The sequence below is a fragment of the Blastomonas sp. RAC04 genome, from assembly GCF_001713435.1.
Taxonomy (GTDB): domain Bacteria; phylum Pseudomonadota; class Alphaproteobacteria; order Sphingomonadales; family Sphingomonadaceae; genus Blastomonas; species Blastomonas fulva.
Genome location: NZ_CP016460.1, coordinates 1,747,833 through 1,805,503, shown reverse-complemented (window position 1 = coordinate 1,805,503; position 57,671 = coordinate 1,747,833). Strand labels below are relative to the sequence as shown.

Sequence of the window (57,671 nt, the reverse complement as noted above, 5' to 3'; positions counted from 1 at the left end):
CTCGCCACCAAGCTTATCTGGGTGGTGTTCGGTGTCGCGCTTGTAGCCATGGCCGGCAGCGGGGCGGTGATCTATGCCAAGCGTCTGCGCATCGCGGCGGGCAGCGGCGTTGCCATGGGCATGTTGGACTATCTGGGTGATTGGAAATGGCCAAGCATCCTTGCGATCACTGCCGTGCCGGGGATTGCATTCTGGTTCTGGTGAACAGCCAAGCCCGCTGAACCATAACTTGCGCTCAGCCACGCACAAAATGGATGATAGATTCTTCCAGGTGGAGATAGCTTCTGCCTTTGCGCCTTGACCTGGTTAAAACCGAGGGCCGCGCAAGGCTGATCGACTGCGTCGAGGCGCAAGCGACCGCTCCTATCAGCTACGGTCGTTCCTGTCGGCCGACGTGAACGACCCATTCTGGGTCGGTTACGGACTGACAGGTTCTGAGGCATCCAGCTAACGCTCAACGGCTGCTGTTAACTGGGCATAGGCCCTTCCAGGGGCACCCGGCTGCTAACAACGTTGACTTTGCCATTGCCCCCATGCCGCGCCTGCGGATCAGATTTACGCGAGCCGGTGGCAATGCTAGCCCAGTCAACAGGGCAAGGGGGAGGTGCCGATCATGCGGGCGAGCTAGTTGGCCGTGGGTTGGATGATCAAGTCTGTGAAGATCACGATGTTAGCATGACTCCCCAGAAATCCAGACAACCACAGAAGGTGTTCAATCTGCTTTGGTACGAGCGCCTCCAAAGTCGCGGTCGACCTCAATTGAACAGGAAAAGCCGCAGATTGGCGAAGAGTTCTTCGCGTGATGACACGCCGACCTTGCGGTAGATATTTCGGATGTGGAAGCGTACGGTGTCGAAGGATTTACCTTCGATTTCGACGATATCCTGCACTGTTTTGCCTTCGAGCTTGCGGCGGCAGATCAGCGCTTCCTGTTTGGTCAGGTTGAAGAATGTCTCGAAGTGACGAAAATCGGCAGCGAGGAAGTCGTCAGTCTGTGCAAACCTGATTCCAAAGCATGTTGGCACTCCGGGCGTCATGATCCGCTGGATCTGGAGAGCCCAGAGCGGGCGATCGTTTTCATCCTTGAGCCATAGGACAATGTCCGCGTTTCCGCTGCGGATAAAATCCTGAAATGCCGTCTGCTCCTTTTTGCCGGTTATGGTGATGAGATCACGGTCGATCCTGAATGCCCGGGTGGCGGAGAGGAATTGTGCGAGCTGGTCGTTATGCCATAGCACCTTTTGCTGCTCGTCGCAGATGAGACGGCCATGGCGGCCAAGCGAAAGCCAACCCGACAATACCAGCGGTAACATCAATGAAAAGGTCATTGGCACCTTTTGGCGTACTGATTGCATCCCTTGTACGTGGATGACCTACGCCGTCCGAATAAATTGAACACTATTATTTGTATTTCTCGAAATTCGATAAACAAGTCTATTTTCTCCAGCGAGGCTATCGGATTATCTGAAGCACTTTGTAGGCAGAGTATGGTCGCATCCAACACGGCCAGGGATATATTGCACTGCGTATGTCTTGAGCATTGCGTAGGTCGCGCCAACACCAAAATTAATAGATTTTTAATGAAAAAATATTTCAAAGGCGGGACGGTTCGCCTTTTTTTATGCTGCGCAGGCGATTCGCGATTGTAAAATCGTCTCTATTCGGCACTCAATTTCACTAACGGCGATGATAGATCGGGTGCGAACCAAGCAAACCTTGGCCTGTATGGGCATGTCGGCAAATCCCACTCAAATGGGTGAAGCGACCTGCTTGGCATTGGGGCTACGCTGATTAACGGTGAAGGTTTTGCTGTTAACTATTTCAGTTAACGGCAGCTGCCTTCCCCAAAATAGCAGAGGATATGCCGACAATAGCCCCCCCCAATTACCTTTGTGTCGCAGGCAGGTCTCGCAGCCTGCCCAGGAAAAGTAACCCATATGCCAAGCAATGGTGCCTGGCGTAGGCGAAAAGGATTTGTCTTATGAAGAAGATCTTGATGGTTGCAGCTGCAGCCGCAGCCCTGAGTGCAGTCCCCGCATCGGCACAGACTGCCGGTACCAATCTCACCATCAACCTGAACGCTCAGGTCGGTAGCGTTTGCGGTGCCTATCGCGCAGGAGGCCAGGTTGTGGCTATCAATTTCGGCGAACTCGCCAGCGTCGCAACCACCGCAACCGTGACCCCCGCCAGCCAAGGCAGCGTCACCTATCGCTGCAACTCGCCGGTTGGCTTTACTCGCACGATCAGCTCGGCAAACGGCGGTTTTCTGTCCCGCAACAATGCACCGAACCCTACTGCTGAAAACCGCATTCCGTTCTTTTTCGCACATGGTGGCGGCAGCGGTCTGGGAATTCCCTCGCAGCAGCTGACGGCTGCGGTCATCACCAACCTGAACGCCAGTTCCGCGTTTCTTGCTGGCCAGACTGGCGGTCTGACCTTCTCGATCAATGGTGTGCAGGCCGCTGTCGGTGGCAACGATGCGCCGGGCACCACCGTGTTCGCTGGTACCTATCAGGACACTGTGACCATCGCCATCACTGCGAACTGATTTTGCCGACTTCAATGTATGCTCATGAAAAGGGCGGGGCAGCGATGCCTCGTCCTTTTCAGTATTTTCCCTGATCCATGCATTACTATGGCATCTTCGGTCTTATGAGCGTCAATGCATCAGGTGTCTGGATTGGGCGACAAAATCTGTTGTTATTACTAGGAGCTTATTGATGGTGCCCGCTAGGTTAGCATCAACGATTAAGGCTGCCATGTTGGCCATCGTTGCATTGGCAATGGCGACGGTCGCCCACGCATATGAAGTCTCCCCGATGCGCATTTTTCTGCAGCCCTCCCGCGGTCAGTCTAGCGCGACGATTGCAGTCAACAACATCCGCACCGACAGCCTCCCGATCGAGGTAAAGGTCCTACGCCGTCTGGTGAATCCCGACGGTTCCCAGACCTTTCAACCTGCCGACGACAAGTTCGTCATATTTCCTCCGCAAGCGCAGATTGCTGCAGGCCAGTCGCAGGCCCTTCGGATCCAGTACACCGGAGATGCTGTCACCGAAAGCGAAGCCTATGTGATCCAGGTCACGGAGGTTCCGGTCAATCGACTTGAGCAATCAGGCATTCAGTTCACCTATAATTTCGGCGTCGCCGTGTATGTTCAGGCCAACAGGCCTCGAGCAAGACTGGCTATCGAAAATACGAGAATTGTTGAAGGAAAACTTCGCTTCAAAGTAGCGAATTCGGGCAATGATTTCGCCTTCATCAATGGCCAGCAGCTCGAATATCAGATCGGTGACGAAACATTTCGTCTTGATCGGGACGCCCTCACAAATCTGGTCGAAAACCCGATAATTTCGCCAAATAGCGAACGGGAATTTTCTCTCTCGCTTGATAATCTGATCGATGGAACTCCCGTCAAGGTTCGGTTGTCGCGTGCCGACGGCTGATAATTTGCAGCTCGATTATTCAATAAGAAATGGAGCATTTTCAGGGCATGAGTGGGGCGGCTGTGGCCAGGGGATTCTTGATAACCAAGATGATTGCCGGCACCGCGCTTGCGATCGACTTGGCCTCGCCCCCGGCAATCGCCCAAGCTTCGGCGGCACCTGAGCCGACCAGTCAGGCTTCCACCCCGCTGCGCATAGGGCCGCAGACCGCGCCGTCCAAATCTGAACTGCCAGAGCCCGACTTGCAGTCCACGCAAAAAGACGCAAGGCAGGCGCCGACGCGGATTAGCCTGCCCCCCTTGCTGGGAGGCCAAAGGCTGTCAGCCATCATGGCGGAGATCACGCTGACGGAGCTGCTCGGAATCGAAGGCGCTTCATTGCTGGTAGCTCTGGGCGACAGGATCGATGACGATACGAGATTGGCGCTCGAACAGCGCAAAAGCGAATACTTGACCGTCGATGATCTAGCCCAACTGGGAGTTACGGCCAGTTACAAGCCCAATGAACTCTCGATCGTACTAGCCATTCTGCCTTCGGCGCGAGGGCCACAACGTTTTAGTATAGCCAACCAGTTTGATTTTTCCGCAGCCGCTCGTGCGATGCCAGCGGAGTTTGCCACGGGCTTCACCGGCACGCTGATCGGCGGACGCGACTTCAGCGCTGGGTCGGTCAGCGACAGGCTGATCTACGATTTCGCCGGCTTTGCCAACGTCGGCGGGCGTGATGGAGTGTATGTAACATATGGCGGAACGTTTAACATTGCAGGCGGAGGCGGGCTGTTCGAGCGGAACCGGATCATCGTGTTCAAGGATTTCGAAAGCGCGATCCTGCGTGTGTCTGCCGGTGACCTTGTCCCGCAAATACCGATCATTGCAGGCGACGTTGAGATTCTCGGCGTATCAGCCGAACGGCGCTACGACGCCATCCAGCCGTTGCGAAACATCCGTCCCACCGGGCGTCGTACCTTCAGTCTCGATTCCCCGGCCCGGATCGAGATATACGCGAATGGCGCGCTTGTTCAGACGATCGACGCCAGCCCAGGTGAGGTCGACCTCAACCAGATACCAGCTCTTTCCCTGACAAGTAACATTTCTATCATTGTCGAGGACACGACCGGACGCAGAGAAATCGACAGCTTCACATTGGCCAACGACATCGAGTTGCTGGCCGAAGGCATCAGCGAGTTCAGTTTCTCGGCTGGAGCCCTCCGACGGTTTTCTACGCGCGGATTTGCCTATACCGATAACCCTGTCGCCACCGGTCAGTATATCAAGGGTTTCAGCGAGAAAGTGACTGCGGGGGGACATTTCATCGTCGCTCAGGACTACCAGAATGTCGGCCTGCGCGCTGCGGTACTCGGTTTGCGTGGCGCAATTTTCAGCGGCATCAGCGTCAGTCGCGCGACAGGGAGCACCGGGTATGCCGCAAGCCTCGCTTATCGTGGAGATCCGTTGCAACTGTCGGATCTTGGCGGACAGCTGAATTTCCGGTTCGACTATCAAAGCCGTGGTTATCGGCGGCTGTCACTGTTTCAGGTGATCGATAACGTAAAGTTCGATATCGCAGCCGATTATCGGATCAATCTCACGACACGGATTGGAATTTCGTTCGGGGGCACCTATTTTGAACGCTATAACCAACCCGACAAGACGCGCGCTTTGTTTGGAGGCGTCCAGGTCAGTTTTGGCCGACTGCTGCTTTCGGCCACTGCGCGCTATGCCAAGATTGGACCTCGCACCGACACGGGGGTTTTGGCGACGGCGACCTTGCCGCTTGGCCGCTCCCACTTCGCCAACGCCAGCTTTGACACGGGAACGGAGCAGGCGCGCTTAGAGGTCCGCCGCCAGCGCGATATCACGATCCCCGAATTCGACTATGGCGTCATCGCCGAATCCAATCCGCTTTTCGATCGCCTCACGGGCCAGACACGTTTTGCCAATTCGCGCGTCAATCTCGATGTCGAGTTCACGAATGTCCAGCCCAGAGGCATGTTCGGTGCCAGAAACCAGAACATCGGCCAGTTCCGTCTGCAATCCGGTTTTGCCTATGCAGATGGGGAATTTGGGATCGGTCGCAATCCGGGCCGTGGATTTGTGATGGTTAACCGCCACCCTTCGCTGCGGAGGTCGCCCATCGACATCGAGAACAGCGGTGTCGGAAGACGGTCAGGCCAGATCAACGGCTTAGGGCCGGCAGTGATCTCCCAGCTTTCCGGTTATCGTCCGGATCCTGTCCGCGTCGATGTGCTCAACGCGCCGACCGGGTACGATATCGGTCCGGGGGAATATATCAGCGATCCGGGAGCGCTCAGCGGCGTCAAGATCACGGTCGGTTCTGACGCTTTCCGCACCGTGATCGTAACGCTGACTAATCCTGACGGTGTTCCCGTGGCGTTGAGTTACGGAACTGTTCGCAACCTTTTGACCGGCAAGACAGACACCTTCTTTACCAACGCAGCCGGGCGCGCTGTGTTCTCGCAGGTTTCTCCAGGCCGTTACAGGGTTGAGTTTATGGACAGTGACTTGACCTATGATTTCGTGGTATCGGAAGATGCGGCAGCGATTATTCAATCCGGCGTCCAGGCCATGGAGGTGATGCCTTGAAGAAGCTTGCTCTGTTCATTGCAATGATCGTCGGTGTTCTTACTCCGGTCCAAGCTGTGCAGTCCCAGTCCGGGCAAGCTCAAGGGCAGGGTAACGGGGCAGGTCAATGTTCAGGCCCCTATGTCCTGACCGCACGACAATCGAGCGGGCAGACCTATGACCCCAACGAAAACACCAGCGCCATCGTCCGGATCAACCTGCAGCCAGCCGCCTCCGACACACCGCAGGGTTGCGCCAGCCTACCGGTTAGCATCTTTCCGCAGTCGGCTAGCACGTTCACATTTGCCAACGGTGGCAACGCCATCGGGTTTACCCAGGTCAATTCTGGTCTAGTCTCGCAGGCCAACGCGACGCGGTTCGAGTTGAGCGGCAATGCTCGCAGCCAGCTTGTGCGCGGCACCCCTGTCGATGTCGACTTGTTCGAGATCAGCGCTGGGCAGTTCCTGGCAGCCGGCGAGTATCAGGGGACGGTGCTTGTCCAGGTGGGGGACGGCCTGCCGACCCCGGTGCTGTTCACGATCATCGTACGTCCCGCGATCAAGTTCGTGATCGAGAACGGGTCCTTGCAGAAGGACCTGAGTTTCGGCGACGTCACCGACGGCTCGACGCTGCAGACCACAGTGTTCTATCAAAGCAATGCGGCAGTCGCTATCACGATCCAGTCGCAGAATCTGGGTTCACTGGTGCATGAAGGCGGCAGCGCGTTCGGCAACATCCCCTATAGCTTGGTGTACGATGGCACGCCGGTCAATTTGGCATCGCTTGCCCAGATCAACAGGGCGTTCACCGGGCTCGGCACGCGCAGGGAGCAGATGCAGTTGCGGGTCGAGCCGCAAACGCGCAAATATGCCGGCACCTACCGAGACGTCCTGACGCTCAATTATACGGCCTTTTAGGCATCGTGGATCAGAGTGCCTGGATGTTGAAATAGGCGGAGCGAACCTGGCTGAGGTCGCCGTTCATCTGCACACGAATGACGGTTCGGCCGGGCCGATCCGACTGCATGCTCAACTGGCTGCCGAAAGAAGCCGCGCGGCCTTGGCTGGCTGACACGCCTCCCACGCCGATGTCGGAAAGATCTCCGCCCAGCGAAATCGCATAATGTTCGGCGTTGCAATTCGTCTCCAGCAGGATTTCCCCGCTCGACGGGTTGGGCGCGTAGGCATCTGTGATGTGGCATATTACTGGAACCGTCACTCGCAGCTGAATGCCCAACGAGGACGCATTGGCTGCGTTCAGCGGCACTAATGCCGCTGCGAACGCAGCAATCACGGTTCCAGCTAACTTAGCACGCATGGCAAACACCTCCGACGCCCCCGGGATACCGGTAGTTGCTGAAACGGAGATTTATCGGCGTGGTTAATAGCCCGTAAGAATTATTGTTGCGTCTCGGCAAATTGAGATCGAGCCCCGATATCAGTGTCGGTTCCAGAGCACTTTGAATGGTAAGCGCAAGAAACCGCGTCGCATATTCGCGTGGGGCCTGATTGGAGTTAACCGCCATGACCGGCCGGATTGTCCCATATTCGCCGACAATGGCCTCTATCTTGAGATTCGGCCAAACGGATCTAACCATCGGTCCTTGTCCTATCGACGCGGTCGATCCCGCAGAACTTTTAGCTGTGCTCAAGAAGATCAACACGGCGGGCAAGCGCGAAACGGCGGTGCGTACCAGGGCGTTTGCCAGCCGCGTATGTCGGCACGGGGTACTATGGCATGCATGATCCGGCAGCAATGCGTGGCGGCGCGCGATGTTTGAAGTCCAGGCCGCAAAAATGATGCTAAATGTTTGAGCGTCGCGCGGCTGTTATGAGAGCATCGGCAATGGCGGCGCGGAGCGGTTTTGCGCGAAACTGGTCATCATAGGGGGTTGGTCGCTTGGGCAGGCCGTCGCTGCGCGGGGTCAGCCCATTGAGCCAGTTATACTGATCGGTAATGCCCCACAGCACGATGTCGCCCAACTGCGGATAGCTCAGCATGCAGTCCAGATACGCTCGGGCATAGTCGGCCACCTGCGCGTCGCGCTCGGCCGTCGGGGCGGGCAGCTTCTTGTCGCTGACATCCAGCTCGGTGATGTGCAGCTTGTAACCCATCGCGGTGACGGCATCGAGAAAACGCCGCCACGCCCGTTCGTCGCGCGCAGCGAAGGGGGCGCTCTTGGCACCACCGGGGTCACCGATATGGCCCTGGATTCCCAGCGCGTCCACCGGCACGCCGCGCTTGCGAAACCCTTCGAGCAGTTCGAGTACGGCGGGCACATGGCGCGGGCTACCAGGCTCCCAGGACATGAAATCATTATACACCAACTCGGCCTCGGGCGCGGCCGCGCGTGCGGCGCGGAAGGCCAGGTCTACTGCCTCTTGCGGGCTGAGATGCTGCGTCAGCGGGGTTGTGCGGTAATCCCCGGTTTCCGGATCGATCGCCTCGTTGACCACGTCATAGCTCAGGATGCGGCGGCCATAATGGCTGCAGACCGTGGTCACATGCTCCTCGATCAGCCGTGCGGCCTCGCTGGCGGGCTTCGATCCGTAATCATGCGTGGCGACCCATTCGGGGGTGTATTGCGGGTGGTGCCACAACAGGGTGTGCCCGCGAAACGCCATGCCGTTGGCTTCCGCAAAGGCCAGTAACCGGTCGGCGGGGGCAAAATCGAACGATCCTGCGCCACCACGGCGCAACACGCTCCACTTGAGTTCGTTTTCGGGGGTCATGACGCCGCATTCCGCTGCCATGATCGCGCGATAGGCCGGATCGTCGAAAGAGCGGGTGAGCGGCCCGCCATGGCCTCCGCCGATCGCAGAGCCGAAACGCCGACCCGAAAGCCCTGCCAGCACGTCGAGCGACGGCCCGATGGCAGGTTCGGCCCAGGCGGTGCGCGGCAGCAGCGCCGCTGCCCCCGCTCCGGCCAGCAGCGTACGGCGTGTGCAATCGACCATCACTTTTTCTCCTTGCGGGATGAAATGCGTACCCAGTCCACATCGATCGATCCGGCCGGGCTTGGGGCATGGGTGAAGGTAAACAGCCCGGGCCGCGACCCGCGCCACCATGAGAAAGGCGCCAGTTGCAGCGCCTTGCCAAAGGGAGAGAAGCGCCGTCCGTCCGCGCTCCAGCTGTAATGCGCCCGCTGGTCGGGACCGACCTCGACGCGGAACAGCGCGGTGGCGGGGAGCGGCTCGCCCAGCGTTTCAACGCCTTCGCTGGCAAAGGCGAGCCGGGTGACGCCGCCTTCGCGCACCGCGCCGATCCAGGTCGGGCGGACGCCGAACATGGTCAGCCCGGCGCGTTGTCCATCGGCCATCCGCCGCAGGTCGATCCGCGTGGTGGCGACCATCTGCGGGCCGGTGAGCATCTGGGTCAGCGTGTTGCGCGCGTGAGTGAGATAGCGCGCGTGGCCCGCCGACAGCCGCAGCCAGCCCGGCCGGTCTGCCAGCGACCACCGGCGGTCGTCCGGATTATGGTTCCACTGCCATTGCAGCCCCAGCCTGCGGCCGCTGAACTCGTCGGATGCCTGCAGCGCAAAGCGCGGCGATGATGCGGGCACATCGGGCGCGGTAGCGCTCGCCACGGGGCGATTGAACGCATCGCCCATCATCGGCCAGCCATCTTCCCAGCGCACCGGCTCCAGCCAGGTGATGCGCCCGAACGCGCCGGTCGAGTTGAAATGGACGAACCAACCCTGGCCCGAGGGTGTTTCCACGTAGCCGCCCTGGTGCGGGCCTTTGACCTCGGCGGTGGGCAGCAGCACATCGCGCCACTCATATGGACCGGTGATGCGGCGGGATCGGCCGACGGCCTGCGGGCCGGTGCTCACCCCGCCAATCGGCGCAAAGATATAGTAATATCCGTCGCGCTTGTAGAGCTTGGGGCCCTCCAGCACGGGAAGCCGCTGCCTGTCCTCGGCCACCACGATGCCTTGGTCGAGCACGCGCGTGCCGTCCGCGGACATGCGGTGGAGGATCAACGGGCCTGCCCCGACACGTCCGTGGATCAGCCATGCGCTGCCATCGTCATCCCAGAACGGGCAGGGATCTTCGAGGCCTGGCCCTGCGATGACCTGGATTGGGGCGCTCCACGGACCGCGCGGATCAGTCGCGGTCATCATGAAGATGCCCTCGTCCGGGGTGGCGACATAGACGAAGAATTTTCCGGCATGGTGGCGGATCGACGGAGCCCAGGTTCCGCTGGCATAGCGGGTGCCGCCGATCGGCTTGGAAATCGCATCGGTCAGCGTGTGCGGCCCAGGCATGTCATAGGCGGGATCGAACGGCAGCCGCGGCAGGACATGGCCGATGATCCGCCAACTCACCAGATCGGCCGATTCGAGCACCGGGATGCCCGGCGACAGGTGGAAGCTCGACGAGACCATGTAATAGCGGTCGCCTACGCGGATCACATCGGGGTCCGAATAGTCGGCCCAGATGATCGGGTTCGCATACTGCCGGCTGGCCGGGGGCGTGGCTGTGGCGGATGTCGCCCCGCCCAGAGCCAGCGCCAGCGCCAGCGAGTATACGAGGTTTGACCGCATGATCCTCACGCCCCCAGCATGTTGCCATAGCCGATGACGATCGTCGCCATCACCAGCAGCGCGACACCCGACCAGACCATCGCCTTGATGCGGCCCGGCGCGTCGCGCCATTCGCGCAGGGCAAAGCCCCACACGGTCCCGAAGATGATGATCGAGGCCATGTGCAACGTCCAGGACGAGAAGCCCAGCCGGCCCATCTGGCTTTCCCCCATCGTGTAGAAGAAGAACTGGAAATACCACGTCGTCCCTGCCAGCGCGCACAGCCCGAAATTCGCGAGCAGCGGAATGGCGGGTTGCAGCGCTGCGGACGGATTGGCTGCAGCCGGTGCAGGCACCTCCGTCGCGACATCTGCAGAGCGTCCCACCCATTGCCCGGCGCTGCGATTGCGCAGGATCAGAAAGGCGCACCACAGGCCGTTGGTGACCAGGCCCCCCGCCATGATCAGGCACAGCACGGGCAGGCCGGTCCACAACGGGCCGGTGCCATGCGCGGCCGAAACCGCCTTGACCGGTTCGCCTGCCGCCAGCCCAAAGGCGAAGCACGAGGACATGACGCCGCTGAAGATCGCCACGCCGATTCCCTTGCGGAAGTTGAACTCGGCCACCGCATCAGCCTTTTGCGCATCGGTCAGGCTGGCGTCCTTGCGCGCGCCGGCGATGGCAACGACGATGATCCCTGCGAGCGTGATGGCGAGCCCGGCCAGAATGATGTTGCCGCTGAGGCTGTCGAGCAGCTTGGACTGGAAGTCTCCCTGGAACAGCGGCGGAATCAATGTCCCGAACACCGTGCACAGCCCCAGCACCACCGCCATCCCCAGCGACAGGCCCAGATAGCGCATGGTCAGCCCATAGGTCAGCCCGCCAAAGCCCCACAACATGCCGAACACCACCGGCCAGATGATCGCGGCATCGGGCGCCTCCCGAAAGACCATCAGCAGATCGTTGGTCTGCAGCGATGCGAACAGCCAGGGCGCGATCGCCCAGGAAAACAGCCCTCCGGTCAGCCAGTAGATTTCCCACGACCAGCCGCGCACCGCGCGATAGGGCACATAGAAGCTCGCCGAGGCAAAACCCCCAAGCCAGTGATAAAGCACGCCGATCAGCGGATTGGGGGTCATGATGTCAGGTCCAGTCCCAGGCGATAGAAACGGTTGGCATTGCCGGCAAACAGGGCGCGAATCTGTGCGTCAGGCAGATCGCGTACCGCCTCCAGATAGCTGTCGAGAATGGCATCGAACCCGCCGAACAGCCGGTCGGTGGGAAAGTCGCTGGCGATCATGCAGCGCTCTGGCCCGAACAGGTCGATCGTCCGGCGCAGGCGGTCGCGGACCCTGGATGGGTCGAGCGGCCGGAAGACAAAGCCGAAGCCGGACAGCTTGACCGAAACCTGGGGCAGGGCGGCGAGTGGTTGCATGCCGTCGCGCCAGTCCGCCTCGCCATCGACCCCCATGCCAGCATGATTGATGCACACCGGGACATCCGGGTGCTGCTGCAGCAAACGAGCGAGCCCCGGCATCTGGCCGGGATAGCATTGCAGATCGAACGACAGGCCATGCGAGGCAAGCCGGGCAAAGCCGCTTTGCCAGGCAGCATCGCCGGTGACGTCGCGTGCGGTGTAGGTGCGATCCGGATCGTGGTGCCAGTTGACGATATGGCGGATGCCGCGGACATTGGCGTGCGCAGCATGGGCTGCGAGCAGATCGTCGACATCGCTCTGGGCCAGATCGGCAAAGGCGATGATCGCATTGGGCATGCCGTGCGCGTCGGCGGTCGCCTGCAGCCATTCGGATTCGGCCAGCGCGTCGCGTGGATCGGCACCGGCATCGACATGGACCATGCCCCGCACATCCCAGCCACCTGCTTCCACCAGATAGTCGGCAAGCGTGTAGTCCTGGGCGATGGCCGCAACCGGGCCGTTGGGCCCGCCGTCATCGAACGGCGGGGTCAGCCAGGGATAGCGCAAGCGTGAGAGCTGCCAGAAATGCACATGGGCATCGACAAATGGCGGGCGGTCCAATCTCGCTCCTCTCGTCCTCAATGGCCGCCCCGTCTGCGGGGTCGGCGTGCGCGTGTCAGAAGGTTGTCCGGCCTCCCGAGGTGTCGAAGGTCGACGCCGTGGTAAAGGTGCATTCTTCCGATGCCATGAAGCAGACCATCGCCGCCGATTCCTCGACCCGGCCCAGCCGCCCCATCGGAATGCGCGACAGCATATAGTCGATCTGGCTCTGGGGCAGCTGCTCCAGGATCGGGCTTTCGAAGGTGGCGGGGGTAAGCGCGTTGGCGACGATGCCCTTGCCGGCGAGTTCCTTGCCCACGCTCTTGGTAAAGCCGATCACCGCTGCCTTGGTGGCCGAATAGGCGCTGGCATTGGGGTTGCCCTCCTTGCCGGCGACGGACGAGATGTTGACGATCCGGCCATAGCCGTTGGCCAGCATCAGCGGGATGACCGACCGGTTGGAATGGAAGACGCCGTGAAGGTTGACATCGACAACCTGCCGCCAGCTATCCACCGGATATTGGTGCGCAGGCGCCGTGGCGCCGGTGATGCCAGCCGAGCAGACCAGGATATCGATGTGCGCCATCGCGGCGACCGAGGCCTCGACCGCCGCCTCGACCGCGGCCAGATCACCGACATCCACCTGGCTGACACTGGTCGCGCCGATCGCGGTCGCCGCCTCGGCCAAGGCATCGGCGTTACTGTCCCACAGTGAAACCTGGCCACCTTCCGCGACGATGCGCTCTGCCACCGCAAAGCCCAGGCCCGAGGCACCACCAGTAATGACCGCGCAACGGCCTGCGAAACGTCCGGAAAACACGCTCACGCCAGCGCTGCCAGGTCGAAGGCCACGACTCGCTGGCGCTGTTCGCCCAGGCCTGTGATGCCCAGCCGCATCTCGTCGCCGGGCTGCAGGAATATCTGGTCAGGCTTCTGGCCCTCGCCGACGCCAGGCGGCGTGCCGGTGATCAGCAGATCGCCAGGGTGCAGGGTTATGAAGCGGCTGACATAGGCGATGCATTCGGCGACGGGGAAAATCATCGTCCCCGTGTTCCCGGTCTGCATCCGCTGGCCGTTGACGTCGAGAAACATGTCGAGCGCCTGGCAATCGGCGATCTCGTCGGGGGTGACCAGCCACGGGCCGACCGGGCCGAAGGTGTCGCAGCCCTTGCCCTTGTCCCACTGGCTGCCGAGTTCCTTCTGAAAGGCGCGCTCGGAGACGTCGTTGACCAGCACAAAACCTGCAACATGCGCCAGGGCTTCGGCCTCGGGCACGTAGCGGCAGGTCTTGCCGATCACCACGCCCAGCTCGACCTCCCAGTCGGTCTTGCGCGAGCGATCGGGGATCATGACATCATCATTAGGGCCGTTGAGGCACGAAATCGCCTTGGTGAAGAAGATCGGCTCGGGCGGCGGCTCGAGCCCGGCTTCACGCGCGTGATCGGCATAGTTGAGGCCGATGGCGAGGAACTTGCCGATCCCGGCGACGGGGACGCCATAGCGCGGCGTGCCCTCCACCAGCGGCAAGGTGTCGGGGTCGAGCGCTGCAAGCGTGGAGATCGCGTCGACCGTGAGGTCGTCGATAACCCCGGACAGGTTTCGCAAACGACCCGTGGCATCGACCAATCCGGGTTTTTCAGAGCCCTTGGGCCCATAGCGGCATAGTTTCATGTTCAACTCGTCAATTGGAGTAGGGGCGGTGAAGGGGGACATCGGGGTTGAGCTCAACCCCGAACCCCGGCTTGTCCAGAGCGCTCGCCTTGATGCGTCCGTTGTGCGGCACCGGCTCGCTCAGCAATTGTGGGGCGAACATCGGCACGACCTCCGTCGGGCCAGGGTGCATCATCAGGAATTCCGCGAAGGGCGAATTGTGGCGGGTCACGACAAAGTGATAGCTGTAGACGCTCGATCCATGCGGGACGACGAGCTTGCCGCGCGCATCGGCCAGCGCGGAAATCTTGATGAGCTCGGTGATGCCGCCGCACCAGCCCACATCGGGCTGGATGATGTCGCAGCAGTCCATCTCCAGCAGCATGCGAAAGCCCCAGCGCGTGGCTTCATGCTCGCCGCAGGTCACCAGCATGCCCTTGGGCACATTGCGCTTGAGTTCGGCATAGCCCCAGTAATCGTCCGGGCTGATTGCCTCCTCGATCCACTTGAGGCCATGGGCGTGGCAGGCATGCGCCAGCCGGGTGGCGTAATCCACGTCGAGCGCCATCCAGCAATCGTACATCAGCCAGAAATCGTCGCCGCACCTGGCGCGCATGTCGGCCAGCAGCGCGACATTCTTCTTGAGCCCCTCGTCACCCTCCGCCGGGCCGTGGTGCAGCGGCAGCTTGCCGCCGATAAAGCCGAGATCGCGCGCGATGTCAGGGCGGGCGCCGGTCGCGTAGAATTGCAGCTCGTCGCGAACCGCGCCGCCGAGCAGGTGATAGACCGGTTCCTGCCGCAGCTTGCCCAGCAAATCCCACAACGCCAGATCGATCGCCGAGATCGCGTTCACGACCAGCCCCTTGCGCCCGTAATATTGGGTCGAGAAATACATCTGGTCCCAGATGCGTTCAAAGTCTGCAGGGTTCTGACCGATCAGGAAGCGCGACAGGTGGCGCTCGACGATGAACGCCGCAGGTTCCCCCCCGGTGGTGACCGCAAAGCCAACTGTTCCGTCGCTCGCTTCCAGCTCCACCACCAGCGTGCCCAGCACATTGATGCCGAAGCTCTGGCGCGACGCGCGATATTCGGGGTACCGTGCCATGGGCGTTGCGATATGATCGTCGATCCAGTGGCCAGCGCCCTGGTCGTGATAGTCCGCGCCGCCACCGCGCGCGGTAAACGCACGAACAGCAACGATTTTTGGAAAGGGAATCACGACAGACCGACACCGGCCACGGCGGGCACACAAGCGCCATCATCAACGCGGTCTAACGGAGCCCTCATAATACCCTCTTTCATATTGTGAGATTGAATGCTAATTTATGGGAGTAATGACGTCAATGGCTGAGGATCAGAAAAATGGCACCGGCGGTAGCCAGACCCTATTGCGGGGGCTCGACGTGATCGAGGCATGCGCCGATGGTCCGATCCAGCTGGCAGCGCTGGCGGACAAGCTGGGGCTGACCCGGTCCACCACGCACAGGCTCGCGAACGCCTTGATCGACCGGCGATATCTCGCATCGGTGCCTCGGCGCGGCTACACTCTGGGCCCCGAACTGCTCAAGCTGGGCTTTTTGGCGCAGCGCCAGACCGATGTGGTGCAGACGGCGCGGCCGCATCTCGAAGAACTGGCCAAGCTGTCAGGCGATACGGTGCACCTGGGCGTGCTCGATCACGACCGTGCGCTTTACCTCGACAAGATCGCCGGACAGCGGCGGATCGATATCCGCAGCCGTATTGGCGACCGCCACCCGCTGACGTCTACCGGTCTGGGCAAGGCGCTGCTGATCGATGACAAGCCACCGCGTTGGCTGGCGCTGTTCGAGCAGGACCAGGCGGCGGGCGCCTTTCCGATCGAGCGCGATCTGTGGCTCGAACGGATGAAGACCTACGCCGCAAGCGGCCATGCCTTCGATCTGGAAGAGAATGAGGATGCCATCCGCTGTGTCGCTGCCCCCGTGCGCGATTCGAGCGGACGGATCGTCGCCGCGATCAGCGTGTCGAGCGCGGCGCAGTATATGGACGACGAGCGCATCCAGGCTTTGGTGGTCGATGTCCGCCAGACGGCGGAAGCCATCGCCCGGGATCTGGGGTGGAGCGATAGATGAACCTGCTGGCCGGGCAGACAGTTTTGGTGACAGGGGGTGCCAGTGGCATCGGCCGTGCGATCGCGCTCGGCGCAGCGCGGGCAGGGGCCGACGTGGCGGTGTTCGACAAGGACCCGGCGCAGGCGCTGGTCGCGCAGATTGAGGCGCTCGGTCGCAAGGCCCTGACGGTCACCGGCGATGTCGCCGAACCCGGCGAGGCGGAACGATTCGTGCGTGAGGCGGTCATCGCCCTGGGGCGGGTCGATGTGTTTGTCAGCAATGCCGGCATCTGCCCGTTTCACAGCTTTCTGGATATGCCTGCCGAAGTCTTCGAGCGCACCGCGCGCGTCAATCTGCATGGCGCGTTCCATATGGTCCAGGCCGCTGCCAATGCGATGGTCGCAGGCGGGCGGGGCGGCGCGATCATTGCGGTCTCCTCGATCTCGGCGCTGGTCGGCGGCGAGTTCCAGACCCATTACACCCCGACCAAGGCGGGGGTGCATTCGCTGATGCAGTCCGCCGCGATCGCTTTGGGGCGGCATGGCATTCGCTGCAATTCGGTGCTGCCCGGCACGATCCTCACCGACATCAACAAGGATGACCTTGCCGACGAAGGCAAGCGGGCACGGATGGCGGCGCGTGTTCCGCTGGGCCGGCTGGGAGAGCCCGACGATCTGGTGGGCCCGACGCTTTTCCTCGCATCGGACATGGCACGCTATGTCACCGGTGCGGCGCTGCTGGTGGACGGCGGCGCTTTCGTAAACCTGCAATGACTGCCGCGGCATCCACGCTGGATTATCGCGCACTGGCCCGTGCACGGCTTCCGCATTTCCTGTTCGAATATATCGATGGCGGCTCTTATGCCGAGGTCACGCTGCAACGAAATGTAACCGATCTGGCGGAGGTTGCCCTGCGCCAGCGGGTGATGACCGATGTGTCGGCGATCGATCTTTCGACCGAGCTGTTCGGCCAGCGTCTGGCCATGCCGGTGGCACTCGCACCCGTGGGGCTCGCGGGGATGAACGCCCGGCGCGGCGAGGTGCAGGCCGCGCGCGCCGCGCAGGCGGCGGGCGTGCCGTTCTGCCTTTCCACCGTGTCGGTCTGTCCGCTGGCAGAGGTCGCCGCAGCCGCCGCTCCGTTCTGGTTCCAGCTGTACATGATCCGCGACCGCGCGTTCATGATCGACCTGATCGATCAAGCCAGGGCGGCCGGCTGTTCGGCGCTGGTCTTCACGGTCGACATGCCGGTACCCGGATCACGCTATCGCGATCTGCGTTCGGGCCTTGCGGGAGCCGCAGGGATGGCAGGGTCGCTCCGGCGGGCCTGGCAGGCTGCTCGGCGGCCGGGCTGGGCCTGGGACGTCGGGCTGCAAGGGCGTCCGCACCATCTGGGCAATGTCGCCCCGGTGCTCGGCAGCAACAGCGGGCTCGAGGATTTTCTCGGCTGGATGCGCAACAATTTCGACCCCACGGTGACATGGCGCGATCTCGAATTTGTGCGCTCGCGATGGGACGGCCCGTTGATCGTCAAGGGGATTCTCGATCCCGACGATGCCCGGCTTGCAGCCGATCATGGCGCCGATGGCATCATCGTGTCCAACCATGGCGGTCGGCAGCTTGATGGGGTCCTGTCGAGCGCCAAGGCGTTGCCGCCGATCGCCGATGCGGTGGGCGGCCGCGTGACGGTGCTGGCAGACAGCGGGGTACGATCCGGACTGGACGTGGTGCGCATGTTGGCACTGGGAGCAGATGGCGTGCTGCTGGGGCGGGCCTGGGCTTATGCGCTCGCGGCAGCAGGAGAACAGGGTGTGAGACATATGCTGGGGCTGATCGAAGCGGAAATGCGCGTGGCAATGGCGTTGACCGGGTGCACGAACATTCCGGCGATCACGCGGGACATTCTGGCGTGATCGTCCGCCTGCTGCTGGCGGCATGCCTGTTGCTGGGATCTGCAAGCGCCGAAGCGAAGATTGACCGCAAGGCCCTGATTTCGCGCCATGATGTCCATCTCACCAGCGTCGACCCGCATGCGCCGGTGATGATCGGCAATGGCGAACTGGGCTTTACTGCCGACATCACCGGGCTGCAGACGTTTCCGGAGGCCTACGCGCCGCAATCGCCGCTGCTGACCATGGCGCAATGGGCCTGGCACAGCTTCGCCAATCCGCGCGGATGGACCGCCGCCGATGGCGATGCGCAGGTGCCGGTGCAGGGCAGGGGGACGCTGTCTTATGCCTGGTTTCGTGATTTCTCGATGCTCAAGGACCGTCCCGCGCTGGTCTGGCTGCGGGAAAATCCGCACCGCTTTTCGCTGGCGCGGATCAGCCTGAAGCTGACCCGGCGCGATGGTTCGGCTGCCGTGCTCAGCGATCTGACCGCCACCCGCCAGCGGCTTGACCTGTGGCGTGGAGTCCTGATCAGCCGGTTCGTGTTCGATGGCGCGCCAGTGACGGTCGAAACCCGCGTAGCGGCGGCATCCGATGTCGTGCTCGTCTCCGTGCGCTCGCCGTTGGTGGCGACGGGGCGGGTGGCGGTCAGCGTTACCTATCCGGGAGTGAAGGCACCGCTCAATCCCGACCCGTCCGACTGGGAATCGCCGGAAGGCCATGCAACGCAAATCGTCCGGGCGACGGCGCAGGCGGTGCAGGTGCGGCGGACGATCGACAGCACCGATTATGACAGCAACCTGTCTGCGCCGGGGGGCCGCATCTCCGCCGATGGTGTGCATCGATTCACGATCCTCGGCTCGGGGCAGCGTCTGGTCGCGACCGTTGGGTTCGGAAAGGCTGCATCAGCGCTGCAACCCTTCGATGGTATGACCAAGGCTGCGGACAAGGCCTGGATCGATTACTGGCGCACCGGGGGTGTCATCGACTTTTCGGGCAGCACCGATCCGCGCGCGCATGAACTGGAACGCCGGGTGGTGCTGTCGCAATATCTGGCGCGCATCAACCAGGCTGGCGGCGTTCCGCCGCAGGAAGAGGGTCTGTTCTCCAATAGTTGGAACGGCAAGTTCCATCTGGAAATGGCGATCTGGCACGCCGGACATTTTGCAACATGGGGGCGCGCACAATTGCTCGACCGCATGCTGGCATGGCATCTGGAGCATCTGCCGCAGGCACGGGCGCTGGCGACCAGCCGGGGTGTGAAGGGGGCGTGGTGGCCCAAGATGACAGGGCCGGAAGGGCGTGAAAGCCCCAGCCCGATCAACCCCTTCATCATGTGGCAGCAACCGCATCCCATCTTCCTCGCAGAGCTACGCCGCCGCGCGACCGCCGATCGCGAAGCGACCGCGCTCTATGGAGTGTTGGTCGAGGATACGGCCGACCTGCTGGCCAGCTGGCCCTTGCCCGATGGGACGTCGCGGGTCGCACTGGGGCCGCCGATCGTGCCGGTGCAGGAGAACCACGATCCGCTGACCACACGAGATCCGACGTTCGAGCTCGAATACTGGCGCTGGGCGCTGACGATCGCCCAGCAATGGCGGGAACGGCGCGGATTGCCCCGCAAGGCGGAATGGGACCGCGTGATAGCAGCGTTGCCGGCACCGGCCCAGGCTGATGGCTTGTATCTGCCCGTTCCTGGCAAACCACGATTCTGGCAGGATACCGCAGGCCGCTGCCGCAAAGACGCAACCCCGGCCGGATGCCTCAACCGCGACCATCCTTCATTCCTGATGGCTTTTGGCCTGATCCCCGGGCAGGCCATCGACCCTGCCGTGATGCACGCCACGCTCAAGGCGGTCGAAAGCCATTGGGATCTGCGCCAGACCTGGGGTTGGGATTTCCCGATGATCGCCATGACGGCAGCGCGGCTCGGGGATCCCGAAGCAGCGGTCGACTGGCTGTTTGCCGATCAGTTGAACAACCGTTGGGGAGTCACCGGCATGACGCCGCGAGTCGAGGTAGAGCCTCATGCCACGGGCGGACCGGATGGTATCGGTACCAAAAGGGTCGCTGACACCTACTTCCCGTCAAATGGTTCGCTTCTGCTGGCTGTCGGCATGATGGCAGCCGGCTGGGACGGCGCACCACGCAAAGCGCCCGGTTTTCCGCGCAAAGGCTGGCAGGTGCGGGTCGAGAACATCACACCTCTGCCCTGAAAATTCGCTTCCTGAGGCGAGATGTTGACGCTACCAATTTTATCTGTTAGGACATCATCCCATCATATGGGATTTGTTGGCGCTGGTTCGCGTAGCATTTAATGGCGAGGTCCTTAAGGCCCGCTTTTCAGGGAGAGTATGATGAAGGTATCGAGCAATCCGTTGCGCATTTCGCTGCTGGCCAGTGTCGCGTTTGCCGGAGTCTGTGTCGCCAACCCGGCCGCGGCTCAGACGCAGTCAGCGCCAGGTGGCACGACGACAGCCGTGCCGGCCGCAGACGCCCAGGCCGACGAAGAGATCATCGTCACCGGCTCGCGCATCGCGCGCAGCGGCTTCGACACCTCCACCCCCGTCAGCGTGGTGGACGATACCGAAATCACCCTGTCCGGCACCGTGAACGTCGAACGTCTGCTGGGCCAGTCGCCTCAGTTCATCGCATCGCCCACCGGCGGTTCGACCGTTTCGGGTCAGGGCGCAGGCATCGCCGACCTCAACCTGCGCGGCTTCGGTGCCACCCGCAACCTGGTGCTGGTCAATGGGCGTCGCTTTGCGATTTCGGGCCCGGACCAGACCACCGACATCAACACCATTCCCAGCGCGCTGATCAAGCGGGTTGAAATCGTCACCGGCGGCTCATCGGCGGTCTATGGCTCCGATGCGATCACCGGCGTGGTCAATTTCGTGATGAACGACGAGTTCGAAGGTGTGGTTGCGCGGGCGCAGTTTGGCGGCAACACGACCACCAGCGCACATACGCAGGACTACACCATCACCGCCGGCGGCAATTTCGCCGATGGCCGGGGCAATACGGTGGTATCGCTCAACTATCTCAAGCGCGACCCCATCACCCGCGCGGAACGCGGCGGCTTTACCTCGGTCGCACTGGCGGATGGTTGTGTCGTGCCCGGCAGCGACTCCGGCGTCACCCGGGTAGGCACACCCTTTGCGGTTCCGGCGGGGCAGACTTGCCGCTCGGCAGGGGGGCAACCCGGCTTCATCTTCGGTGGATCGGGCGACATCCCCAATGGTCGCGTATCCGGCATCGCCACTTACGGTTCGGCCAGCCCGGCGCTGCGTGCAGCCTACGACGCGGCGGGCCTGACCAATATCGGCGGTTTCGGCTTCACCTTCAACGATCAGGGCACAGCTGCGCGCAACGCCGTCGATCCGGCTGACCGTTACAATCTGGCGCCGGACAACTATCTGGTGATCCCGCAAAAGCGCTACATGATCAACTCGTTCACCACGTACGAGTTCACACCCAACGTCACCGGCTATCTCGAAATGCACTATTCGCAGAACGAGGTCCGCGCCCAGCTGGCGCCGTCGAACGTGGGCGTTTCGACGCTGCTCAACGTGAGCAATCCTTTCCTGTCGGCAGGCGTTCAGGGTGTCCTGCGCCAGCTGGATGCTGAACAGACCAACCCGATCACCGTCGCCTCCGGACCGGTCAGCCGCACGACCACGGTCAATGACGGCCTGGCGGTGGTTACGCTGGGACGGCGCTATGGCGAGGTGGGCCCTCGCCAGGCCATCCAGCGGCGCGACGTGTTCCGCGCTGTCGGTGGTTTTCGCGGCGATCTGGGCACCGTGGTCGAGGGTGGTTTGCGCGACCTCACCTATGACGTCTACTATAGCTATGCGAAGACGAACTTTTCCGAGGAGCTGAACCGGGCGCTCTCGCGCAGCGCGCTGCAGGCTTCGCTGCTTTCGGTCAACGGTGCGGCCCCGGTCTGCAACGTGTTCGGCCTGAACATCAGCGATGCGTGTATCCGCGCCATCTCAGTTTCGGCCACCAACACCACCGAGGCCACCCAGCAGGTGGCAGCAGCCAGCATTTCGGGCAAGTCGTTCACGCTTCCCGGTGGCGATATCGGATTCAACCTGGGCTTGGAATGGCGCAAGAACGAAGCCGCGTTCCGGCCCGACCAGTTCCTGGCAAGCGGCGATGTGGTGGGCTTCAACGCGGGCCGGGCCACGGCCGGTGGCATCACCGCCAAGGAAGTGTTCGGTGAAATCCGCCTGCCGATCCTTGCCGACACGCCGTTCTTCCAGGCTCTGACCGTCAACGGCGCCTTCCGCTATTCCGATTACAGCCTTGGCGGTGTCGGCGGCGTGTGGACCTATCTTGGCGGGGCCGAGTGGAGCCCGGTCGACGACATCACCTTCCGCGGCCAGTATCAGCGGGCCATCCGCGCACCGAATGTCAACGAGCTGTTCGGGGGCATCAGCCGCAGCAACGTCGTTGCGACCGATCCGTGCTCGAGCCGCCAGCCGGCTGCGCAGCAGTCGGCGGCGGTGCGCGCGATCTGCGTTGCCACCGGCGTGCCTGCGGCCGCGGTGTTCACCGCCGGCGTGCAGCCCAACGCGTTCTTCCCTGTCGATCAGGGCGGAAACCCCAATGTCGGCGAGGAGCGGTCGGATACCTATACGTTCGGCGCGGTGTTCACACCGAGCTTCCTGCCCGAGCTGCGCGTCAGCGTCGATTACTTCAAGATCACCCTGGACGGGGCGATTGCGGCGCTGGGTGGCGGCCTGAACAACACGCTCAACCTTTGCTACAACGTGCTGCAGGATGCGGGCAGCGAGTTCTGCCAGGCGGTCAGCCGCGACCGCAACACCGGGGCAATCACCGACAATTTCCCGGTCCGCGTTCTCGCCGCGAACACGGGTCAGCTGAAGACCTCGGGTATCGATTTCGTCGTGCGCTATACCCAGCCGCTCAACTTCGGGCTGTTCGGCCTTGCCGAGACCAGCACGCTGTCGTTCGGAATGGACTTCACCTATCTGGATGAATTCACCGCAACGCCGGTGGCTGCATTCCCCAACATCAAGAACCGCTGTGCCGGCGCGTTCGGCCAGACCTGCGGCGAGCCGCTGCCGCGCTGGCGCGGGACATCGCGCATCACCTGGGACATGGGCCCGATCAGCATCAGCGCACGGCATCGCTATATCGGCAAGGTGACCGACGATCGCCACGTGGTGCCGACCCGCGCAGGGAGCGCCACCGCTCCGGCGCTGGCGGACCTGTCGCACCCGGTGCTGGGTGACGAGCACTATTTCGATCTGTCTTTCACCGCCGAGGTGATGGACAGGGTGGAACTGTTCGGCGGCGTGAACAACGTGTTCTCCAACGCACCGCCGGTGGTGGGCAGCGCCCAGGTTCGGGCGAATACCTATCCGGCGACCTATGACTCGCTGGGGGCGGAATTCTTCATCGGCGCCCAGCTCAAATTCTGAGATCCTTCCTACTGGCGGGGCCGTGTCATGCGGCCCCGCCTTTTTTGGATCCACGGCAATGCAAGGAACAGCGTTGATGCAGTTTGACCGGCGGCAGATGATTTCCGGGGCAGGGGCCTTGGCGCTGGCAGCGCCGCTTTTGGGTTTGCCGGCAACGGTCGGGGCGCAGCCCCAGCTTGCTGCCTTGCGGCCGGCGCCGATGGGAGCGGTCGATGTCCGAAAGTTCGGCGCTAGGGGCGATGGCAAGGCTATCGATTCCGCTGCGATCAACCGGGCTATCGATGCGCTGGCAGCAAGCGGCGGCGGTACCCTGATTTTCCCGCCCGGCACCTATGCCTGTTACACGATCAGGCTCAAGAGCCGTGTTTCGCTTCATCTCACCAATGGTGCAACCATTCTTGCCGCGGCTGCGCCCACCGACGGACGCGGCGGCTATGACCTGGCAGAAGAGCAGGACCCGCGTGCGGTCGGGTTCCAGGACGCCGGCCACAGCCATTGGCGCAACAGCCTGATCTGGGGCGAGGGCCTGCACGACATCGCGATCACGGGCGATGGGCTGATCTGGGGGAAGGGGCTGGGCCGTGGTGACGGCAAGGACGACTGGCTGAAGGACCCCAGCGGCCCGGGCACAGCGAACAAGGCGATCGCGCTCAAGAACTGCCGGAATGTCCTGTTGCGCGATTTCCGCATGCTGGAGGGGGGCTGGTTCGCGCTGCTGGCCACCGGGGTCGACAATCTGACGATCGACAACCTGCTGATCGACACCAACCGCGATGGGCTGGACATCGATTGCTGCAAGAATGTGCGGGTGACCAACTGCACCGTCAACTCGCCGTATGACGATGCCATCTGCCCCAAGTCCAGCTTTGCGCTCGGCTATGCCCGGGTCACGGAAAACCTCACCATCTCGGGCTGCTTCGTCACCGGCAATTACCAGATCGGATCGGTCCTCGACGGCACATGGCGCAAGATGCCCGCCGATTTCGCCCCGCTGATCCACGGCCGGATCAAGTTCGGTACTGAATCCAATGGCGGTTTTCGCAACATCGCGATCACCAATTGCGTCTTCGAGGACAGCCGCGGGATCGCGCTGGAAACCGTCGATGGCGGCGTGCTGGAAGATGTCGCGATCAGCAACATCACCATGCGCGGGATCGTCCATGGCGCATTCTTCCTGCGGCTGGGCAAACGGATGCGCGGGCCCGCCGGGGTGCCGATCGGCACGCTCAAGCGCGTGCGGATCTCCAACCTTGTCTCTTCGGGCGGCAGCCAGCTGCCTGCGGTGATCGCCGGATTGGCAGAACGACCGATCGAGGATGTGTCGATCAGCGATGTGCTGCTTCACCAGATCGGCGGCGCAGATGCTGCCATGGCCGCGCTGCAGCCGCCGGAAAATGCTCTCGGCTATCCCGAAGCCACGATGTTCGGCGACCTGCCGGCTACCGGTTTGTTTGCACGGGCCGTGCGCGGTCTGTCGCTCGACAATGTCGAAGTACAGGTGGATCGGCCAGACCTGCGCCCGGCGCTGTGGCTGCAGGATGTCGACGGCGTTGATCTGTCGCGGTTGCGTCTGCCCGAAGGCAAGGCATTCGCGCTCGACCGGGTGCGTCGTATGCGCAGCAGCGCCGTGCGCGGGCACGCCGATCTGCGCATCGACTGACCGCTTAAGGGATAGGCAGCTCGAACGGACCGGCGGGCAGTCCCGCACTATCGAACAGGTTGATGGTCGGTGCATCGGCCCAGGCATAGCGCACGCGTGTCGGTGCCGCGCCATCCTGCGGAAGGGTTACTTGATTGCCCGCAATGATGCCCGGCACAAAGCGGCAGCTGGCCTGATCCGCGCCGCACAGCTCGAAGCCGATCGCCTGTGTGCTGCCGCGCGCCACCAGTGAGCCGGTTACCCCCTCGAAGGTCACGACTACCGCGTTTTCGCCGCGTGTGACGAAACGTACCGACGGCCCCGAAGCGGAGTCCGGGCCGCCATAGGCAATCGCGCGCATCGTGCGGGCAAGCCGCCGCCCCAGTTCGCGCTTTTCGCCCGGGTGGACGTCGAACGGATCGCCGATGTCGAGGGTCAGCGTTAGCCCGACCCTGGGATCGTTCGCGGCGACCTTGCGCTGGTCGTTGCGGACATCGGCCCAGCCGCTGGCGCCGGGCGCTGCCGCCGGCGCGCCGAAGCCCGCCAGGCTGACGATCGCGAATGGCAGATCCGGCGTATCGAACTGCGCGCGCCATGCCGCGATCATCGCGCTCAGCCGGTCGGCATAGCCGGGGAGCGCAGTGTCGGATTCGCCCTGATACCAGGCGACACCCTTGAGTGCGGGGCTGCCCAGCGGTGCGATCATTGCAGCGTAGAGATTGCCGGCCCCTGCGGTATCGTCCCAGGGCGGGCGCGGCATGCCGGGCGCGCGGCGCCGGTCGGGCGAATAGGACCAGCCCTCGCCGAGCGGCAGGCGCTGGCCATCGCGAAAGGTCAACGCGATGCTATCGGCAGGCCCGGCCATCCCGCCCTTGCCCCACAGATCGTTGACGTTGACGGTGACGACATTGCGGCCCGGCTTCAGCGATCCCTTGGGCAGTGCATAGCGTCGCGGAGTGGAGATGCTGCCGCCGCCACCCACCGGACGACCGTTGATCCAGACCACGTCCTGATCGTCGAGAAGGCCCAGATCGAGGGTCGCGCCCTGCGCAACCTGGGCCGCAGTGAGCAGCAGCTCGCGGCGCAGCCACATGAAGCCGTTATATTCGACCAGCTCCGGATCGCCCCAGTCCTCCCAATATCCGATCTTTGGAACCGGTCGCCAGTCGCGATCGGCATCGGGCATCCACGGCGCATCCTTGTGCGCCGCGCGCCACCAGCTTTCCCACCGTGTGCCGAAGCCGCGCTGGGCGCTGGTGGGGTCCTTCGCACTGAGCTGGCGCAGTTGCACCTCGACCGCTGCCCCGGTCTGGCCGAGCGCTGCATCGGACATCCAGCTGCTGATCCGGGTTCCGCCCCAGCTGCTGTGGATCGCGCCCAGCGGAACATCGACCGTCCGGCGCAGGTCCTTGAGCATGTAGAAGCACGCCGCCGAAAATGCCCCCGCCGTCTGGGGGCCGGCCACATCCCACCGGGGTGCCTTTTCGAACGTGACGCGCGGGTCGAGTGCGGTCTGGCGCGGTACGGTCATCATCCGGATGGCAGTATCGCCGGAGTTGGCGATCTGGGCGCGGCTGTCCTGCGATTCTGCGATCGTCATTTCCATGTTGGACTGGCCCGAGCACAGGAACACATCGCCGATCAGCACGTCTTCGGCGATGCTGATACCGCTGCGCGCAGCCACCGTGATGCGATAGGGGCCGCCCGCCGCCATCGCCGGCAGCACGATGCGGAAACGGCCATCGCGGCCTGCCACCGCCGTGCCGACATGCGCGCCGATCTCGACCGTCACGGTCTCGCCGGGGTCGGCAGTGCCGCTCACCGGTATCGGCCTGTCGCGCTGGATCACCGCGTGGGATGCGAAGGCGGGGTCGAGCTCTGCCGCGAGAGCCGGGCTGATGCTGCCGAGGATGCAGGCACTCGCAAGCATCCTGTTGATCGAGGGTCTGAAGGGCGCTGTCAGCATGTCAGTGGTTATGCCTTGGTGTTTTGTGGGATGTTCCGCGATATTTGATGGCCATTTCCAGCACGCCGCCTTCGGCGAGCTGGCTGGTCTTCTCTCGGTACAGCTCTTCCCATGGGGTGTTGCTGGGCGGGATCGGCGGGGAGGGGATGTGCTGCTTGCGCCGGGCGATCTCGGCTTCGTCGACCAGTGCGTCGCAGCGCCCGGTGTTGAGATCGACGCGGATCATATCGCCGGTCTGCAGCCACGACAGCCCGCCGCCCGCGGCGCTTTCGGGCGAGGCGTTGAGGATCGAGGGGCTGTCGGACGTGCCCGATTGCCGACCGTCGCCGAGAGTCGGTAGGCTCATGATGCCCTGCTGGATCAGGCCGTCGGGCGGCTGCATGTTGACGACTTCGGCCGACCCCGGCCAGCCGAGCACGCCTGCGCCGCGGATCACCAGCACGCAATCGGCATCGATGCCCAGCGCGGGATCGTTGATGCGGTGGTGATAGTCGTCCGATCCGTCGAACACGATCGCCCGACCTTCGAAGATATTCTCCGCACCGGGGCGCGAGAGATAGCGGTTGCGGAAGTCCTCGCCGATGACGCTGGTCTTCATGATCGCAAAATCGAACAGGTTGCCGCGCAGCACCAGAAAGCCAGCGCGCTCCATCAGCGGGGTATCAAAGGCGCGGATCACCTCGCGGTTGCGGCTTTGTCGGCCCGCAAGGTTGTCGGCCAGGCTCTGGCCGGTGATCGTCAGCGCATCGCCATCGATCACGCCCGCCGCCAGCAGTTCGCACAGGACAGCGGGGACGCCGCCTGCGCGGTGGAAATGCTCGCCGAGGAAGCGGCCTGCGGGCTGCATGTCGACCAGCAGCGGCAGCTCATAAGCCTGCATCCAGTCCTGCGCGGTAACCTCGATGCCGGCATGGCGCGCCATCGCGACGATATGCGGCTGCGCGTTGGACGAACCGCCGATCGCGGTGACCGCAGCGATGGCGTTGCGGAACGCGGCCTCGGTGAGGATCTGCGAGGGGCGCAGGTCTTCATAGGCGATCTCGACCGCACGCCTGCCGGTCTCGTACGCCATCTGCCCGCGCTCGCGATAGGGCGCGGGGATCGCTGCGCAGCCGGGCAGCGAAAGGCCCAGCACCTCGGCCACCGCATTCATCGTCGAAGCGGTGCCCATGGTGTTGCAATGCCCGGCAGACGGCGCGCTGTCGGTGGCGCGCGCCAGGAACTCGGCCTCGTCGATCTCGCCTGCGGCCAGCTTGCGGCGGCTGCGCCAGATCACCGTGCCCGATCCGACCAGCTCGCCCTCGTGCCAGCCGTCGAGCATCGGTCCGCCCGACAGCACGATCGCGGGAATATCGACGGTAGAGGCGGCCATCACCTGCGCAGGCGTGGTCTTGTCGCAGCCCGTGGTCAGCACCACCGCATCGATGGGATAGCCGTTGAGGATCTCGACCAGCCCCAGATAGGCCAGGTTGCGGTCGAGCGCGGCGGTGGGGCGGCGGCAGTTCTCGAAGATCGGGTGCAGCGGGAACTCCATCGGAATGCCGCCGGCATCGCGGATGCCCTCGCGCACCCGCCGCGCCAGATCGAGATGGATGCGGTTGCACGGCGAGAGGTCGGAGCCAGACTGCGCGATGCCGATGATCGGCCTGCCGGACATCAGCTCGGCAGGGGTCAGGCCATAGTTCATGAACCGCTCGAGATAGAGCGCGGCCATGTCGCTCCTGCCCGGCGCAGCGAACCATTCGCGCGACCGGAACGGTCGTTTTGGCTGTCTGTCCATGCCTTCAAACTCTCCAGTGACGTGTCGGTTATCCCGGTCGCACCGCGCCGACATTGCTTCATGATTGCGCTACCATGCACCGCGCGAGGGGCGTTGCACAAGCCCTATAGCGTCACGCCGCGCTTCCAGATCGCGATCGTGCGCTGGCCCTGCTTCTCGCCAGCGGTCCGCGCGCCGCTGGCGATGGCAAGCAGCCTGGCGAGGAACTGGCGCCTCAGTTTATTCCTATCGTAACCTCCCAGCTTAGGCAGTCGCGTCTGGTTTAGCCCCGATATCGCTTAACGACCTGAGCCCAGGAAAGCTGTCGGATCGACGGATCGCGCACACCCTTCGGTCACTTGATTATGCGGTCGATGTGCGCTTGCAAACGGGGACTGACGACCAGAATTATTGGAATGACAATAACATACGCCGTCACCCATGCCTGTAACCAAGTCCCAAGAAACCTCTCCGAAAAGCCGAGGTTTATAGCGATGAGCGAGAAAGAGATGATCCCTGTTGTGAGCATCCCCATCACGAGCGCAAATGCGACTTTCTGCTTCATTTTCGTGTTCATGCGCCAGTGCTCCTCACATTTTGGCAGACCGGCATCGATCACCGCCTGCGCGAACGCATCTGGCGCCTCCTGCGGAAGATTGTGACCTGTGCCGCCGCTGATCGTTCGACGTCGGTACCGACCGGATAATTTCTTCGCATGGGTCGTCCCAAGAGCAGGGTGGGTTCACGCGGAGACGGGAACCGGGCGATAACGCGCGGCCGGCTCAGTCAGCGACAGGTTCGGAACCATGGCGATCCGAGCCGCCTCGAACGCGTGCCAGGCTGCGGTATCGGGAAGGGCGGGAATGGTGACCGTCTCGCCAAGCGCCAGGCCGGCCAGAGCCGCATCAACCATGGCATCTGCCGACATCACGATCTCGGCCGGAACGCCTGACAGAGGCACACCCGAAGTGTCCCAGAACTCGGTCGCAGTGGCACCCGGCAAGACAACCTGGATGCGCACACCCTTGTCGGCGAGTTCGGCCTGAAGCGAAGCGGTGAGCGCAAGGACAAACGCCTTGGTCGCTCCATAGACGCCGTTGAGCAGAAATTCCGGGGCGATTGCGACGGTCGAGGCGATGTTGATAATCGTACCTTGACCTGCGGCAGCAAAGCGCTGTGCGATTGCATAAGTCAGCCGGGCAAGAGCGATGGCGTTGATATCGATCATCGTCTCCATCTGATCGACATCGGCCTGCCAGGTCGGCACGGGTGCACCGATGCCTGCATTGTTGACCAGCATCGTGATGCGACGATCGTTGATCAGGCGCGCTTCGATCAGACGCAGATCGCCGGGGTTGGAGAGGTCGGCGGGCAGCGTGTCGACGTTGCGGCCGGTCGCTTCGCGTATGGCTCCGGCGACCTGATCGAGCTTGGCTGCGGTACGTGCGACCAGAATCAGATCATGGCCCTGGCGCGCCAGCCGGTCTGCATAGATTGCGCCGATTCCGGCCGAAGCGCCGGTGATGAGGGCAGTGCCCTTTACTTCGTTCATCGCTCTTCCTTTCAGAGAAGGTTTGGATGCCGACCGACCGGGAAGATCGGGGCTACCAGAACGATTTAGAAGGTTGGGAGATTGTCGGTAGAATGGGAAAATGAGAGTGAGCCTCTCATTCTTGGCCCAGTGTTCAGACGCAATCGTCCGGCCCGGAGCAGGCTGCGCGCAGGCGTGGCGCGGCCCAATCGATAAATGCGCGCACTTTGAGCGGCAACAGTCCCTGACGTGGGTAGACGATGTGGATCGGACGTGGCTCGCCATCGGCATCAGGAAGGACGCGCACGAGCGCACCGGACTTCAGGTGCTCCGACACCTGGTAATCGAACAATCGGGCGATGCCGACACCCCCGAGAACTGCCGCGAGATTGCCAGCAGCGCTATTCACCGAAACCTTGGCCCGCGGCATGCAGATGAGATCCTCGTTGTCCAGGCGGTAGCTCCAGAACATCCCAAGCGGTCCGAACATGATGCCGTCATGTTCGGGAAGGTCGCGCGGGCTGGCCAGTGGCTTACAGCGTTCCAGATAGCCAGGGGCAGCGCAAGTGATCAGACGAAACTGCCCAGCTTTCACAGCAAACAGAGCGCTGTCAGGCAAAGCACCAAGCCGAATTGCCACATCGACATGTTCATCCACCAACTGGACCAGCCGGTCCGAGGTCACGAGCCTTAAGGTGACGTCAGGATGGGCTTCGATAAAGGCCAGTGCGATGGGGATAACGAACTTTGCACCAAACTCGATCGGCATTGTGATCGACAGTTCGCCGCGCGGCGTCTGATATTCCCCGGATGCGCGGCGTTCAGTCTCCTCAAGGTCCGCAATGATCCGCCGTGCAGACTCGACATAATCACGCCCTGCATCGGTAAGCTGGATTTTACGGCTCGTTCGCACCAGCAGATTTGTACCCAGATGACGCTCAAGTTCTGCGACCTTGCGACTGACGCTGGCCAAAGGCGAACTCAGGACCCTGCTTCCCGCGGACAGGCTGCCTGCATCAACGACTGCGAGAATGACCCGCATGGCATCCAGCCGATCCATTTTTTCGCCTCCTGCACAACCACCGGCAATTTAGCCGATAAGACGGGCCCAATATAGCCGTAAGCCACTGGAGGCCGCACGCGTGGCACCAGGCTGCACTAAAGGCCAAGATCGCTCAGACACCGGGATGGCCATCGGAACGGCGGCCGGCGCAGTTTCTCCAACGGCTGGCTGGCGAGTCCAACAGCGTTACCCTGGCAGCGTCACCCTGGCAGCGTCACGCAAGGCGTGATGCCCGTGACCGTCGTCGAAGTCTTGTTCAGCCAGATTGATTGCAGAACGTGTCGCTGAACAATGGCCCTGGCTGCCCGTGCGCAGTCAGCGGTTAACCCAAAATGCTCATAAGCCGTGGTCGCTCACAAATCGATGGGCAGTTGGTCGACCTGCCCGGCCCGACAACAAGCATGCCTTAACGCCGCGCGGCCCTCGCCTTGAGAACGGAGACCATGTCTTCGTTGCGGATGCGCCGCCATCTTGCATCGACGAAGCTGTGAACACCGAACATGAACAGTCCGATCGCGACCAGCGAATAGAGCTCCGGATGATCGGTGAGCGAGTAGAGCGCGTCGCCGAGGCCCTTGACCTCGCCCGCAGCACCGAACCATCCCGCGCTGAGCAGCGACACCCCGATGGTCGCGAACACCACCGCGCGTGCGACCAGTCCCGCCCGGCCCACCGGCACCACCCAGCGCGGTGCACCGGCGGCCATGTCTTTCATGAATTCGGTCGTCCACGCCTTGGTCAGCTGGTGCGCGGCAGCAGCAAGGAAGGCCACGCCCAACGCGCCGAGGATGGTCTGACCCAGGGGGATGTCCAGCATCATGCCCGCAGCGCGCTGTTCGGTTTCGCCGTCGCCGCCGGAAGGTTGACCCGACGCCAGCCGGATTGCGGCATAGGCCAGCAAGAAATGCGCAAACCCGCTGGCGGCATAGCCGATGCGGACCGCTATGCCCTTGGCGTCGTCGCCCTTGCCCTCGCTGTCCAGCGCTGCACTATAGACCCTGTAGGCACCGTAAAGCGCCAGCCCGAGCGCCAGCAGGCCGAGCAGCCATTTGCCCGCAGGCATATCTTGCACCGACCGGAAGACCCCTTGCGGACTGGCGTCGGATGCACCTGCACCGGTGAGTGCGAGATAGGCCAGCAGGCAATACACCACGCCTCTGGCAAACCAGCCGGCACGCGCGAAGGTCTCGAGTTGTTTCATCTTGTCGATCATGTTGGTTCCTGCTCGTCGCTGGCAGCCTTACGCCTGCGCAACCGCGCAGTTCCTGCATTGTGCCCGGTACCCGATACTTGCGGTGGGGCGGGATGGGTATGCCGACAAATCCCGGCCCGGAGCATCGGGCGAAATGCCTATTCCTGAAGCGTCGCGGGGGTTCCGGGCTTGACCATTTGCGCGAGCCTGGCGGCATCCCAGTTGGTCAGCCGGATGCAGCCATGGCTTTCGGCGCGCCCGATCGTGTGGGGCTCGCTGGTGCCGTGAATGCCGTAATGCGGCTTGTTGAGATCGATCCAGACCACGCCGACCGGGCTGTTGGGCCCCGGTTTGAGCTGTTGTGCTGCCTTGTCGTTGCTCACGTCCCAGAACAGCTTGGGATTGTAATGGAAATCCGGGTTGCGACTGACACCCTGGATCTTCCATTCCCCGATCGGCAGCGGGTCCTTGCTGCTGCCCATCGTCGCTGGAAACTGCGCGATCAGCTTGTCGTCGCCGTCAAACACCCTGAGCACGCCATCGGACTTGTCCACCACCACCCGGTCGGCCAGCGGCTGATCGGCCGCCACGCCAAGGCTTGCAAGCGTCTCGCCCCAACCACGCGGGTCTTCTCCCGAAAACGCACTCTTGGCGTTTGGAATGTTCGGCACCCGGATCGCGGTCCCCGCTGCCATGGACGTCATGTTGGGGTTCATCGCCGTGATCACTTCAGGCGTGGTGTGGAACCGCTCGGCCAGGGCCTCGATCAGATTCTTGTATCCAAGCCGGTCCAGTTTCGCCTGGTCTGCAGCGCTGGCAGGAAAATCGGGAATGAACGGCCCTGATGCGAACCGTTCGGGGATCATCACAACGCGGGTAGCACGGACATCACGCCACTGGTCCAGCCTGGCAAGCGTCGCTTCGTCCAGCTTCCCGGTCTCGGCGATGTCATTCGCCGTCTGAAATCCGCGCAAAGCGGCGAAATAGGACTGACCTTCTTCGCCATCGATCACGCCCGGCGAGAACCCCAGGTGATCAAGGATGACCTGGGCGCGAAGCACGGGCGTTTCGGAATAGGCAGGCACCTGCTTTTGGGCGTCAACGAAATCCAAAGGCGCCGCTTTCGGCGCAGGCTGCGCTCTGGCCTCACGCGCGGGCGCCGCCTCGGGCGCGGAATCGCAACCGCCCAGAACGAGCAGGCTGGCGAAAATATATGCAGCTTTCAAATGATATCCCCTCTTGATCACTGCATCCAACGTTGCCGCTGGGGAAAGGATGCAGAGGCCCGGCAAACACATTTGCCCGGGGGTGCCGAGACGCACGGCATGTCGAGCGCCCATCGGACGCGGGCCGCATCAAGCGCGACCGGGCAGCGCAGTGTCGGTTACGCGATCGTCAGCGCCTCGCACCCTGCGAGAATGGCTTCGGGCAAGGGCGCCGATTTGCGCGCGACCAGGTCGAAGCGCACCGTGGTCGCGGTGAGGATGGCGTGCTCGATGGTGGCATCGGGATCGGTCATGACGTGCCGGGTGACGATCGAGCTGCGCCCGGTGCGGACAACGCCGCTGCGGATCAGCAGCAGAGCGCCGATAGCGACCTCGGCCTTGTAGTCGATCGTGTGGTTGACATCAGCCCAGCCGAGTTCGGCGTTTTGTCCTGCGGGCCGGTCGCCCAATGCGTGCATCAGATGATAGGATGCGACATCGAACATCTCGACATAGCGAAAGGTGGTGAGGTGCCCCATCTGGTCGCACAGCCAGGGGAACGCCACGGCGCGGTGGGTTTCGATCATTGGCATGGCTGCTTCTCCTGCGGGGGTGAAAGGCGGTGCGCATGGGCCCAGGGGAGCGTCCAGCGCCATGGCGAGGCAGCGGGCCCGTCGATCAGCGCGGCGACCTCGCGCGAGCGCGCAACATGGCCGTGCTGTGCGAAGCGTTCGTGGTTGGCCACCAGATCCTGCTCGCGATAGACATAATTGACCATCATGCCTTCGCTCTGCGCGATGCCCTTGGGCGAGACGTCGGCGTGCGGGTTGATCCGCCAGAGCTCGGCGCCGTTGCCGAGATGGAATGCGGCCACCGGGTCGCGCGGCCTGCCGGGGGTGCCGTCGGGCGCGGACCCGGTGAGATACAGCGCGCATAGCCGCCGGGGATCGTCGCCCTCGCGCGAGAGGCTGCGGCCGCCGGCATCGAGCCAGCGCACCAGGCCGGGTATCGGAGACAGCGTCGCGAACGTCGTGAGCGTAGGAAACTCTGCCTTCAGGTCGGCCACGATCTGCTTGATCAGGAAATTGCCGAACTGCAGCCCGCGCAGCCCGGGCTCGCAATTGCTGATCGAATAGAAGATCGCGGTGCTCGGCCGGTCGGGCGCGGTGCGGCTTGAGGGGTGGTCGAGCAGCGGAGCGATGGCCTCGCTGACATGGTCGGTCAGCGCGACCTCGACGAAGATCAGCGGTGTGTCGGGCAGCGCCGGGTGGAAAAAGCCGTAACAGCGCCTGTCGCCCTCCAGGCGCCCGCGCAGATCGGACCAGCCTGCGATATTGTGCACCGCCTCATGCGCGATCAGTCGTTCGAGCAGCCGTGCCGGGCTGTCCCAGGTGATCGGTCTGAGCGTCAGGAAACCCCGGTTGAACCAGGACGCCAGCAGGTGCCTGAGGTCCGCCTCGAGCGGTGCCAGCGCCGGGCACTGCGCAAGCTGGCGCAGCAGGCGCGCGCGCCAGTCGACCAGATGGCGGGTGCCGCATGGCGCGGTGTTGACCCGCCGCAGCAGCTCCTGGCGGCGGGGTTCGGCGCTGCGGGTGAGCTGTGCGGCATGCGCGGCGTCCGGCCGTTCCAGCCATCGTTCGATGCTGGCGCCGAGCATCGCCGCATCGGGGCCGAGCTTGTCGACCAGCCACAGGTCATAGGCCTGTGCGGTCTCGTCGTCGAGCGACGCCAGCGCCGCAGCGAGCCTGGTCGCCGTCAGCGTCCCCTGCGTCTCGCCACAGCTTTCGAGCAGGCCCAGCGAGAGCCGCTGCGCTTCGCCGAGCGGATCGCGATGCGCGGCCTTTCTGGGCAGGAAGGGCACATTCAGCCGCATGCGCTGAATCGATCTGCGTGGAGCCGCCGCAACTCGGCCTTCTGCACCTTGCCCATCGCATTGCGGGGAAGGGCGGGGACGAATTCGATCCCCTTGGGAAGCTTGAAGCCGGCAAGCTGTGGGCGCAGGCGCTCGACGATGAGCTCGGGCTCGATCGAGCTGCCCGTCTTGAGGCAGACGACCGCGACCACGGCTTCGCCGAAATCGGCATGGGGGACGCCGATCACGGCAACCTCGGCAATCTCGTCCATCCGCTCGATCAGCGTCTCGATCTCGACCGGGTAGATGTTCAGCCCGCCCGAGATGATCATGTCCTTTTCCCGGCCGACTATCCGCACGACCCCTCCGACATCGATCGTGGCGATATCGCCGGTGCTGAAATAGCCGTCATCGCGAAATTCCTCGCGGGTCTTTTCGGGCATCTGCCAATAGCCCGAAAACAGGCTCGCGCCCTTGACCTCGAGCACGCCCGTTTCGGCATTGTCGGCGATGCGCACGCGGTAGCCGGGCAGGGGATGCCCGACGGCACCGGCGATCCGCGGCCCGTCGAGCGGGTTGGAGCAGATGATGCCGCATTCGGTCATGCCATAGCGCTCGAGAATGCTGCGACCGGTGCGCTCGGCAAACGCCTGGAAGGTGGCGGGGGTCAGCGGCGCCGATCCGCTGACGAACAGCCGGACATGGCGTGCGGTATCGCGGTCGAGACCCTGGGTGGCGAGCAGCCGGGTGTAATAAGTGGGTACGCCCATGAACACCGTGGTCGTCGCCAGCCGGGCGAGCACCGCGTCAGGATCGAAGCTGGGCATCAGGTCGATCCGCGCTCCCGCCAGGAGCAAGGGGTGCAATGCCACGAACAGCCCGTGGATATGGTAGAGCGGCAGCGCGTGCAGCAGCGTGTCGTCAGCGGTGATGCCCCACACCGCAGCCAGATCGCGGGCGTTGGCGAGCAGATTGCCCTGGCTGATCATCGCGCCCTTCGAGCGGCCTGTGGTGCCCGAAGTGTAGACGATGGCGGCAAGGTCGTCGGGCGAGGCGGGGAGAGGCGGCAGCCCGGCCTGCGATGGCTCGACCGCCTGCCAGGTGCCTGCGCCATCCGCGCCCAAGGTGCGAAGGGTGACCGTTCCGGGCAGGCAGCCCGATTGGTGGAGCCCGTCTGCGGCGTCGGGTGCGCAGATGAACAGCGCCGGCTCGGCGTCGGCGAGAAAATATCCGATCTCATCGGGCCGATAGGCATCGTTGAGCGGCAGATAGACCGCGCCGAGGCGCAGGCAACCCAGATAGAGCAGCACGAGATCGATCGACTTTGGGGCCTGCACCGCCACCCGGTCGCCCGGTGCGACGCCCAGGCTGATCAGCCGCGCGGCGATGGCGTCCATGGCTTGGCGCAGTTGCGCTCCGGTAAGCGTGCGGTCGCCCTGCGCGATGAGAACCCGATCGGCGGCCTGGTCGAATGCCACCGCCAGCGATCCGGTGAGGGTGTTCTCGGTCATAGGCCTGCTGGCTCCTGTCACGTAAATGGCATTGTCGGGCTGGCGGAGCGCCAACTGAGATGACAGGCTAGGCGCGAAAGGCGGTTTGTGTCAACCGATCCAGCCGGTATCGTCGACGATAAAAGTCACAATAGCCGTATATTTGGCTATAAAAGGCTTTATCGTCGACGATACCGTAAAAATAGCTATGGTCGACGGGTGCTGGCGGTTGCGCCCTAGTTGGGTTACGAGGAGAGATCGTCGACAATCTACAGGGACAGGCAGTGAGCAAGAGCAAAGCAGAGGATCCGAAGGCCAAGGCGCCTGCAAGGCGCAAGGCAGTGTCGAAGACATCGCGCGCGGCCGAACCGAAAGTGCCCGTAAGGCCGTTCGGCGCATCCAAGGTCACCGCAGGGGGTGAGTTGAAGATGTCTCTTGTCGAGCGCGTCTATCAGACGCTGATGGCCGCGATGGACCGAGGCGAGCTGGCGCCGGGCAGCCGGATCATCGCTGCTGAGGTGGCGCAGCAGCTCGATCTGAGCCGCGCGCCGGTGCGCGAGGCGCTGGCGGTGCTCGCCGGCCAGGGGCTGGTCGAATTGCTGCCGGATCGCGGTGCGGTGCTGCGGCCGATGGAGCAGCATGATCTTGCCGAAATGTACGAGGTTCTCGCGCCGATCGCCGCGCTGGGGCTCAAGGCTGCCGCCGGCCGGGCGCAGGATGGCGACAACCCGGCGCTGATCCGTGCGGCGATGGCGGCGATCCGCGAGGCTGCGGCCAATCCGGGCGAGGGCGTGGCCTTCTTTCAGGCGCTGAACAACTTCCATTATGTCGCCAATGCGATCGCCCAGAAACCCTATGTCGATTTCGTGATGCGGATGATGCAGATCGAATACTGGAACCGGCTGCTGGTCGCGGCGATCGATCTCGATCGGCACGCGCCGCAATATGTCACAAATTATCAGCGACTTACCGACGCCCTGCTGGAGAGCGACTCGCGCAGCGCCGAGGCCGTGATCCTGCATCATGTCGATTGGTGCGTCAGGCTGCTCACGCCGCCAGCATCAGAATGAGGGTAGGATCGTCGACAATATTTGGCTGTTTTGACAGAGAAATGAATTAAAAATGACAAATCGTCGACGATTGGCTTGATTATCAAATTGGCCTGTGTCTACATTGCGTCACGGCGAGGCAAACGTGCTGCAGCCCTGGGACAGCAAAAGGGGACGATCATGGTCAGCCAATTCGCATCGATGCGGGGAGCATCTGCAATCGCAATCGCGATCACCATCGCATCGCCCGCTGCGTTCGCCCAGCAAGCCGCCAGCGCCGATCCCGCGCCGGAAGCTGCTCCATCGGGCTATGACGACGAGATCATCGTCACCGCGACCCGCACCGGCGAAACCCGACTGCAGGATACCCCGCTGGCGGTAACCGCGGTCAGCGCCGAAACGCTCGACCGCGCCGGGATCAAGGACATCCGCGACCTGGTGTCGCTGGCGCCGGGGCTTCAGGTCACCCAGAACGCCACCTTCTCGCAGGTCTATATCCGCGGCGTCGGTTCGAACAACGTGTTCGGCGGATCCGACCCATCGTCGACGATGCATGTCGACGGCATCTACCTGGCGCGGCCCGGCAGCTATCTGAGCAACTTCCTCGACGTCGAGCGTATCGAGGTTCTGCGCGGTCCGCAGGGCACGCTGTACGGTCGCAACTCGGTCGGCGGCACGATCAACGTCATCAGCCGCAAGCCCGACGATGTAATGCGCGCCCGTGCGCAGCTCACTTATGGCAATTACGATTTCATGCGCGCCGAAGGCTATGTCAGCGGACCGGTGGTCCCGGGCAAGATCGCAGCGTCGTTCTCGGTGCTGCGCTCGAAGCGTGACGGATTTCTGGACAATGCCGTCGCAGGGGTCGGCGATATCGACGATGAGGATACCGTGGGTGGCCGGGTGCAGTTGCGCTTCACCCCCGACAGCCGTCTCGACCTCGTGCTGCGGGCCGATTACCTCCATTCGGACGATGCGCTCGGCGGCTATGTCAAGATGCTCCAGCCGACCAACGACCCGGTTGCCAACAGCGTGCTCGGCGATTTCCGCACCGTCGCGCTCAACATCCGCTCGGGATCCGACCGCACCCAATGGGGCGTCTCGGGAGACCTCAGTTACGATCTGGGCGGTGCAACGCTTCGCTCGCTGACCGGATATCGCACCAACCGCCTGCAGCAGGTCGGCGATACCGACGGAACCGCGCTCAACGTGCGGCGCACCGACCAGTTCGAAGGCCAGCGCCAGTTTTCGCAGGAGCTGAACCTGTCGGGCACGCTGGGCGACCTGTCGTATATCCTGGGCGTCTATTATTTCGACGAGAACATCCAGGTGAACTCGTCGGTCACCACCTTCGCCGCAAACGTGCGGGCCAATTTCGCGCCCGTCATCGAAACGGCAGCCCTCGCAGGCTTTGTGCAGGCCAGCTACGCGCTGACCGACCGGCTCAGCCTCACCGCAGGCGCGCGCTATACCCGCGAGCGCAAGCGCTTCGACCAGACCGCCAGCCAGTTCTTCGTGACCACCGGCGGGTTCCGCCCGGGCTTTCCCGAAACCTATCAGCTGCGCGACGTGTATTCGGCCTGGACCCCCAAGATCGGCATCGAGTTCCGGCCGATGGATGACGTGCTGCTCTATGCTTCGGCGACCAAGGGGTTCAAGTCCGGCGGATTCAACTTCGCCAGCCGCAACGTCAACCAGGGCTTCGATCCCGAAACGCTGTGGAGCTATGAAGCGGGCGTGAAGCTCGAGCTGTTCGACCGGCTGTGGCGCCTCAACGGCACCGTGTTCCACTATGACTACACCAACCTTCAGGTGCAGGCGTTTCTGACGCCGGGGGTGATCGATATCACCAATGCGTCCGATGCGACCGTCGACGGGGTCGAGATCGAATCGCTGATTCGGCCGGTGCGGGGCATCCAGATCGGCGCTAACCTTGCGTATCTCGATGCCGTGTACAAGAACTACACCACCGCGCTCGCACCCGGCAACGTGGTGTTCGATGCTTCGGGCAACCGGCTCAACCTTGCGCCGAAATGGGCCTATTCGGCGTTCGTCGATCTCGATCTTCCCGTTGGCAACGGCTCGATCATCGGACGCGCGGAATACAGCCACCGCGGCCGCCAGTTCTTCACAGCAGGCAATGTCGGGCTCGACCAGCAGTCGCCTTATGGCCTGATCAACGCCAGCCTGGGCTATGACTTTGGCGACAGTGGCTTTCGCGTGATGGTGTTCGGCCGCAACCTGGCCGACAAGGAATATGTCACCAGCACCGCAAGTTTCGCCTCGGGCATCGTGGGACGTGTCGGAGAGCCGCGGACCTACGGGCTGCGGGTCAGCGTAGCCTATTGATCCGACATCGTGGCGACCGACACCTCCAGCACGAAGAAACGACCATGACCGCAGTGATGACAGCCTCCATCCAGGGATATTGCGACCCGGAATTCGCCGCAGTGCGCGAGGTGTTCGAAGCGAACTTTCGCGAGCGCGGCGAACGCGGGGCCGCGGTCGCGGTGTTTCGTGATGGCGTGCAGCGTGTCGACCTCTGGGGCGGCTGGGCGGACAAGGCGCAGACCCGGCCCTGGGCGCAGGACACCATCGTCTGCATGATGTCGGTGGGCAAGGGCATGGCGGCCTTGTGCCTTTGGATGCTCGCCGATCGCGGCGTGCTCGATATGGATCGCCCGGTGGCGCATTACTGGCCCGAGTTCGCTGGCGGCGGCAAGGCGGCGATAACCGTGCGCACCTTGATCACCGGCAAGGCGGGCCTGTTGTTCGCCGATTCCGCGCCCGATGGCGCTGGGCTCGACTGGGAGGCGATGATCCACGCCTATGAACAGCAGTTTCCCGAATGGGAGCCCGGCACCGATCATGGCTATCACAGCTTCAGTGCGGGATATCTGCTGGGCGAACTGGTCCGCCGAATCGACGGTCGCCGGCTCGAACGCTTTTTCGACGAGGAGGTGGCCCAGCCGCTTGGCGTCGATTACGGCTATGGCACGCGCGGTGCGCCCGACACGCGGGTGGCCGACATCATTCCCAATCCCGACAGCCACACCTTCGTCCAGACGCGTGACCGCACCACCAAGCTGGGCCGGGCATGGAAGCAGCGTCCGCCATCGGACGATCCCTATAACGACGTCGCCTATCGCGAAGGCGTGATGCCGTCGAGCAACGGGCACGGCAATGCCCGATCGGTGGCGAAGGTCTACGCCGCGCTGGCTTGCGGTGGCACGCTGGATGGTGTCCGGCTGGTTTCGCCGCCAACGATCGACGCGATGCGCAACCAGTCCTGGTTCGGTACCTGTGCGATGACCGACCGGGTGTTCCGCTATGGCCACGGCTTCTTCCTCAACGAGCCGAACATGTCGCCGATGGGCAGCAATCCCGGTAGCTTCGGCCATCCCGGCGCAGGCGGCGCACTCGGCTTTGCCGACCCGGAAAACCGGATATCGTTCGGATACAGTCCCTCATTCATGTGCGCCGGCGGCGGGCTCGGCGAGCGCTGCGCGGCGCTGAGCGCGGCGGTGTACGCATGACCGGTCGTTTCGATGGCAAGGTGGCGCTGGTCACTGGTGGCAGCTCGGGCATAGGCGAGTGCGTTGCGCGCGCGCTGGCCGCCGAAGGCGCCGAGGTTGCAATTCTCGCCAGCTCTTCGCTGGACAAGGCGCACGCGGTCGCAAGTTCGATCGTCGCCGCGGGCGGCAACGCGCGACCCTACAAGGCCGACGTCCGCGACGCTGCCGCGATGGTTGCGCTGATGGCCAGTGTCGAAGCCGATCTTGGCGGGCTCGACCTGCTCGTCAATGCCGCAGGGGTGTTCTACGCGACCCCGGTCGGTGCCACCGATGGCGGTGATGCCGCGCGGATGATCGACATCAATGTCACCGGTTTGTGGAACAGCATCGCGGCGGCAACCCCGCTGATGCAGCGCCGGGGTGGTGGCAGGATCGTCAACTGCGCCTCGACCGCGGCAATGATCGGGATCAACAGCCACTCGCTCTATTGCGCGAGCAAGGCCGCGGTGGTGATGATGACCCGCGCGCTGACCGCAGAGCTCGCCCCGATGAACATCGCGATCAACGCGGTCGCTCCAGGCAACACCGCGACTCCGATGAACGAGGACGTCCGCAACAATGCCGAGGCGATCGCCGCGATGCAGGCGATGACGCCGAGCGGGGTCGCGTTCAGCGATGCCGATGCGATCGCTGGCGTCATCCTGTTCCTGCTCTCGAACGAGGCGCGTGCGGTGCACGGCGCGACATGGCTCGCCGACGAAGGCATTTCGGCGGCGATCGGCTGATGCATCCGGCATCGCCCCGTCTGGTGCAGCCATCGTCGGTTACAGGAGGATGGTACCCGTGGTACGTCGCCGGGCTGCTGGCGATGGCGCATCTGGTGTCGTTCGTCGACCGCTTCGTGCTCAGCCTGGTGATGGAGCCATTGAAGCTCGATCTGGGCATCTCGGACACCGAACTCGGATTGCTTCAGGGCACCGGCTTCGTGATCCTCTACGTCGTCGTCGCGGTGCCGCTCGGGCGGATGGCCGATCAGGTCAACCGGCGCAATCTCATCGTCATCGGCATCGTGCTATGGAGCATCGCGACCGCCTTGTGCGGGCTGGCCGACAGCTTCGGCTCACTGTTCCTCGCACGGCTTGGGGTGGGCTTTGGCGAAGCCGCTTTGGTGCCTGCCGCGATGTCGCTGCTTGCCACCTATTTCCCCAAGGAAAAGCTCGGCCGCGCGGTCTCGCTGTTCACCACCGGAGCATCGCTCGGCAAGAGCGCCGCGATGATCGGCGGTGGCGCGGTGCTGGCGCTGCTGGTGGCGCAGGGCGGGCTGACCCTGCCGATGGTAGGAACGCTTCAGCCATGGCAGGGCACGTTCGTCTTCATGGCGCTGCCCGGGCTGGCGCTGGCGCTGATCATTGCGCTGACCTTGCGCGAACCCAAGCGGGTGCAGGTCGCCGATCCGCTCGCCAAGCCAGGCTTTGGTCCGGCGATCGCGCATGCCAGGGCCCATCGCAGCGCCTATATGCCGCACGTCGCCGCATCGGTTGCGGTCGTGCTGCTGATCCAGACCATCGCTGCGTGGAGCGCGACTTTCTACGTGCGGCTGTTCGACATGACTCCGTCGCAGGCGGGCCTGCTGGTCGGCAGCGTCATCCTGGTAGCAGCGCCTCTGGGTCATCTCAGCGGAGGCTGGCTGACCGACCGGTTCGCGCGAAGCGGTGCGCCGTCTCCGGCCGCACCGGTCATCACGATCGGCCTGCTCGGCGCGGTCCCGACCATGCTCGTGTTCGCCTTGAGCCGCGATATCGCCACTTCGGTCGTCGCTTATGGCCTGCTCAATTTCTCGCTGACATTGGGATCGCCCGCCTCGCTCGCAGGCGTGCAGATGCTTACTCCACCCGCGATGCGCGGGGTGGTGACCTCGGTGTTCCTCGCCATCGTGACGCTCGTGGGCATCGGACTGGGCCCTCCCTTGGTCGGCGCGATCACCGATTTCGTCTTTGCCAATCCCGACAAGCTCAACCTCTCGTTGCTCGCGATGGTTCTCGTCGTTGCCAGCTTTGGCGCGACGATGGCGATGGCCAGTCGCACGGCCTTCGGCCGGACGATGCGCGCGCTCGAATAGTCACGCGCGGCACCTGCCGCCGCCCTGAACCTTCTAGACACAATTGGAGCCAATCGATGAAGCATACCGGTAAGGCGATCATCACCTGTGCAGTCACGGGATCGATCCACACGCCCAGCATGTCACCCTATCTGCCGGTCACGCCCGACGAGATAGCCGAGCAGGCGATCGAGGCGGTCGAGGCGGGGGCGGCGGTGCTGCACCTGCACGCGCGCGATCCGATCGACGGAAGGCCATCCCCCGATCCTGCGCTGTACATGCAGTTCCTGCCGCGGATCAAACAGCAGACCGATGCGATCATCAACATCACCACCGGCGGCGCCCCGGGGTTCAGCGAGGACGACCGCATGGCCGGGCCGCTGGCCGCGAGCCCCGAGATGACCTCGCTCAACATGGGATCGATGAACTTCGGCTTCTGGCCGCTCGCCGACAAGTTCGACTGGAAGCACGAGTGGGAACGCGAGCTTATGCTGGGCTCCAAGCGCTTCCCAGCCAACCACAATTTCGCGCTGATCGAACGGATCATGACCGAGCTGGGCGAGGGCCATGGCACCCGCTTTGAGTATGAATGCTACGATATCGGCCATCTCTACAGCGTGAAGCACTTTGCCGACCTCGGCCTGATCAAGCCGCCGTTCCTGATCCAGGGCATCTTCGGCATCCTGGGCGGGCTGGGCGCGGAACTGGAGAACTTCTTCCTGATGAAGCAGACCGCTGACCGGCTGTTCGGCGATGATTACATCATGTCGTGCTTTGCCGTCGGCCGCCCGCAGATGAAGTTTCTGGCGCAATGTGCGCTGGTCGGCGGCAGCGTCCGCGTCGGGCTGGAAGACAGCCTGTACATCGGCAAGGGCGAGCTCGCCGTCAGCAACGCGCAGCAGGTGCGCAAGGTGCGCCAGATCCTCGATGCGCTCGACATCCCGATCGCCACCCCCGAAGAGGCGCGAGAGATCCTGGGCACCAAGGGCGGGGACAGGGTGGCTTTCTGATGCGCTTTGCAACCGATACCGGCGGGACGTTCACCGACCTTGTCGTCGAGGAAGACGATGGTACGATCACGCTGCACAAGGCGGCGACCACCCCGTCGGACCCGGTGGCCGGCGTGCTCGACGCGCTGCGCGTCGCGGCCGATGCACGCGGGCTGACGCTGGCCGACCTGCTCGCGCGCGGCGACAGCTTCATCCATGGCACCACGCATGCGATCAACGCGATCATCCAGGGGCGCACTGCGCGCACCGCATTGATCGTCACGGCCGGGCACCGCGACATGCTGCTGTTCCGTGAGGGCGGCAGGGCCGAGCCGTTCAACCACGCGCACGCCTATCCGCAGCCATACGTGCCGCGCGCACTCACCTTCGAGGTGCCCGAGCGGATCATGGCGGGCGGCAAGGTGCTGACCGCGCTCGACGAGGCCGCGACCGAACAGGTGCTCGAGGCGATCGCGCAGGCCGATGTTGAAGCGATCGCGGTCGCGCTGTTGTGGTCGACGGTCAACCCGGTGCACGAAAGCCGCATCGGCGCAATGATCGCTGCGCGCTTTCCGGGCACGCCCTTCAGCCTGTCGCACAGCGTCAACCCGACGCTGCGCGAGTTTCGCCGCGCGTCGTCTGCGGCGATCGATGCGTCGCTCAAGCCCCTGATGGGCGCGTATCTCGGCAGCCTCGAAGCGCGGTTGGCCGAAGCCGGGTTTGCTGGACGCGTGATGGTGCTGACCAGCGCGGGCGGCATGGTCGATGCGCGCGAGGTGGCTGCGCAACCGATCTCGGCAATCAATTCCGGCCCGTCGATGGCCCCTGTGGCGGGGCGTCACTACGCCTTGCGCGAGGGCGGTTTCGACAATGCGATCATCGCCGATACCGGCGGCACCACCTACGACATCTCGATCATCGCCGACGGCCGCGTCGCGATGACCCGCGATCTGTGGATCGGCGAGCCGTATCGTGGGCATCTGGCGGGCTATCCTTCGGTCGAGGTGAAAAGCGTCGGCGCGGGCGGGGGCAGCATCGCGCGCGTCGATGCCTCGGGCCTGCTGCATGTCGGCCCGCAAAGCGCAGGCGCGATGCCGGGCCCGGTCTGCTACCAGCGCGGTGCAACCCTGCCCACGGTCACCGATGCGTGCGTGGTACTGGGCTATCTGGACCCTGATTTTTTCCTTGGCGGCAAGATGCAGCTCGATGCTGAAGGCGCGCGCCGCGCGATCAAGGAGCACATTGCCGCGCCGCTTGGAGTTTCCATCGAGGATGCCGCGTGGTCGATCGTCGACCTGGCCACCGAAGCGATGGTGCAGGCCATCCAGGACCTCGTCGTCAACCAGGGCATCGACCCGGCCAGGGCGGTCTTGATCGGCGGGGGCGGGGCGGCGGGTCTCAACTCGACCTTCATCGCGCGGCGCCTGGGTTGCCCGCGGCTGCTGATCCCCGAGACCGGCGCAGCGATGAGCGCGGCAGGTGCGATGATGTCCGACATCACTGCCGAGTTCGCTGCCACCGTCCACAGCAGCACCGCGCGGTTCGACAGCGACGCGGTCGGCGCTGCGGTGGCCGGGCTGGCAGCGCGCGCTGCCCAATTCATTGCGGGGTCGGGCAGGCCGGGCGAGACGCATTTCATCGCCGAGGCCCGCTACGAAGGCCAGGCATGGGAGATCGACGTGCCGCTGCCGGACATCGACTTTGCCAGCGACCGCGCAATCGCGGATTTCCGCAAGCGCTTCGAGGCAGAGCATCTGCGGCTGTTCACGATCGTCGATCCGGCATCGGACATCGAACTGATCGGCCTGCGCGCGCGCGTGCAATGTTCGGCGCGCGACGGCGCATCGGACTTCAGGCTCGCGATGCACCAGGCCGAGCGGCGCGAGGCGGGCACGCGCGAGGTGTATTTTGCTGGCAGCGGCTGGTGCAGCACCGCGGTCTGGCGGCTCGAGGCGATTGCGGCCGATCTCAAGATCGTCGGCCCGGCGATCATCGAATCCGATTTCACCACCATCGTCGTCGATCCGGCGTCGTGCTTCTGGCGCTCGGCGCCGGGGGCCATCTTGATCGAGGAGCGCTCGCAATGACTTCGCCCAGCTTCAACGGCGCGCAAATGGCGGTGCTGCGCAGCCGTCTCGATGGCGTGGTGCGCGCGATGTCGAACACCTTGCTGCGCACCGGGCGATCGGGCGTGCTCAACCGTGCGCGCGATTTCTCGTGCTGCATCCTGACCCGCGATGGCGAGCTCATCACCGCCGCCGACAGCCTGCCGATCCACGTGCTGTCCGGGCCAGATCTGATGGTCAAGTCGGTGAAAGACTTCCACCCGGTCCAGAAGCCGGGCGATGCCTTCCTGCACAATTCGCCTTATCACGGCTGCTCGCACCCCGCCGACCTCTCTGTGATCGCACCGGTTTTCGATCCCCAGGGGCGGCACCGGTTCACCCTGCTTGCCAAGGCGCACCAGGCCGATATCGGCAACTCGCAGCCCACGACCTATATGGGCGAGGCGACCGACGTCTATAACGAGGGCGCGCTGATCTTCCCGGCCGTGCAGGTGCAGCGCGACTGGCAGGACATCGACGACATCATCCGCATGTGCAAGGTGCGCATCCGCGTGCCGCATCAGTGGCACGGCGATTACCTCTCGACCGTCGGTGCAGTCCGCGTCGGCGAGCGCAACCTGACCGCCCTGGCCGAGGACATCGGCTGGGACCGGCTCGAAGCGTTCGCCGGGAAGTGGTTCGACTATTCGGAGGCGCGCATGGCCGAGGCGATCGCGGCATTGCCCGCAGGCCAGGTCAGCGGCAGCTCGACGCACGATCCGTTCCCCGGGCTTCCCGCCGAGGGGGTCAAGATCACCTCGCACATCACTGTCGATCCGGCAGCGGGCCGGGTGACGGTGGACCTTGCCGACAATCCCGATTGCATGCCCTGCGGCATGAACCTTTCCGAAGCCTGCGCGCGCACCGCCGCGATGATCGGGGTGTTCAACAGCATCGACTATCAGGTACCCAAGAATGCAGGCTCGTTCCGGCGGATCGACGTACGTTTGCGCGAAGGGTGCATCGCGGGCATCCCGATCCATCCGTTCTCGTGCTCGGCAGCCACCACCAACATCGCCGACCGCGTCGCCAACTCGGTGCAGACCGCGCTCGCCGGGCTGCAGGATGGCATCGGCATGGCCGAAGTGGGCGCGGTGATCGCGCCTTCGGCTGGCGTGGTCTCGGGCATAGATCCGCGCAGCGGCAAGGCTTTTGTCAATCAGGTGTTTCTGGGCATGAGCGGCGGGGCTGCAAGCCCGGTTGCCGATGCGTGGTGGACGGTGGGGCATGTCGGCAACGCCGGGCTGTGCTGCATCGACGGGGTCGAGCATGCCGAGATCGTCCAGCCCATTCTTGTCCACCGGCGCGCGTTCGTGCCCGATAGCGAGGGCGCGGGCCGCACCAATGGCGCGCCATCGACCGTCATCGAGTTCGGTCCCGTGGGCGGTGCGATCGACATCGGCTATCTGTCCGACGGCCACGTCAACGCGCCGGTGGGCGTGCGTGGCGGTGGATCGGGCGGCGGTGCGGACCAACACATCATCCATGTCGATGGCAGCAGCGAGCGGCTCGCCGCCTGTGCACAGGTGCATGTCGAGGACGGCGAGCGCGTGCTGGCGGTGTCGTGCGGCGGCGGTGGCTACGGATCACCCTTCGAGCGGCCAGCCGAGACGGTGCTGCGCGACATGGCCGAAGGACTGATCAGCGCCGAGCGGGCGCGCAGCATCTACGGGGTCGTCGCGCTGCCGGACGGGCGGCTTGACGGTCTTGCGACACGGCAATTGCGGGAGCACCATTCATGAGCATTCCAGCGACTCCGATCAGGCACGCGGTGGTCACCGCGGGCGCAGCGAACATCGGCCTTGCCATCGCGCACGTCTTTGCCGGCGCGGGCTGGAAGGTCAGCATCTGCGATGTCGATCCGACCGCGCTCGACAGCGCATGTGACGGTCATCCGGGACTTTCGGGATACTGCGTCGACGTTGCCGATCCGGTCGCGGTGGAGGCTTTTGCGGCCTCGATGGGGCCGGTCGACGTGCTGGTGAACAACGCCGGGATCGCAGGGCCGATCGGCGGGATCGAGACCAACGCGCCCGACGAATGGGCGCGCTGCTTTGCGGTCAACGTGCAGGGCGCGTTCCACATGATCCGCGCAGTGGTTCCCGGGATGAAGAACGTCGGCAGCGGCGCGATCATCAACATCTCGACGGCATCGGCGGTCACCGGGCTTCCCGGGCGCACCGCTTATGTCGCATCGAAATGGGCGCTGGAGGGGATGACCCGCAATCTGGCGCGCGAGCTTGGCCCCGATGGCATCCGCGTCAACGCGATCCGCCCCGGTTTCATGGACACCGAACGGATGCGGATGCTGATGGGGCGGGCGGCCGAAGCGCGTGGGCTGACCGTGCCTGAAGTCGAAGCCGAGGCGCTGGGCTTCATCTCGCTGAGGACCAAGATCCAGCCGTCGGAAATCGGCGACATGGCGCTGTTTCTGGCATCGGACGCGGCGCGGCACGTCACCGGGCAAATCATCGGCGTCGATGGCAATTGCGAATGGGAAGGCTGACAGCATGGCACGCATCAAATCGCTGACAATCGAGGAACTTGCCGAGCGCGGAATCGACACCAGCCCGTTTCTCGCCGATTTCGCCGAGCTGCCCGGCAGCATCACCACGCTGGGCTACCGGCCCGATATCCTGCAGGCCACGCTTGGTCTTTGGACAGCGATCATGGGGGCAGGGCGCGTGGCAGCCGATCTCAAGTACATGGCGGGCTATCTCGCCAGCATGGCCGCAGGATGCCAATATTGTTCGGCGCACACCGCAAGCAACGCGGCGCACAGCGGCGCTTCGGTCGAGAAGATCGCGGCGATCTGGGATTATGAGCGCAGCCCGCTGTTCTCGCAAGCCGAACGCGCCGCGCTCTCCTTTGCGGTGCTTGCCGGACAGTCCCCCTCCGGAGTGACCGATGCAGCGATGGCGCAACTGGCCGTGCATTTCGACGAGCAACAGATCGTCGAACTGCTCGCGGTCATCGCGCTCTACGGCTTTTTCAACCGCTGGAACGACAGCCTCGCGACCACGCTCGAAGAGACTCCCCGCCGGTTCGGCGAAGCCCATCTGGCAGGTCAGGGGTGGCAAATCGGCAACCACGCCGGATGAGCTGGCACGGATAGCGCGCGCCGCGATCCTGATCCGACAGCCCTGCGCCACGGCGCTGGTGCGCCCCATGCGGCAATGGCTGTTGCCGCCACGGGCAGAGTAATCTGTGGCAGCCGCGCGTTATTCCCGTATCACCGTCTCCGGGCCTTGCTCTGGAGACACACATGACCGACGCGAATTTCGACATCATCGTTTATGGGGCGACCAGTTTCGTCGGCCAGATTATCACGCGGTACATGCACGGGCAGTTTGCGGACGGGTCGATCAGATGGGCGATTGCCGGGCGCTCGCTGGCCAAGCTGCAGAGCGTCAGCGATGCGATCGGGCTGTCGGGGGTCGAGATGATCGTTGCCGATGCCGCCGACGAGGCCGCGTTGCGGAAGATGTGCGCGCGGACCAGCGTGGTGATGTCCACTGTCGGCCCCTATGCGCTGTACGGCAGCCTGCTGGTGCAGGTCTGCGCCACGAGCGGCACGCATTATTGCGACCTGACCGGCGAGCCGCAATGGATCCGCAAGATGCAGGTGCGACATGAAGCCGACGCCAAGGCAAGTGGTGCGCGGATCGTGCACTGCTGCGGGTTCGATTCGATCCCGTCGGATCTGGGCGTGCATTTTCTCCAGCGGCACGCGCTGCAGCGCTTCGGCCAGCCGTGCGAGAAGATCGCGATGCGGGTCGTCAGCATGAAGGGCGGCGCATCGGGCGGGACCATCGCGAGCATGATCAACATGGTCAAGGAAGCGGTGGGTGATGCCGATCTGCGGCGCGAGCTGAAGGACCCCTACAGCCTTTGCCCGCCGGGGCATGGGTTCTCGGCCCCGCAACGCGAGGTGAAGATCGCCCATGACGAGGCCTCGGGGGGCTGGATCGCGCCGTTCATCATGGAGGCGATCAACGCCCGGGTGGTGCATCGGTCGAATGCGCTGAGCGGCAACAGCTATGGCACCGGCTTTCGCTACGAAGAGGCGGTGGTGACCGGGGCCGGCGCGCGCGGCAAGACGACGGCGCAGGCGACGAGCTGGGGCCTGAATGCCCTGATGCTGGGTCTGGCGGTGCCGCCGGTGCGCTGGCTGCTCGAAACCGCGGTGCTGCCCAAGCCGGGCGAGGGCCCCAGCGAGAAGGCGCAGCTGGAAGGTGGGTTCGATATCGTGTTCCGCGGCACGACCGCCAAGGGCGAGACGATCGCCTGCCGGGTGACGGGGGATCGCGACCCCGGCTACGGATCCACCGCCAAGATGCTGTCACAGGCCGCGGCGTGTCTTGCCCGCGACGTGGCGGACGATGTTCCGGGAGGGTTCTGGACGCCGGCGACATTGCTGGGCGACATGCTGATCGAGCGGCTGCAGGCCGATGCCGGGCTTACGTTCGAGCTGCTGGAATAGAAGGCGGTCCAACCGGCGCGGGGTGCGCGTCGGTCATCGCCGCCAGCCGCTGCGGCAACGCCGAGAGGATCTGCTGCTTGCGGTCATCAGGCGCGCTCGGCCATTCGACGATTTCCGCGATGTCGCGGCCGCAGCCCGCGCAATAGCCGCTATCGGGTTCAATCCGGCAGGTCAGGTTACAGGGTGACTTCACGCCGCGCACAAACCACAACGCCCCCCTGCGCGCAAGCGCACCATTGTGGGAGATGCGCGCAGGCGCACCGGTCCGGGAGACGGACGCGGCGGGATCAGCCGAACTGCACCGCCGATGCGCATTCGGCCTCGAGCAGGCCTGCAAAGGAGCGGGGATCGACCGGGCGGCTCCAGTAATAGCCCTGGCCGCAGTCGAAGCCGATCTTGCGCACGATGTCGGCCACGGCCTTGTGCTCGATCCCCTCGACGACCGTGCGGATGCCCAGACCCTTGGTCATGCGCTGCATGGCCTTGAGCACCTCGATCCGCGGATCGCCCGGGCGCAGGCCGAACACGAAGCTGCGGTCGATCTTCAGCGTCTGGACCTCGATCTGGGTCACGCTGTTGAGGCTGGCAAAGCCGGTGCCGAAATCGTCGAGCGAAATCGCGACGAACATTTCCGACAGCTGCTTGAGCACCTTCAGGTTGAGCGAGCCTTCCTGCAGCGTGATGTTCTCGGTGACCTCGATCTCGAGACATCCGACCGGAAGGCCGCTGCGGTAGAGCGCGCTCTGCACGTCGAGGATGAAGTCGAATGTCGCTACCTGAAGCGGGAAGGCGTTGACCGACACCACGAGGTCCATGCCGAAGCGCTTGTTCCAGTGCGCGATCTGCTGGCAGGCGGTGTCGAGCACCCAGCGCCCCACGCTGCGCGACTGGTCGAGCCCGCACAGCACATCGATGAAGTCGGCGGGCATCAGCAGGCCGCGCGTGGGATGCTGCCAGCGCAGCAGCACCTCGACCTTGACGATGGCGCCGGTGCGCAGATCGACGATCGGCTGATAGGCCAGCACGAAATCGCGGTCCGGGCGCGCGGCGAGCAGATCCTGCGCGATCTCGTGCCGCTGCAGCGCAAGCTTGCGCAGTTCGGAGCTGTAGGTGCAGGTTTTGCCCTTTTCGATCTTGGAGGTCAGCACTGCAAGATCGGCATTGGCGGCAAGCACATCGGCAGTGGTGCCGTCGCGCGGCGCAACCGTGAGCCCCGCGCTCATGTCGATCCGCGTATTCTGGTCGCCCAGGATGAACGGTTCGATCAGCGCAGCGCGCATGGTTTTGATAACCGTGTGCATCGCCTGTTCCGCATCGCTGCCGTTGAGCACGACCGCGAACTCATCGCCGCCGATGCGGTAGATGTCCACGCCATGGGTCCGCACCACAGCCCAGCGTTCGACGATCTGCCGCAGCAGCCGGTCGCCCTCGGTATGGCCGTATTTCTCGTTGACGCTCTTGAACCGCGCCAGGTCGATCATCGCGACGCTGGTTTCGGTCTGGTAGCGCGCGCCGCTGTCTAGCGCCGCCTTGATCGCGAGGTGAAACGCGCGCCGGTTGGGCGCGCCGGTCAGATCGTCGTGCATCACCAGATGGCGCAACTGCGTGACGGCCTCTTCCAGCTCGGTCTTGGTGCGGATGATCTCGCGGTTCGCCGCGGCGCGGGCCAGTATGGTGCCCACTGCGCCTGCCACCGCGATCAGGATGCGCAGCACTTCGGACGAGAACGGGCGCGCCTGGTCGACCTGGTCGAACCCGACGAACCCCATGACCGAACCGTCCCACTGCACCGGTACAAGCAGGATCCCGACAATGCCCTGCATCTCGAGCAGTTCGCGAAGCTCGGGGGCAAGATCGATCGCATCGATCGAGGGAACATGCAGCGGCTCGCCGCGCTCGAAGCCCTCGCGCCACGGCGCAATGATGTCCATCGGCATGTTCTGGAGGACATCGATCATCGGCGCCACGCCGTCGCTGCACCATTCGTGCGTGTTGTCGAGCAGGTCGCCGGCTTTTCGCTGGAACACATAGGCGCGGTCGACGCCGCTCAGGATGCCCATGCCCGACAATATCTTCTCGATCGCCAGATCCGCGTCGCACACATGCGCCGATATCGCATCCGCAAGGATCTCGACCACATGCGCCTGTTGCTCAAAACTCTGCGATATCACGGCCTTCTCCAGCAACCGCGATCACGCCTAGCAAGGGCAGTCTAAGGTTTGGTTAAGCGCGGCATCGGCAGCAGCGGCATGCCGTAGCGTCAGCCCCGGCAGGGCACGCCCGTTTTCGCGGCGAGCGCGATTCGGCTGTCGCGGCGATAGATGTCCGGGCTGAACGCGATCGTGCCGTCGGCAGCGGGCGCGGCGGTGAAATAGGCGAGGTATACCGGGATCGGGTTCGCCAGATCGAAGGTCACCGAATTGCCCGCCTTGACCGCTGCGGCGACCTCGGCGCTGGTCTTGCTGCCTTCGAGCAGCACGGTGGCAAATCCGACCGCATCGTCGATCCGCACGCAGCCATGGCTGAAGGCGCGGGTCTCCCTGGCGAACAGCGCCTTGGTGGGGGTGTCGTGGATATAGACGCTATAGGGATTGGGCATCACCAGCTTCATCTGCCCGAGCGCGTTGCCGGGGCCGGGCTTCTGCCGCCATTGCCCGCCCGTCTGGACATATCCCTGGCTTGCCGCAAAGCGCCCGCCCTTTTCGCGAACGATGCTCACCGGGATGTTCCACCAGGGGTTGAGGTTGACGCCGGTGATCTGGGTCGCGAACACCGGGGTCGGGGTTGCGGTCTTGCCGACAATGACGCGCCATGTCCGGTCGGGCTTGCCTTGCCGCGTCAGCCGCGCCTCGAAGAACGCGGCGTTGACCAGCAGATGGTTCACGCCCAGTTCCCGCGGCATCCAGCGCCAGCGTTCCATGTTGCGGGCGATCACTGCCTTGCGGTCCGGGTCGCTCTCGATGGCATAAGCGGCGCGCAGGGCGGCATAGTCGCGGTGCGCGGGACGCAGGCCGGTGAGGAACCTGGCGAGGCTGTCGCTGGCAAGCGCCTGGTCGAGCCCCTGACCCAGGTCGGTCTGCGCATCGGTATCGGAGATCTGCCAGCCGGCCTTCTGGTTTGCAGGCGAAGCGCCCAGCAGATGCATCGCGGCGAGCTTCAGCGCGAGCGTGCGCGCACTCAGGTCGAGCGCCGGGCCCGGCCCTTCGCGCAGCGCGGCATCGAGCTCTGCGGTGTCCAGAACCGGAAGCGCATCCTGCGGCGCGGCGGCGATCCACTGGCGCAGTTCCTGCGCCTGCGCGATCCGCCAGGACGCCGCATGCGCCGATGCCGAGCCTGCAACCGCCAGCCCTGCCAGCGCCAGGCCGAGCAGCGCCGACCTTGTCATCCGCGATTTTTTCTGCATTCTTGATCCGTCCGTTTGCACTTTGTGCCTGGAGTGCCCAATTCTGCGGTGACTGAACTGTTTGACGGTGTAGCAATGAAACTGACACGACGCCACTTTATCGGAGCGCTGGGGCTTGGGGTAGGCGGCCTGGGGGTAGGCGGGCTGGGCGCGCCGCGCGCCTTCGCCGCCGTGCGCACCGATGCCGCTCCGGGTCTGCTCGCCCAGGCCAGGGCGGCGCTCGACGCCCATGGCGCCAAGGTACCGCACCGCGATGTTGTCGGCCTCGTCGATTTTGCCGCACCTTCGGGCAAGCCGCGCTTTCAGGTCATCGATCTTGGCAGCGGGCGGATCGTGTCGAGCAACCTTGTGGCGCATGGGCGCGGGTCTGACCCCGCCAACACCGGCTTCGTGCAGCGATTCTCGAACGAACCGGGATCGAATGCCTCGTCCGCAGGCAGCTTTCTGGTGGGCGAGAGCTATGTCGGCAAATATGGCCGCTCGCGGCGGTTGCACGGGCTCGATCCGCAAAACGATCTGGCGTTTGATCGGGCCATCGTGATCCACAGCGCCGATTATGTCAGCCAGACCATGGCGAGCACATCGGGCAGGGTGGGGCGCAGTTTCGGCTGCTTCACCGTCTCGCACAGCGATATCGCCATGGTGCTGGCGCAGCTGGGGCCGGGACGACTGCTGTTCTCCGCGCGCTAGGCTGGCGCGTCGTCAGCGCCCAGCGCTCCCGCCCGGCAACGCCCCCAAAAGGGGACGAAGCCGGGCGGGAGCCACCGGTGACGCGTGATCACCAGATGCGGATGCGCTTTTCGGGCGGCAGGTACAATGCGTCGCCCGGCTTGACGTCGAATGCCTTGTACCACTCGTCGAAATTGCGGACGGTGCCGTTGGCGCGGTAATTGGCGGGCGAGTGCGAGTCCGTCTGCAGCTGCTGGCGCAGGAACTCCTCGCGCGACTTGTTGCGCCACACCTGTGCCCAGGCCATGAAGAAGCGCTGGTCGCCGGTCAGCCCGTCGATCACCTTGTCCTCCTTGCCGTTCAGGTGGATCTTGTAGGCGCGGTACGCCATCGAGAGGCCACCGACATCGCCGATGTTCTCGCCCAGCGTGAGCGCGCCGTTGACGCAGGTCTTGCCGTCGTCGAGCGGGCACAAGGCGCTGTACTGCGCGACGAGCGCGCTGGTCAGCTTCTTGAAGTTGGCCTGGTCTTCGGGCGTCCACCAGTCGCGCAGTACGCCGTCGCCGTCCGACTTCGATCCCTGGTCATCGAAGCCATGGCCCATTTCATGGCCGATGACCCCGCCGATCGCGCCATAATTCACCGCCGGGTCCGCGGTCAGGTTGAAGAACGGCGGCTGCAGGATCGCGGCGGGGAAGACGATCTCGTTGCGCGGCGGCGAGTAATATGCGTTCACCGTCTGCGGCAGCATGAACCATTCGGTCTTGTCGATCGGCTTGCCCAGCTTGGAGATGTTGTCCTTATAGCCCCAGGTGGTCGCGGCGATGACATTGTCGAGCGCCTTGCCCGGCGCGATCGCCAGGCTGTCATAGGTCTCGAACTTTTCGGTATAGCCGATCTTGGGGGTGAACTTGGCGAGCTTGTCGCGCGCCTCCACCTTGGTGGCATCGCCCATCCAGGTGATGTCGTCGAGGTTCGCCGCCATCGCCTTGCGCAGATTGCCGACCAGCTCGTCCATCGCGGCCTTGTTTTCAGACGGGAAATAGCGGTCCGCATAGATCTTGCCGACGATCTCGCCCATCGTGCCTTCGACCGCGGCGACACCGCGCTGCCAGCGCTCGCGCTGCTTCTGCTGGCCGCCCAGCACCTTGCCGTAGAATGCGAAATTGGCCTCATCGATATCCGAGGGCAGCACGCTGGCGTTGCTCGAGAGGAAACCGGCGGCAAGCCAGGCCTGCCACGCCGCGATCGGTGCGGTGTTGGCGAGCGTGAACAGCCCGCCGATGCCGCTGCCGAGCTTGGCCGCCTGTTCGGGGGTCAGCTTTTCGGCGGCCAGTTCCTCGGCGGTCGGGGTGAGCTGGCGGACGACGAAGTCCTGCTGGCCGTCGACGCCGATCGCCTTCATGAAGGTCTCGACCGGGAAACCGCCGCCCAATGCCACCATCTCGGCCTTGGTGAGCTTGTTGTAGGTGAGGTTGCGGTTGCGGCCCACGGCGCGGTCCCAATGCGCGGTCGCGATCTGCTTTTCCAGATCATAGACCGTCTGCGCGGTGGCCGCCGGATCGGCATAGCCTGCCTTGCCCATCAGGAACGTCAGATACTGCATGTATCCGGCGCGGATCTTCAGGTTCGCCTCGCTGTCGACGAGATAATAGTCGCGGTCGGGCAGGCCCAGGCCCGCCTGGGTCACCTGGAAGATATAGGTGTCGGTCTGCTTGGAATCGATATCGACAAAGCCTGCCACCGGGCTGCGGAAGCCGGGCGCGCCGAACAATTTGGCAAGGTCTTCGCGGGTCTTGGCCGCCTTGATCTTGTCGAGATAGGGCTGGGCAGGGGCAAGGCCCGCCGCGTCGATCGCTGCGGTATCGAGATAGGAATTGTAGAACGCGGCAACCTTGCCTGCGCCGGTCTTCGGATCGGGCTTGGTTGCGGCGAGCTCGTCGATGATCTTGCGCACGCGCTGCTCGGACTTTTCGGCGAGCAGCGTGAACGCGCCATAGCGGGTACGATCG

Annotated in this window: 47 protein-coding genes (2 of these 47 cut by a window edge); 24 read left to right on the top strand and 23 right to left on the bottom strand. The window is 64.0% G+C overall.

Annotated features, from left to right (window positions below; all coding sequences use genetic code 11):
- Window positions 1-204, top strand: the final stretch of a protein-coding gene (locus tag BSY18_RS09455) for a PepSY-associated TM helix domain-containing protein (RefSeq protein ID WP_083231398.1). Its footprint begins 1,029 nt before the window's first position; only the last 204 of its 1,233 coding nucleotides appear in the window; the start codon falls outside the window, past its left edge; its stop codon occupies window positions 202-204.
- Window positions 205-755: 551 nt separating this feature from the next.
- Here BSY18_RS09455 and BSY18_RS09450 read toward each other — a convergent pair.
- A complete protein-coding gene (locus tag BSY18_RS09450; protein WP_069050423.1) occupies window positions 756-1,328 on the bottom strand; it encodes a helix-turn-helix transcriptional regulator in 573 nt (190 codons plus the stop codon).
- A gap of 653 nt (window positions 1,329-1,981) precedes the next feature.
- On the opposite strand from BSY18_RS09450, the gene BSY18_RS09445 reads away from it, so the two are divergent.
- From BSY18_RS09445 to BSY18_RS09430, 4 genes are all read left to right on the top strand, one after another.
- Window positions 1,982-2,548 carry a hypothetical protein gene (locus BSY18_RS09445; RefSeq protein WP_054136604.1) on the top strand — a complete coding sequence of 189 codons (567 nt, stop codon included), beginning with the start codon at window positions 1,982-1,984 and terminating at the stop codon, window positions 2,546-2,548.
- Between the two features lie 211 nt (window positions 2,549-2,759).
- Window positions 2,760-3,446 carry a fimbrial biogenesis chaperone gene (locus tag BSY18_RS09440; RefSeq protein WP_171900199.1) on the top strand — a complete coding sequence of 229 codons (687 nt, stop codon included), beginning with the start codon at window positions 2,760-2,762 and terminating at the stop codon, window positions 3,444-3,446.
- A 29-nt stretch (window positions 3,447-3,475) separates the two neighbouring features.
- On the top strand, window positions 3,476-6,049 hold the full coding sequence (locus BSY18_RS09435) for a fimbria/pilus outer membrane usher protein (protein ID WP_150126248.1): 2,574 nt from the start codon (window positions 3,476-3,478) through the stop codon (window positions 6,047-6,049).
- Complete coding sequence (locus BSY18_RS09430; RefSeq protein WP_069050420.1) at window positions 6,046-6,945, top strand: hypothetical protein; 900 nt, start codon at window positions 6,046-6,048, stop codon at window positions 6,943-6,945. Before BSY18_RS09435 ends, BSY18_RS09430 begins: the two co-directional genes overlap by 4 nt.
- Window positions 6,946-6,955: 10 nt before the next feature.
- Here the strand turns inward: BSY18_RS09430 and BSY18_RS09425 are convergent, their stop codons facing one another.
- A complete protein-coding gene (locus BSY18_RS09425; RefSeq protein WP_054136600.1) occupies window positions 6,956-7,345 on the bottom strand; it encodes a hypothetical protein in 390 nt (129 codons plus the stop codon).
- Window positions 7,346-7,551: 206 nt separating this feature from the next.
- Between BSY18_RS09425 and BSY18_RS21650 the strand changes: the two genes are divergently transcribed.
- On the top strand, window positions 7,552-7,773 hold the full coding sequence (locus BSY18_RS21650; protein WP_442856575.1) for a phage integrase central domain-containing protein: 222 nt from the start codon (window positions 7,552-7,554) through the stop codon (window positions 7,771-7,773).
- Window positions 7,774-7,830: 57 nt separating this feature from the next.
- On the opposite strand, the gene BSY18_RS09420 is transcribed toward BSY18_RS21650, so the two are convergent.
- From BSY18_RS09420 to rhmD, 7 genes are read right to left on the bottom strand one after another with little or no spacing between them, the layout of a single operon-like run.
- Entirely contained in the window at window positions 7,831-8,985 is a 1,155-nt protein-coding gene (locus BSY18_RS09420) for an endo-1,4-beta-xylanase (protein WP_069050418.1), read from the bottom strand.
- Complete coding sequence (locus tag BSY18_RS09415) at window positions 8,985-10,574, bottom strand: glycoside hydrolase family 43 protein (RefSeq protein WP_069050417.1); 1,590 nt, start codon at window positions 10,572-10,574, stop codon at window positions 8,985-8,987. Before BSY18_RS09415 ends, BSY18_RS09420 begins: the two co-directional genes overlap by 1 nt.
- 5 nt (window positions 10,575-10,579) lie before the next feature.
- The gene (rhaT, locus tag BSY18_RS09410; protein WP_069050416.1) at window positions 10,580-11,692 is read right to left on the bottom strand and encodes an L-rhamnose/proton symporter RhaT; all 1,113 of its coding nucleotides are present in this window, start codon (window positions 11,690-11,692) and stop codon (window positions 10,580-10,582) included.
- Window positions 11,689-12,591, bottom strand: coding sequence for an amidohydrolase family protein (locus tag BSY18_RS09405; protein ID WP_069050415.1), 903 nt, complete (start codon window positions 12,589-12,591; stop codon window positions 11,689-11,691). Before BSY18_RS09405 ends, rhaT begins: the two co-directional genes overlap by 4 nt.
- A 55-nt stretch (window positions 12,592-12,646) precedes the next feature.
- A complete protein-coding gene (locus tag BSY18_RS09400; protein ID WP_069050414.1) occupies window positions 12,647-13,396 on the bottom strand; it encodes an SDR family NAD(P)-dependent oxidoreductase in 750 nt (249 codons plus the stop codon).
- Window positions 13,393-14,241, bottom strand: a complete 849-nt coding sequence (locus BSY18_RS09395) for a fumarylacetoacetate hydrolase family protein (protein ID WP_069050413.1) — start codon at window positions 14,239-14,241, stop codon at window positions 13,393-13,395. Before BSY18_RS09395 ends, BSY18_RS09400 begins: the two co-directional genes overlap by 4 nt.
- A gap of 10 nt (window positions 14,242-14,251) precedes the next feature.
- Complete coding sequence (gene rhmD / locus BSY18_RS09390; protein ID WP_150126381.1) at window positions 14,252-15,436, bottom strand: L-rhamnonate dehydratase; 1,185 nt, start codon at window positions 15,434-15,436, stop codon at window positions 14,252-14,254.
- 118 nt (window positions 15,437-15,554) lie between these two features.
- Here rhmD and BSY18_RS09385 point away from each other — a divergent pair, with 118 nt between their 5' ends.
- The 6 genes from BSY18_RS09385 to BSY18_RS09360 all read left to right on the top strand — a co-directional run bounded on the left by BSY18_RS09385 (window position 15,555) and on the right by BSY18_RS09360 (window position 25,311).
- On the top strand, window positions 15,555-16,331 hold the full coding sequence (locus tag BSY18_RS09385) for an IclR family transcriptional regulator (protein WP_117353184.1): 777 nt from the start codon (window positions 15,555-15,557) through the stop codon (window positions 16,329-16,331).
- On the top strand, window positions 16,328-17,083 hold the full coding sequence (locus tag BSY18_RS09380) for an SDR family NAD(P)-dependent oxidoreductase (protein ID WP_054136591.1): 756 nt from the start codon (window positions 16,328-16,330) through the stop codon (window positions 17,081-17,083). Before BSY18_RS09385 ends, BSY18_RS09380 begins: the two co-directional genes overlap by 4 nt.
- Window positions 17,080-18,219, top strand: coding sequence for an FMN-dependent L-lactate dehydrogenase LldD (gene lldD, locus BSY18_RS09375; RefSeq protein ID WP_069050411.1), 1,140 nt, complete (start codon window positions 17,080-17,082; stop codon window positions 18,217-18,219). The genes BSY18_RS09380 and lldD overlap by 4 nt, the downstream gene beginning before the upstream one ends.
- Entirely contained in the window at window positions 18,216-20,411 is a 2,196-nt protein-coding gene (locus BSY18_RS09370) for a hypothetical protein (RefSeq protein ID WP_236823499.1), read from the top strand. Before lldD ends, BSY18_RS09370 begins: the two co-directional genes overlap by 4 nt.
- Before the next feature lie 138 nt (window positions 20,412-20,549).
- Window positions 20,550-23,651 carry a TonB-dependent receptor domain-containing protein gene (locus BSY18_RS09365; RefSeq protein ID WP_069050410.1) on the top strand — a complete coding sequence of 1,034 codons (3,102 nt, stop codon included), beginning with the start codon at window positions 20,550-20,552 and terminating at the stop codon, window positions 23,649-23,651.
- A 76-nt stretch (window positions 23,652-23,727) separates the two neighbouring features.
- A complete protein-coding gene (locus tag BSY18_RS09360) occupies window positions 23,728-25,311 on the top strand; it encodes a rhamnogalacturonidase (RefSeq protein ID WP_069050409.1) in 1,584 nt (527 codons plus the stop codon).
- Window positions 25,312-25,315: 4 nt separating this feature from the next.
- On the opposite strand, the gene BSY18_RS09355 is transcribed toward BSY18_RS09360, so the two are convergent.
- The 10 genes from BSY18_RS09355 to BSY18_RS09310 form a co-directional block, all read right to left on the bottom strand.
- Window positions 25,316-27,256, bottom strand: a complete 1,941-nt coding sequence (locus BSY18_RS09355; protein ID WP_083231394.1) for a sialate O-acetylesterase — start codon at window positions 27,254-27,256, stop codon at window positions 25,316-25,318.
- A 1-nt stretch (window position 27,257) separates the two neighbouring features.
- Entirely contained in the window at window positions 27,258-29,036 is a 1,779-nt protein-coding gene (locus BSY18_RS09350; RefSeq protein WP_069050408.1) for an IlvD/Edd family dehydratase, read from the bottom strand.
- Window positions 29,037-29,370: 334 nt separating this feature from the next.
- Complete coding sequence (locus BSY18_RS09345) at window positions 29,371-29,592, bottom strand: DUF2798 domain-containing protein (RefSeq protein WP_069050407.1); 222 nt, start codon at window positions 29,590-29,592, stop codon at window positions 29,371-29,373.
- Between the two features lie 165 nt (window positions 29,593-29,757).
- A complete protein-coding gene (locus BSY18_RS09340) occupies window positions 29,758-30,567 on the bottom strand; it encodes an SDR family NAD(P)-dependent oxidoreductase (protein WP_069050406.1) in 810 nt (269 codons plus the stop codon).
- Window positions 30,568-30,700: 133 nt separating this feature from the next.
- Window positions 30,701-31,606 carry a LysR substrate-binding domain-containing protein gene (locus tag BSY18_RS09335; RefSeq protein ID WP_069050405.1) on the bottom strand — a complete coding sequence of 302 codons (906 nt, stop codon included), beginning with the start codon at window positions 31,604-31,606 and terminating at the stop codon, window positions 30,701-30,703.
- 409 nt (window positions 31,607-32,015) lie between these two features.
- Complete coding sequence (locus BSY18_RS09330) at window positions 32,016-32,822, bottom strand: DUF1206 domain-containing protein (RefSeq protein ID WP_069050404.1); 807 nt, start codon at window positions 32,820-32,822, stop codon at window positions 32,016-32,018.
- 137 nt (window positions 32,823-32,959) lie between these two features.
- Window positions 32,960-34,027 carry a L,D-transpeptidase family protein gene (locus tag BSY18_RS09325; RefSeq protein ID WP_231683954.1) on the bottom strand — a complete coding sequence of 356 codons (1,068 nt, stop codon included), beginning with the start codon at window positions 34,025-34,027 and terminating at the stop codon, window positions 32,960-32,962.
- Window positions 34,028-34,185: 158 nt separating this feature from the next.
- Window positions 34,186-34,599 carry an acyl-CoA thioesterase gene (locus tag BSY18_RS09320; RefSeq protein ID WP_117353174.1) on the bottom strand — a complete coding sequence of 138 codons (414 nt, stop codon included), beginning with the start codon at window positions 34,597-34,599 and terminating at the stop codon, window positions 34,186-34,188.
- Window positions 34,590-35,879, bottom strand: a complete 1,290-nt coding sequence (locus tag BSY18_RS09315) for a malonyl-CoA decarboxylase domain-containing protein (protein ID WP_069050402.1) — start codon at window positions 35,877-35,879, stop codon at window positions 34,590-34,592. The genes BSY18_RS09320 and BSY18_RS09315 overlap by 10 nt, the downstream gene beginning before the upstream one ends.
- On the bottom strand, window positions 35,870-37,369 hold the full coding sequence (locus tag BSY18_RS09310; RefSeq protein ID WP_069050401.1) for an AMP-binding protein: 1,500 nt from the start codon (window positions 37,367-37,369) through the stop codon (window positions 35,870-35,872). Before BSY18_RS09310 ends, BSY18_RS09315 begins: the two co-directional genes overlap by 10 nt.
- A 263-nt stretch (window positions 37,370-37,632) precedes the next feature.
- On the opposite strand from BSY18_RS09310, the gene BSY18_RS09305 reads away from it, so the two are divergent.
- The 11 genes from BSY18_RS09305 (at window position 37,633) to BSY18_RS09255 (ending at window position 51,587) form a co-directional block, all read left to right on the top strand.
- Window positions 37,633-38,418 carry a GntR family transcriptional regulator gene (locus BSY18_RS09305; protein WP_236823498.1) on the top strand — a complete coding sequence of 262 codons (786 nt, stop codon included), beginning with the start codon at window positions 37,633-37,635 and terminating at the stop codon, window positions 38,416-38,418.
- 159 nt (window positions 38,419-38,577) lie between these two features.
- The gene (locus BSY18_RS09300; RefSeq protein WP_236823497.1) at window positions 38,578-40,746 is read left to right on the top strand and encodes a TonB-dependent receptor; all 2,169 of its coding nucleotides are present in this window, start codon (window positions 38,578-38,580) and stop codon (window positions 40,744-40,746) included.
- Between the two features lie 56 nt (window positions 40,747-40,802).
- On the top strand, window positions 40,803-41,933 hold the full coding sequence (locus tag BSY18_RS09295; RefSeq protein WP_069051831.1) for a serine hydrolase domain-containing protein: 1,131 nt from the start codon (window positions 40,803-40,805) through the stop codon (window positions 41,931-41,933).
- Window positions 41,930-42,697, top strand: coding sequence for an SDR family NAD(P)-dependent oxidoreductase (locus tag BSY18_RS09290; protein ID WP_069050400.1), 768 nt, complete (start codon window positions 41,930-41,932; stop codon window positions 42,695-42,697). Before BSY18_RS09295 ends, BSY18_RS09290 begins: the two co-directional genes overlap by 4 nt.
- Window positions 42,658-44,031: an MFS transporter gene (locus BSY18_RS09285; RefSeq protein ID WP_236823496.1), complete on the top strand. Its 1,374-nt coding sequence runs from the start codon at window positions 42,658-42,660 to the stop codon at window positions 44,029-44,031. Before BSY18_RS09290 ends, BSY18_RS09285 begins: the two co-directional genes overlap by 40 nt.
- Window positions 44,032-44,087: 56 nt before the next feature.
- Window positions 44,088-45,020 (top strand): 3-keto-5-aminohexanoate cleavage protein, encoded by a 933-nt coding sequence (locus BSY18_RS09280; protein ID WP_054135219.1) that lies wholly within the window; start codon window positions 44,088-44,090, stop codon window positions 45,018-45,020.
- Complete coding sequence (locus BSY18_RS09275) at window positions 45,020-47,086, top strand: hydantoinase/oxoprolinase family protein (protein WP_069050398.1); 2,067 nt, start codon at window positions 45,020-45,022, stop codon at window positions 47,084-47,086. Before BSY18_RS09280 ends, BSY18_RS09275 begins: the two co-directional genes overlap by 1 nt.
- Window positions 47,083-48,846, top strand: coding sequence for a hydantoinase B/oxoprolinase family protein (locus tag BSY18_RS09270; RefSeq protein WP_069050397.1), 1,764 nt, complete (start codon window positions 47,083-47,085; stop codon window positions 48,844-48,846). The genes BSY18_RS09275 and BSY18_RS09270 overlap by 4 nt, the downstream gene beginning before the upstream one ends.
- A complete protein-coding gene (locus BSY18_RS09265; RefSeq protein WP_069050396.1) occupies window positions 48,843-49,610 on the top strand; it encodes an SDR family oxidoreductase in 768 nt (255 codons plus the stop codon). The genes BSY18_RS09270 and BSY18_RS09265 overlap by 4 nt, the downstream gene beginning before the upstream one ends.
- A gap of 4 nt (window positions 49,611-49,614) precedes the next feature.
- Window positions 49,615-50,205: a carboxymuconolactone decarboxylase family protein gene (locus BSY18_RS09260; RefSeq protein WP_054135215.1), complete on the top strand. Its 591-nt coding sequence runs from the start codon at window positions 49,615-49,617 to the stop codon at window positions 50,203-50,205.
- 164 nt (window positions 50,206-50,369) lie between these two features.
- Entirely contained in the window at window positions 50,370-51,587 is a 1,218-nt protein-coding gene (locus tag BSY18_RS09255; RefSeq protein WP_069050395.1) for a saccharopine dehydrogenase family protein, read from the top strand.
- Here BSY18_RS09255 and BSY18_RS20620 read toward each other — a convergent pair.
- From BSY18_RS20620 to BSY18_RS09245, 3 genes are all read right to left on the bottom strand, one after another.
- Window positions 51,565-51,780, bottom strand: coding sequence for a DUF1289 domain-containing protein (locus BSY18_RS20620; RefSeq protein WP_082382325.1), 216 nt, complete (start codon window positions 51,778-51,780; stop codon window positions 51,565-51,567). The genes BSY18_RS09255 and BSY18_RS20620 overlap by 23 nt on opposite strands.
- Window positions 51,781-51,874: 94 nt before the next feature.
- Window positions 51,875-53,758: a putative bifunctional diguanylate cyclase/phosphodiesterase gene (locus tag BSY18_RS09250; protein ID WP_150126247.1), complete on the bottom strand. Its 1,884-nt coding sequence runs from the start codon at window positions 53,756-53,758 to the stop codon at window positions 51,875-51,877.
- Window positions 53,759-53,847: 89 nt separating this feature from the next.
- Window positions 53,848-54,990 carry a L,D-transpeptidase family protein gene (locus BSY18_RS09245; RefSeq protein ID WP_150126246.1) on the bottom strand — a complete coding sequence of 381 codons (1,143 nt, stop codon included), beginning with the start codon at window positions 54,988-54,990 and terminating at the stop codon, window positions 53,848-53,850.
- Window positions 54,991-55,065: 75 nt separating this feature from the next.
- On the opposite strand from BSY18_RS09245, the gene BSY18_RS09240 reads away from it, so the two are divergent.
- Window positions 55,066-55,680: a murein L,D-transpeptidase catalytic domain family protein gene (locus BSY18_RS09240; protein WP_083231391.1), complete on the top strand. Its 615-nt coding sequence runs from the start codon at window positions 55,066-55,068 to the stop codon at window positions 55,678-55,680.
- Window positions 55,681-55,768: 88 nt separating this feature from the next.
- On the opposite strand, the gene BSY18_RS09235 is transcribed toward BSY18_RS09240, so the two are convergent.
- Window positions 55,769-57,671, bottom strand: the 3' portion of a protein-coding gene (locus BSY18_RS09235) for a M13 family metallopeptidase (protein WP_069050392.1). 296 nt of this gene lie beyond the right edge of the window; only the last 1,903 of its 2,199 coding nucleotides appear in the window; the start codon falls outside the window, past its right edge — the gene reads right to left on this strand; its stop codon occupies window positions 55,769-55,771.

Bases quoted from the DNA above. Each gene is read 5' to 3' on its own strand.
- BSY18_RS09445 (WP_054136604.1), top strand. From the start codon at position 1,982: ATGAAGAAGATCTTGATGGTTGCAGCTGCAGCCGCAGCCCTGAGTGCA.
- BSY18_RS09395 (WP_069050413.1), bottom strand. From the start codon at position 14,241: ATGAAACTATGCCGCTATGGGCCCAAGGGCTCTGAAAAACCCGGATTG.
- BSY18_RS09240 (WP_083231391.1), top strand. From the start codon at position 55,066: ATGAAACTGACACGACGCCACTTTATCGGAGCGCTGGGGCTTGGGGTA.
- BSY18_RS09355 (WP_083231394.1), bottom strand. From the start codon at position 27,256: ATGCTGACAGCGCCCTTCAGACCCTCGATCAACAGGATGCTTGCGAGT.
- BSY18_RS09450 (WP_069050423.1), bottom strand. From the start codon at position 1,328: ATGACCTTTTCATTGATGTTACCGCTGGTATTGTCGGGTTGGCTTTCG.
- BSY18_RS09245 (WP_150126246.1), bottom strand. From the start codon at position 54,990: ATGCAGAAAAAATCGCGGATGACAAGGTCGGCGCTGCTCGGCCTGGCG.
- BSY18_RS09340 (WP_069050406.1), bottom strand. From the start codon at position 30,567: ATGAACGAAGTAAAGGGCACTGCCCTCATCACCGGCGCTTCGGCCGGA.
- BSY18_RS09330 (WP_069050404.1), bottom strand. From the start codon at position 32,822: ATGATCGACAAGATGAAACAACTCGAGACCTTCGCGCGTGCCGGCTGG.
- BSY18_RS09260 (WP_054135215.1), top strand. From the start codon at position 49,615: ATGGCACGCATCAAATCGCTGACAATCGAGGAACTTGCCGAGCGCGGA.
- BSY18_RS21650 (WP_442856575.1), top strand. From the start codon at position 7,552: ATGACCGGCCGGATTGTCCCATATTCGCCGACAATGGCCTCTATCTTG.
- BSY18_RS09360 (WP_069050409.1), top strand. From the start codon at position 23,728: ATGCAGTTTGACCGGCGGCAGATGATTTCCGGGGCAGGGGCCTTGGCG.
- BSY18_RS09295 (WP_069051831.1), top strand. From the start codon at position 40,803: ATGACAGCCTCCATCCAGGGATATTGCGACCCGGAATTCGCCGCAGTG.
- lldD (WP_069050411.1), top strand. From the start codon at position 17,080: ATGACTGCCGCGGCATCCACGCTGGATTATCGCGCACTGGCCCGTGCA.
- BSY18_RS09265 (WP_069050396.1), top strand. From the start codon at position 48,843: ATGAGCATTCCAGCGACTCCGATCAGGCACGCGGTGGTCACCGCGGGC.
- BSY18_RS09290 (WP_069050400.1), top strand. From the start codon at position 41,930: ATGACCGGTCGTTTCGATGGCAAGGTGGCGCTGGTCACTGGTGGCAGC.
- BSY18_RS09425 (WP_054136600.1), bottom strand. From the start codon at position 7,345: ATGCGTGCTAAGTTAGCTGGAACCGTGATTGCTGCGTTCGCAGCGGCA.
- BSY18_RS09270 (WP_069050397.1), top strand. From the start codon at position 47,083: ATGACTTCGCCCAGCTTCAACGGCGCGCAAATGGCGGTGCTGCGCAGC.
- BSY18_RS09335 (WP_069050405.1), bottom strand. From the start codon at position 31,606: ATGGATCGGCTGGATGCCATGCGGGTCATTCTCGCAGTCGTTGATGCA.
- BSY18_RS09310 (WP_069050401.1), bottom strand. From the start codon at position 37,369: ATGACCGAGAACACCCTCACCGGATCGCTGGCGGTGGCATTCGACCAG.
- BSY18_RS09415 (WP_069050417.1), bottom strand. From the start codon at position 10,574: ATGCGGTCAAACCTCGTATACTCGCTGGCGCTGGCGCTGGCTCTGGGC.
- BSY18_RS09435 (WP_150126248.1), top strand. From the start codon at position 3,476: ATGGAGCATTTTCAGGGCATGAGTGGGGCGGCTGTGGCCAGGGGATTC.
- BSY18_RS09385 (WP_117353184.1), top strand. From the start codon at position 15,555: ATGACGTCAATGGCTGAGGATCAGAAAAATGGCACCGGCGGTAGCCAG.
- BSY18_RS09440 (WP_171900199.1), top strand. From the start codon at position 2,760: ATGTTGGCCATCGTTGCATTGGCAATGGCGACGGTCGCCCACGCATAT.
- BSY18_RS09320 (WP_117353174.1), bottom strand. From the start codon at position 34,599: ATGCCAATGATCGAAACCCACCGCGCCGTGGCGTTCCCCTGGCTGTGC.
- BSY18_RS09285 (WP_236823496.1), top strand. From the start codon at position 42,658: ATGGCTCGCCGACGAAGGCATTTCGGCGGCGATCGGCTGATGCATCCG.
- BSY18_RS09380 (WP_054136591.1), top strand. From the start codon at position 16,328: ATGAACCTGCTGGCCGGGCAGACAGTTTTGGTGACAGGGGGTGCCAGT.
- rhaT (WP_069050416.1), bottom strand. From the start codon at position 11,692: ATGACCCCCAATCCGCTGATCGGCGTGCTTTATCACTGGCTTGGGGGT.
- BSY18_RS09280 (WP_054135219.1), top strand. From the start codon at position 44,088: ATGAAGCATACCGGTAAGGCGATCATCACCTGTGCAGTCACGGGATCG.
- BSY18_RS09315 (WP_069050402.1), bottom strand. From the start codon at position 35,879: ATGCGGCTGAATGTGCCCTTCCTGCCCAGAAAGGCCGCGCATCGCGAT.
- BSY18_RS09345 (WP_069050407.1), bottom strand. From the start codon at position 29,592: ATGAACACGAAAATGAAGCAGAAAGTCGCATTTGCGCTCGTGATGGGG.
- BSY18_RS09300 (WP_236823497.1), top strand. From the start codon at position 38,578: ATGGTCAGCCAATTCGCATCGATGCGGGGAGCATCTGCAATCGCAATC.
- BSY18_RS09350 (WP_069050408.1), bottom strand. From the start codon at position 29,036: ATGGACAGACAGCCAAAACGACCGTTCCGGTCGCGCGAATGGTTCGCT.
- BSY18_RS09255 (WP_069050395.1), top strand. From the start codon at position 50,370: ATGACCGACGCGAATTTCGACATCATCGTTTATGGGGCGACCAGTTTC.
- BSY18_RS09365 (WP_069050410.1), top strand. From the start codon at position 20,550: ATGATGAAGGTATCGAGCAATCCGTTGCGCATTTCGCTGCTGGCCAGT.
- BSY18_RS09420 (WP_069050418.1), bottom strand. From the start codon at position 8,985: ATGGTCGATTGCACACGCCGTACGCTGCTGGCCGGAGCGGGGGCAGCG.
- BSY18_RS09275 (WP_069050398.1), top strand. From the start codon at position 45,020: ATGCGCTTTGCAACCGATACCGGCGGGACGTTCACCGACCTTGTCGTC.